This window comes from Pseudoalteromonas carrageenovora IAM 12662 (assembly GCF_900239935.1).
In the GTDB taxonomy this organism is placed as follows: domain Bacteria; phylum Pseudomonadota; class Gammaproteobacteria; order Enterobacterales; family Alteromonadaceae; genus Pseudoalteromonas; species Pseudoalteromonas carrageenovora.
Window position 1 is genome coordinate 3,505,905 of record NZ_LT965928.1, and the last position, 57,671, is coordinate 3,563,575.

Genomic DNA, 57,671 nt, shown 5'->3' on the forward strand with positions numbered 1-57,671 from the left:
AAGAGCAAGACTTACCGAGCCACTTAATTAAAAATAAGCATATTTTAATTATTGATGAATGCACTTTAAATGCTAATACGGCGCATAAACAGCTTAATGTTTGGGGCGCCAAAGTAAAGTGCATTAACAACTACAGCCAAGTAACAGAACACTTAAATAACTCAGAAGTTAAGCTCAGTGCTATTTTAGTTGATTACTACTTTTTTGAAAAAGCACAGCAACCCCATATTACGTCCTTAAAAAACTTTATAAATTTGCATGGCTGTAAATTAGTAATTATGGCTCCGATGAGCTACTCCCAAGAAAACTCAAAGTTAGGTATGAAAGTTGATTGCATGATTTTCAAACCCCTTACTCCATCAGATTTATTTGACTCACTCACTAACGATAAATTTATAGAGCAGCAACAGCGTCAAGCTCAGCTGCAAAACAAGCTAACTAAAGCGCCAATAACCGATTCTACTGAGCCCCAATTACTATTAGTAGAAGACAATAAAATTAACCAAGTAGTTGCTTCTGCCCTGCTAAAACAAGCTGGTGTTAGTTTTGATATCGCAGAAAATGGCCTTGATGCAATAGTTAAACTTAATGCAAAGCAAGGTAAGCCATACAAGCTTATTTTAATGGACTGCCAAATGCCCGAAATGGACGGCTACCAAGCCACTAAAGCAATTCGTGAAGGTGATGCCGGTAAGTGTAATCAAAATACGACTATTATTGCGTTAACTGCAAACGCCATGCAGGGCGATAAAGAAAAATGCTTAGCTGCTGGCATGAACGATTATTTAAGCAAGCCGCTTGATTTAGCCGCATTACAACCAAAACTTGAACAATGGCTTGGCACTCAATAAAGGTGTAAGCTAGTAAAATAAGCTTACTAATTTGAGATTATTTATGCAGTTATCAGCAAATCAACAACGTATTCTTGGTTGCTTATTAGAAAAACAAAGCACCACACCTGAGCATTACCCGCTGTCTTTAAACGGGCTCACCAATGCGTGTAATCAAAAATCAAACCGTGATCCCGTTTTATCTCTCAGCGAAACTGACGTACAAAATGCACTCGACAAGTTAATTGAAATGCGTTTAGTCACGCTTGATGAAGGGCTATCTGGGCGAGTAAACAAGTACGATCATCGCTTTTGTAATACCGAGTTTAGTAACTTACAATTTACGGATCAACAACGTGCCATAGTGTGTTTATTGCTACTTAGAGGCGCACAAACTCCAGGCGAGTTAAGAACGCGTAGTGCACGCTTGGCTGAATTTAATAACGTAAGTGAAGTTGAAAACGCGCTTAGCTTATTAGCTCAAAATGATTACGTTTGTAAGTTAGAGCGAGAAGCCGGAAAACGCGAAAGTCGCTATGTTCACTTGTTTGGCGATACAAACGAAGTACAGTCCGAGCAACAACCGAGCGCTATTACAGATGTCAGAAACCATGAAATTAATGAGTTACTTGCAGAAATAGACGAACTAAAAGAAGAGCTTCGTTTGATAAAAGCACATTTAGGGCTTTAATTACGCCCAGCTAAATCACATAATATAATTAAGTTTAAAACAAAATAATTTACCAACGAGGAGCTGGCCATGCGCGCCGAAATTGTGGCTGAAATGAAAGTTCAGCCAAGTATTGATGTAAACGCTGAAATAATCCGTCGAGTTAACTTTATTAAAGCACGTTTAGTGGCAGCCCATAGTGTATCGCTAGTGCTGGGCATTAGCGGTGGTGTTGACTCGTCAACCTGCGGTCGCTTGTGCCAATTAGCCGTAGATGAATTAAATACCGAGCAAAGTACCGATAAATATCAATTTATAGCAGTACGCTTGCCATACGGTATACAAGCCGATGAAGATGAAGCGCAAATGGCCGTTGATTTTATTAAGCCAAGTAAACGTATGACGGTAAATGTACAACCAGCAGCAGATGCGCTTCATGACCAAGCAATGGCAGCTATTGTAGGCAGTGGCGCGGTACTTCCTGAGCAAGCAAAAGTTGACTTTATTAAAGGTAATGTAAAAGCGCGCCAACGTATGGTTGCTCAATATGAAATTGCCGGTTTTTGCCAAGGCTTGGTAGTGGGTACCGATCATAGTGCTGAAAACATCACTGGCTTTTACACCAAATTTGGTGATGGCGCTTGCGATTTAGCGCCGTTATTTGGTTTATCAAAACGCCAAGTACGCGCTCTTGCCACGGCATTAGGCGCTCCTGATTTACTCGTTACTAAAGCACCTACTGCAGATTTAGAAAGCGACAGACCAGGCCTTACCGATGAAGAAGCATTAGGACTGAGCTATGAGCAAATAGATGACTTTTTAGAAGCTAAAGAGGTTTCAAAAGAGGTTGAGCAAAAGCTTGTAGATATATACTTGCGCACACAGCATAAGCGCCAAGCAATTCCGACTATTTACGACGATTTATAAGCTATAGCTAATAGCAACTAATGCTAATAGGCGTTAGTTGCTATTTGATCTAGCCACAACTGTATTGCGTATAATTGCCTAATAAACGCATTCAATATTATTAACTGCCCGCCATAGAGAATACTGCATTATATGACATCGCCTATTTTAATTACCGGCGCAGGCCAACGCATTGGCCTAGCACTTGCCAAGCATTATTTAGCCCAAGGGCAAAGCGTTATTATAACTTATCGCACACGTCATCAGGCTGTTGATTTACTAGAGCAACAAGGTGCTGTGTGTATTTTTGCTGACTTTAGTAACGATACTGGCATTAGCACATTTATAAATACACTTAACACGCACACCAGTAGCTTGCGCGCTATTATTCATAATGCATCAAGTTGGGACTGCGAAGCTAATAACCCAGACTTTGCCGTGCTGTTTGATAGCATGATGCGTATTCATGCAAAAACACCTTATTTAATTAATTTATTGTGCGCTGATTTATTACTTAATTATCAAGCAAGCCATAATGTACCAGCAGATATTATTCATCTCACTGATTATGTTGTAGAAACTGGCAGCCCTAAACATTTAGCTTACGCAGCAAGTAAAGCAGCTCTAGATAATCTCACAAAGTCATTTAGTGCTAAATATGCGCCTAATATAAAAGTAAATTCAGTAGCGCCATCATTAATCATTTTTAATGAACATGATGATGAAGCTTATCGCGCCAAGACACTTAAAAAATCATTAATGGGTATTGAGCCCGGTTGCCAAGAGATTATTAACAGTATTGATTTATTACTGCAAAGCCACTACATCACAGGCCGCGCTTTGCCCGTAGATGGCGGACGCCATTTAAAGTAGAACACACTAGACTGAGAAATTTATGCATGACGAATTAAAACAAAGTTATCAAAATATTATTACCGCTGTAGGCGAAGATGCTAATCGTGAAGGTTTACTAGACACACCAAAACGCGCAGCAAAAGCGATGGAATACTTAACTAAAGGCTATCGTCAAACGCTTGATGAAATTACTAACAATGCGGTATTTACCTCTGACGCTGATGACATGGTGCTTGTGCAGGATATAGAGCTTTACTCTATGTGTGAACATCATTTATTGCCATTTATTGGTCGCTGCCATATTGCTTATATTCCAGATGGCAAAGTACTTGGTTTATCTAAATTTGCGCGTATTGTTGATATGTTTGCTCGTCGCTTTCAAATTCAAGAGCAGCTTACTCATCAAATTGCTAAGGCAGTTGAAGAAGTTACTGGTGCTAAAGGCGTGGGTGTTATTGTTGAAGCTAAACACATGTGCATGATGATGCGCGGTGTAGAGAAGCAAAATTCAAGCATGCGTACCTCTGTAATGCTGGGTAACTTTAGAAGCGACTCTAAAACACGCAACGAGTTTTTACAGCTTATTAAGGGCTAATTATGGCTAACGCAATTATTAACGTAACTAACTTACGCTTGCGTACATTTATTGGCTTTAACCCTGATGAACGTGAAAAAAAGCAAGATGTGGTGATCAACTTAGAGATCCATTATCCTGCTGACGATGCGTGTAAAACTGATGAGGTAGAGCAAGCACTTAACTATAAAGTGATCACCAAAGAGGTGATTAACTTAGTAGAGCAAGGGCACTTTTTACTACTAGAAAAGCTCGTTGCGGAAATACTTGCTGTTTGCCACAAACACCCAAGCGTACATTACGCCAAAGCACGTGTAGATAAGCCACACGCACTGCGTTTTGCCGATTCGGTGTCACTTACGCTTGATTGGGTAAAATAACATTAAATTATTTTATCTATACCTATGGCAAGGGCAATAACCGCTAAGTAGCGTGCGCCTTTGCCAAGTGTTACTAGTAATAAAAACACACTAAAACGTACTTTAAATATGCCTCCAATCACCGTGAGCGGGTCGCCCACAATAGGTAGCCATGCAAAAAACAAACTATACACACCGTATTTATTAAACTGATCTTGCGCCTTTTCAAGCCCCTGCGCTGATACCGGAAACCATTTTTTATTTTTAAAGCGTAATACTTGCGTACCCAACCAATAATTCACACAACTGCCCAATACATTACCAAGCGTAGCTGCACACCATAAAAGCCAAATGTTTACTTTTGCTTGGGTAATCATCGTTATTAAAACAACTTCTGAAGAGCTTGGTAATAAAGTGGCCGATATAAACGCACTAATAAACAAAGTTAAATAAAGCATAAGGCCCTTAGGCTAAACGTAAAAACCCAGCTTATAGCTGGGTTTACAGGATAATAGCTAACGCTTTATTTTATCAAATTTAAGCTAAACGGATAGTTAAACTCCCTACCTTCGTTGGCTTTAATACTTGCTAAAACAACCATTATAAAAGAAAAGATAGCCACTAAAGGTAGCAAAACTAAGCCTATTACGGCAAAGACTAGTAAAAAACATACAAAGTAAGCTATAGCCATAGTAATTTGAAAATTTAGCGATTTTTTACCGTGTAAGTCTACTATTGGCATTTCATCTTTTTTAATTAGCCATATAACTAATGGCCCAAGTATAGAGCCAAACGGGATCACAAACCCAGCTACGGCGCTTAAATGACAGAGCATAGCCCATGTTCTATCATCTTTATTAACTGGTTCAACCTGTTGATTTTCTTGCATAACACTCTCCTTTTTGTTTAATACATACTGCCTCTTTATTAAGCAGGTGTCTATAAGTGGTGTTGATATTGTTAAATATCACGGCCTAAACCTCTGTGATAAAAAAGTGATAACTTTGTGAGAGTTTCTTGAGGTGGTTATTCAATACTTAGCCTGAATCATCACTTACAGGAAATAACAATGAAAGCTTCAGCATTTACAATTGCAACTCTTTTAGCAGTAGCTAGCCAATCAACTATGGCAGCAGAACTAGACGTTAAAATTACAAACCTTACTAAAGGCCTTTACTTTACGCCGGTACTAATTACAGCACACGACAGCGAAGACAAATTATTTGAAGTAGCAACCGAAGCCTCTTCTGCATTACAAGCAATGGCTGAAGGCGGCGATATTTCAGCACTTGTTACTCAGGCATCAGCATCAAGTAGCGATATTGCAGAAAACCCAGCAGCTGGCTTATTAGCCCCTGCAGCGTCAGCAACAGCAGAATTAACAACGACCGATGGCAACGAATACCTATCTGTAACCGCTATGCTACTTCCAACGAATGATGGCTTTGTAGGTCTTGATAGCTGGAAAGTCCCAACAGAAGCGGGTACTTATACTGTTTACCTAAATGGCTATGATGCAGGTACAGAAGCAAATAACGAACTTGTTGTAGAAGGCTCTGGCGCACCGGGTGTTTTAGGTATTCCAGCAGCACCAGGTGCTGATGCAGGTACTGCGGGTACAGGTGTAACAATGGGCGATACAAATACAATGGTGCACATTCACCCTGGTAGTTTAGGCGATGACGACCTAGAAGGTGGTAATAGTGATTTAAGTAACACTGTACACAGATGGTTAAACCCAGTTGCAAAATTAACTGTGACGGTTAAATAGGAGAGTTAATTATGTCATCTCTTTCTAATTTTAAAAAAAGTGCCCTTATTTTAATGTTAGCCAGCTCACTAGCTGCATGTGGCGACAACGACAATAGCGACCCGATTGAAGATCAAGAACCTGTAGTTGTTGTTGAACCAGAACCTGTCGTTTATGAGTTTACTATCACTTTTAGTAACTTAACGGCTGGCCAGCCGCTATCACCCCTGTCTGTGATTGCATTTGATGAAACCCCACCATGGAAATTTGGTGAGACGGCTTCTGTCGGTTTAGAAATGATTGCAGAAAGCGGCGCTAATGAAGAATACCTTAGCGACGAAAATGCACTTGCTTCAGTCTCGGCTGAAGGCGGCATTGGTCCTGGCGAAACAACCTCTGTAACTCTCTTAGTTGATGCACAAGATGTTCTTAATTTATCTTTTGCTGCAATGCTTGGGAATACAAATGACGCTTTTACCGGTCTTAGTTCTGTAGATGTATCAACACTGGAAGTAGGCAGTTCAATATCAAGAACAACGCCAGCTTACGATGCGGGTACGGAAGCGAATACAGAAACAGCTGACACTGTGCCGGGGCCCGCTGCTGGCGGCGAAGGGTTTAACGAAATACGCGACGATATTGCCGATATGATCACAATGCATCCAGGTATTGTGTCTAATCAAGATGGCTTATCAACCTCAGCACTTGGTGCTGAACTGAAGTTTGATAACCCAGTATCAAAAATCGTGATCACTCGTACACAGTAAAACAGCTTGTAATGGGGAAGTGAGGTGACATGGACGTCCCCTTTTTACGAGGTAGATCATGCGGCACGAAAAATTATTGGTAGTAGAAGACGACAGAGAAATAGGGCAATTAATCACAACACAGCTTGCTTCATTAAATTTGCATGTTGATCATGTTGTAAGCGCTGAACTCGCACTAAAAAGAATAGCAAAACAACCTTACGGGCTTATTTTACTTGATATCAACCTGCCACAAATGGACGGGTTAAGCCTGTGCCGTAAAATTAAAGAGCACTACCCTACTATTTCCGTTATTTTACTTACCGCGCTCAGTAGCGATATGGACCGTGTAATTGGTCTTGAAATGGGCGCTGATGACTATATTTGTAAACCCTTTTTTGCTCGCGAATTGCAAGCCCGTGTTAAAACACAATTACGCCACCGCTCACAGCTTCTAGCGATTCAAAATAACGAAAGTGTAAACCCGTGCAACGAAAAAACCTTAAATATAGGCTCACTCAATATTGAGTTTAACTCACACCAAGCTTATTTAGACGAACAAGCACTCAACCTCACCGCCACTGAATTTGATTTACTGGTTTATTTTGCCAGACACCCAAACCATGTTTTTAGCCGCCAGCAACTGCTCGACAAAGTATGGGGCTATCAACACAGCGGGTACGAGCATACCGTTAACTCACATATAAATAGGTTACGCGCCAAACTTGAACTACACCATCAAGCGCCTATTATCGAAACCGTTTGGGGCGTTGGCTACAAACTAAACCCAAGCCAACTTACTTAAGAGCCTTATTATGAACCTATCTTTGTATCAAAAATTAGCGGTGTCGTTGGTTGTTATATTTTGTTTTATTTGCGCACTAGTTTACAGCTGGAGTAAACAACTAGAGCTCACCTCAAAGCATCATGGCGAGCAAAACCTGCACTTAGCCCTTGCTGAGCATTTAGTACAAGATAACCCATTAATAAAAGAAGGTGTATACGACTACGCAGCCCTAGAAAACCTATTTCATACCTTAATGTTATTAGGCCCCGCATTTGAGTTTTATTTTGTAGATGAAAACGGAAAAATCCTCACTTACTCAGCAGAGCCTGGTAAAGTTAAACGTACTCATATTAATTTAGCACCCTTAAAAAAGCTGATTAACAACCCAGATGCAGCACCAATTTATGGAGATAACCCAAGAAATAAAGCGCAGCAAAAAATATTCTCCGTAGCGCCTGTATTTAATAACGATAAGTTGCAAGGATACTTATATGTAATTATTGGGGGCGAAGCTTACGACACATCTTTAAACACAATTAAAAATAATGACAAGCTATGGCTAGCTGCTTTATGGCTTGGATCAGCACTTGTATTTTTACTGATTGCAATGCTTATTTTACTGCGTTTTTTTACCAACCCTATTCAACGATTGGCGCGGGATGTAAGTAAAATTGAAGCGGCTAATTACAGTATTACCGATACAAAGCTCAGTAACTATTCAACACAAAAAAGCAACGAAGTGCACAGTTTAGGCCGAAGCATTCAAGCTATGGTTACTCGTATTGACGAGCAATTTAAAGAACTTGAGCAAAGCGATAAACAGCGCAAAGAGCTTCTTACCCATTTATCGCACGACTTACGTACGCCTCTTGCCTCTTTGCAGGGATTCTTAGAAGTGCTTAATCAGTCAGGCGCACAGTTAAGCGCTAAAGAACAACGAGAGTACTTGCATGTTTCACTTAATAACTGCGATCAACTTAAACAGCTTATTGAGCAAATTTTTGAGCTTGCCCATTTAGAAAATGGCGAAATAAGCATACACAAAGAAACCTTTAATTTAGGTGAGCTTATTTACGATTGCATTGCTAAGTTTTCTCTTACCGCTGAGAAAAAAGGCCTTAACTTAACAGTAGAGCCGGCAATTTGCGACTTTCCTGTTGTAGCCGATATTGCAAAACTTGAGCGTGTGTTGAGTAATTTAATTGATAATGCAATAAGGCACACACCTAAAGGCGGCAGTATAGCTGTACACGTTAAGCGCATTGATCAGAAGCAATTATTTGTGCAGGTTTCTGATACTGGTGTGGGAATTAAGCATGATGAGCTAAACGCTATTTTTAATCCGCATTATCAGGCTTCAAACTCACATAACGAAGGGCGACAACAAGGTGGCTTAGGACTTGCTATTTGTAAGGGCCTATTAAAACTTATGGACAGCGAAATAAATGTACAAAGTGAGCTGGGCAAAGGCACTATGTTTAGCTTTAACTTGCCACAAAAAATAAAGGTATAGCCGTTGGCTATACCTTTAAACATTACTTAATTTTATTGTAATTAGGGCGGGTCACCTAGTTTTTAATACCTGCTAAATCAAGAATAAAGGCATAATTAAACGCGGTATCTTCTAAGCGCTTAAAGCGACCTGATGCGCCGCCGTGCCCTGCTTCCATATCTATTTTAAACAGTAGTTTATTATCATCTGTTTTGTAATCACGCAGCTTAGCAACCCATTTAGCTGGCTCAAAGTATTGAACTTGTGAGTCATGCAAACCGGTTGTCACTAACATATTTGGATATGCTTGCTTAGCTACTTGATCATAAGGCGAGTACGAAAGCATATAGTCGTAGTACTCTTTTTCATTTGGGTTACCCCACTCGCCATACTCATTGGTGGTAAGCGGAATACTGGCATCAAGCATGGTGGTAACTACATCTACAAACGGTACAGCGGCAACCATGCCTTTATAAAGCTCAGGTGCTTGGTTTGCTACCGCGCCCATTAATAAGCCACCAGCACTACCACCATAAGCAAATATTTCATCTTTAGCGCCATAGCCTTGTGCCACTAATGATTTAGTTACATCAACAAAATCGTTAAAGGTATTCTTTTTAGTTAGTAATTTACCATCTTCATACCAAGGGCGACCTAACATTTGCGAGCCGCGTACATGGGCAATAGCATATACAAAACCACGGTCTAGCAAACTTAAGCGCGAGCTAGAAAAAGTAGGATCCATGGTGGCGCCATACGAGCCATAGCCGTATTGTAGTAATGGGTTTGTGCCATCCTTTTTAAATGCATCTTTACGATAAACTAAGCTTACCGGTACTTTTATACCGTCGCGTGCCTCTACAAAAATACGCTCAGACGCATAATTATCAGCATTAAAGTCGCCTAATACAGCCTGCTGCTTCAATAATGTTTTTTCGCCAGTGGCTAAGTTAACATCGTATGATGAACCCGGTGTCGTCATACTGGTGTAATACACACGCAGTGTATCGCTGTCTAATTCGTTATTACCATATGCGTTAATTGTATACGCACTGTCGTTAAAGCTTAGTGGTAACTCTTTGCCTGATTTTAAATTACGCGCAATAAGTGTTGATTGGCCCATTTCGCGCTGTTGGTATACTAAGTAGTCGTCAAATAACTCTACACCTTCAAGTTTAATACCCTTGCGTGCAGGGATCACACTTTGCCAATTCGCTTTATCACCAGCTTTATCGATATCTACTTTCATAAGCTGAAAGTTAACGGCATTTAAATTAGTAACAATGTAATAAGTATCACCTAGTTTAGATATGCTGTATTCAAGGTTGGCTTCACGCTCAATAAAACGCTTTGGCTTGGCGTTTACATCGTTTGCACTTATCACTGATAAACCCGATGAATCAGTGCTGCTATGCCAAATATAAATTTCTGAGCCATCTTTGCTTTTGCTCATACCGGTGTAATAACTTGTGTCTGTTTCTTCGTATACAAGCTCGTCATCACTTTGTGGTTTACCAAGCGTATGTCGATAAACTTGATAACCGAGTAAGGTTTGCGCGTCTTTTTTGATGTAATACACAGTTTTATTATCGTTCGCCCACACAACATTACCGCTGGTGCCTTCAAGCGTGTCTTCTAATAATTTACCGGTGCTTAAATCTTTAATTTTTATATTGTAAATACGGCGACTCACCGTATCTTCACCATACGCCATTAAGTTGTCATTTGGGCTTACATCTAAACCACTAACCGCAAAGTAGTCATGACCTTTAGCTAATTCATTTACGTCTAAAATAACTTGCTGATCGGTCCCTGCAAAATCGCTACTACGTAAGTAAGTAGTATATTCATTATCGCCGCGAGTTTGTGACGAGTAATAGTACTGGCCGTCTTTTACTGGAACAGAATCATCATCTTTTTGGATTCGCCCTTTAAGCTCTTCAAACAAACTACTTTGCAGTGTTTTAGTATGTGCAAGCATGGTATCTGTGTAGATATTTTCAGCCTCAAGGTAACTAATAACTTCTGGCGCTTTGCGCTCGTCATCACGTAGCCAGTAGTAGTCATCAATACGCGTGTCGCCATGAATAGTCATTTCGTGAGGTACTTTTTTAGCGATAGGTGCAACTGCGCTAACTTTTTTTTCCACTTGCTGTGTTTGCACAGTGTTTGTATTTGAAGTGTCGTTAGATGTACTTTGTGGAGCCTTATTACAACCAGCTAAAACAGCTAGTGATAATGCGGCTAGTGTGAATGAAGAACGGAACATTTGTAAATCTCAGTCGTTGTTATTATTGGTAGTATTAAATATACCTAATAATAAAGCGCGGTGTGATTTAGTTTGTGAAGCTATGTAAAAAGGGAGCCGAAGCTCCCTTTTAAATAACTAATTAGTTATTAAATTACTTTTGTTTACGACGACGCATAAATGCAAACGGCGCTACTAGCAATGTAAGCCAAGCTAGTGAACCAGACGAACTCTTTTTCACTGTTTCAGGTGTAACAGTTGCTATTGGTTCAACAGCTTTAGTAATGCTTACTGAAACTGTTGCTGGTGCAGACACATTACCGCGCACATCGATTGCCACAACTTGAATTTCAGCTGTTGAATCACCTGCTAATAGTTCAGAGTTAATTACAACTACTTGTCCATCAGCATCGATACCTAAACCTTGATGAGTATTTGATTGCACATAGTACTCTGATACATCTAAGTCTAAATCTGATTCAGTAATTGTAAGCGCGCCAACAACTGTACCGTTAGCAGCATCTTCAACAACACTGAACTCGCCACCAACTAACATTGGAGCTTCGATTGCAGGAACATCAAGCTCAGAAGCTGACATTACTTTGATAATATCTAGGCCTGAATCTTGCGATAATGCAAATGGGCCACTAGCTTCAACAATTGCTTTCTCACCTGGTTTAAGTGACGTAACTTCTTCACCTGTTTCCATAGAGGTAAGCGTTACACTTGGAGACGCACCAAACGTCGCAGAACCTTCAATGCTATCTGTCTGAGTGAATACACCAGTGTAATATGATGGGTAACCCACAGATGCTTTAAAGTTCATGTTCTCACCAATTAGTGAAGCATCCACGTTTAATAGTTCACTACATGTTGAGAAAGTAATAGTGTCTTCGCCAGCAGAATGATAAAGCGGAGTAACCCATGCTAAAGCATCGTTACCTGCACCATCAGTCGCACCAATTACTGTACGGCTACGTCCTGGGAATGCAGTCTCACGACCACGGTCGTTGTAATTTTGCATTAGGTGATCGTAAACACCGTCATTATCGGTATCAATTTCTAGTCTGTAACCCGCTTGGAATACATGTGTTAATGGGTCACGTAATTGAATAGACGATGTTACAAAAATACCTGAATCACAAGAGCTGTCTGCAAACGCAGAGAAAGTAGTTGCTAAAATATTATACTCAGCTTCTTCTTGTGTTTTTTCAGTTCCCATTGCAACAATACTTTCTGCAAATGGTGTTAATTCTGTTTGGCCGCTATTTTCAACAATTAACGTCATTTCATTATCAATAATTTGAGATGAAACATTTAAGCCTGTAGCAGCTTTAGGCATTGCATGATACACAACGTGCAAGTCGTGATCTGTATCAGTGCTTGCATCATTAAAGACTAATGCACCATCAAACTCTACAGAAGTAAGTGCTGCACTTCTTGCTGCAATATCGTCTGAGCTAAACGGGTTTTCTAATTCCCATACTGGTAATTTTGTTGGATCAACAGTTAACGTCACATCAAAGTTAACTGACTGGCCTGCAGGAATTGTTACCGACTCAGGGTATTCCCAACTAATTGCACCCGTATCTTCATCATTTTGGTAGCGAGCTTCAGTGCGTAACGCGTAAGTTTTCGCTTCTGATGAAAAGTTTTTAACTGTTACTGTTTTAGTTAATGAACCAGTTTCAGCCATTGAAACAAGACCAAACGAAAGCGCAGCTTGTTTAGTTTCAAAATCAGTATTGTTTACCCAAGCAGCAACGGGTAGGTTTACAGCTTTAGTCACATCAACCAAACCTGCACCAATCATACTGATAGGAGCCAGTTCTGAATCTGGATTAACCGCTAGTGGTTCGTTAGTAACATTTAAGTCTGCAGCATTCATTATTGTTGCTTTAATTTCAAATGCATTACGCTCAGGATGAGCTTCACGAATCATTGCAACAGCACCGGCTGTAATTGGGCCAGAGAAAGAAGTTCCACTTACAGGTGCTAGTTGATCTTGCGTGCCTGCAGCAGCCACCAAGATACTTGTACCAGGTGCTGTAATTTCTGGTTTTAATAAACCATCCATTGAAGGACCACGAGAAGAGAACGTTGCTACGGCACCTGCAGTAGTTTTAATTTTAACATCAATATCAAATGTAACCGTATCACCAGCTGCTAATTGCGCCTTTAAAGCAGCACCCGCGGCAAAGTTAATACCTACATTTTTTATTGTTACAGCAGCATCACTACCGCCCATTGGCGCTGGCGTACCATCGTCTACATTATTTGCAATAAATACAAATTCAGCACCTTTTTCTTGTGCGTTTAGTACTTTGGCCGTAAATGCACATGCACCACGATCAATTAATACCGCTTTGCCTGTAAAATCAACATCATCAGCAAAGTCATTACAACCATCTTGGTTTGCGTCTGGGTATACTAAATCAATATCAGCACCAGAGATTGCAAAATCAACTTGCGGACCAAAGCCAGACGCTTGAATACTTCCTTCAACACCTGCAACAGTACCAGTAGCTACACCCACTTCGGTTGTTGGATGAGTCATAGCACCTACTGATAATGCATTTGGTGTAGTACTTGGACCACCAATACGGAATGGATGATCACCATCATTACCAGCTGAAATAACCATATTCACGCCTAAATCAACAGCTCGTTGAATAAGGTATTGTGCACCGCCACCTGTGTAAGTATCACCATACTCACCGCCTAGTGACATATTCATAACGTCTACGCGATCTGAAATGTCGCCATCACCGTTAGGATCCATTGCAGCTTCAAGCGCTGCGGCTTGTGCGGCACTAGGACAGCCACCACCACATACAGAGTAAACATATAACTCAACATCTGGTGCGATACCATTTACCGAGTTTGAAGACGATGTACCATGATCTGTTGGATCACCTGTTGCAGATGAGTTTGCAGGATCGTTTTCAATAGGGTCAGCATCTTCATGAATAAAATCATAACCGCCTTGGACAATACCTTGCGGCCAGCTAACTTCAGTAGGATCTGATTGAGCTGCTAAATATGCATCAACAGTGCCTTCACCACCAAATGCTTTGTGAGTATAATCGATACCAGTATCTAAAACAGCTACGCGCTGCCCCTTACCCGTTACAACACCATCAATAACTAAAGGTTTAGCATTAATGTAATCAGACGAGTCTGAAACATGCAGCTGGTAATCAAACATTGGTAAAACTTTCTCTACACGTGCATCTTTTGCTATTTCAGCTAAAGCTTCTGGTGTTGCTTGTACTATTAGCGTTGGTGCTAATATTTTTGTTTTACCTATTACTTTTGCATCGAAGTCTAGGCTATTAAGCTCGCTCATCATAGTATCTTGAAGCTGCTCAACATTCGCTATAATTTCACGACTATTTGCTACTTGATAAGTCCCTGCAGCAACAGCATCAACAGATGTAGTTGCTCGTAGTACAATCATATGTGCTGATGGTTGTTTTTGATCAGATGCTAATTCTTTTACTTGTTCTGCAGCTTGAGGTGAGATCGTTGCTTTAGGTAAAGTTGCTGCGTTAACAAACGTGGCAAGAAATGCACTTGAGACTGCTGTGGCAATAGCAGTTTTTTTTATTATATTGTTAGCCATTAGTTCCCCTTGGGTAGGTTATGTATTATTGTATTTGTAATAATCAGAATGATTAAATTGTGCTAGTGAATATAAAACTTTCAGTGCAGGCCAAGCAACACCTTGGTTACAAACATGTGACTGCAAATAAGTAAAAACAACCAATTAAACAATAAACCAATGATTTTAAAGAACTAAAAAACCTCCTGCATTTGTGAACTAATGTAAACCAAACCCTAAATTCTCTGGAAAATTAATGAGCAATGACGTAATCAACATTTTAACTATGGCTAAAGTAATACAAACAGCTGTAGCTCCTGTATTTTTAATAACCGGAATTGCAGCCACTTTAGGGGTTCTATCTAATCGTTTGGCACGTATAACAGATCGTGCACGCCAGCTTGAGCGCAAACTAAAAATTAGTATTGATGAGGACTTTAATAAGTCTCTCGCCACTGAGCTACGTGCGCTGTTAAAACGCTCACGTTGTATCCATATAGCTTTTAGTTTAAGTGTATTAAGTGCTCTACTGGTTTGTGCCGTAGTAATGCTATTATTTCTATCACATATTCAGTCGATTAATTTAGGTGTCACGATTGCTAGCTGTTTTGTAGCTGCAATGGCATTACTAATATGCGCTTTTATGTCGCTACTTGGAGAAGTATTTTTGGCAACCCGTAGTATGCGCCGAGGGATGATATTTGCCGATATAGACATAAACGATTAACTTTTAGTTAATTTTGTCTTATTAGCTTGAATAAAAGCAGTAGCTAAGATACAAAAGCAATAGTCGAGACATAATTAACAGGGATTCCAATGATTAAATTAAAACAAGTTTTAGCAGGAGTTGCTTTAGCAACTTGCACACTTAGCGTATCAGCAAACTCAGCTTTTAAAGAGCCAAGCGATGCAATTGAATACCGCCAAGCTGCTTTTTCAATGATCTCAGTGCAAATTGGTGACATGGGCGCCATGCTAAAAGGCAAAGTGCCGTTTGATGCAGAGCAATTTAAAATGCGCGCTAATAACGCAGCCGCTCTTTCTAAAATGCCTTGGGAAGCGTTTTACGAAGGCACAGATAAAGGCGATACAGCAGCATTAGCAGCAGTTTGGTCTGAAAAGGCAACTTTTGTTGAAAAAGCCAACGCCTTTGCTGCAAATGCAGATAAGCTAGCAGTAGCAGCTCAAACAGGCGACAAAGCAGTAATAGGTAAAGCTTTTGGCGCATGGGCTAAAGGTTGTAAAGATTGTCATAAACAATTTAAAGATTAATTTTATTGCAGCGTTAAACTGCATTAAAAAAAGATAATAAAAAAGCACTGAACGGTTAACCATTCAGTGCTTTTTTTATGCTTTATATTTATACCAATTCGCTTAATTAAATGATCTATTTTGGGGTTGAAAAAACGTGTTGATAGCTAGGTCAAAAACTCGCTATTAAGTTGTTCTCGGCAATTGCTCCTGCATTACTCCTGCATTGCTCTACCTTCTGCATCCATGCAGTCGTAAATGAGAATTTTTTAACGCAAGTAGCAACACGTTTAAGCCCGCAAAATGATTAAGTAATATTGCGGATGAGTATTACGCAGCTTTTGCAGCTCGCCCTTTAAATGGGCGCTTAAATAACGCCCCAATGTCACCTAAAATAATATATAAGCATGGCACTAATATTAGTGTTATTAATGTTGCAAACATAACTGCAAAACCTAGCGCTACTGCCATAGGTATTACAAATTTAGCCTGTAAGCTGGTTTCAAACATAATAGGTAATACACCAGCAAAAGTAGTGATTGAGGTAAGCAATATTGCTCTAAAGCGTGCACAACCTGCTTCTATTACCGCATGTTTAACACTAACCCCTTCGCGACGAACTTGGTTTACGTAGTCGGTCATCACTAGGGAGTCGTTTATAACTACGCCTGCAGCTGCAATTAAGCCAAAGCCCGACATTAAGCTCATATCTAAATCAAACCAAAAGTGTCCCCAAATAGCGCCAGTTAAGCTAAACGGAATAACTGACATTACAATAAGCGGCTGCGAGTAGCTTTTAAGCGGTACTGCTAGCAGTATGTAAACTAAAATCATACCACCGGCAAAAAATAGTAATTGCTCATTTGCTTGAGCTTGCTGCTCTTCAATTGCACCGCCAAGTTCTGATTTAACGCTTGGGTATTCTTCTTTAAGTTGTGGCAGTAAGTTTTCTTTTACCTGCTTAACTACTTCGCCCGGTTCAATTTGCTCTTCATCAATATTGCCATAAACATATACAGTACGATAACCACCTTCACGGCGAATATAACTAATACCAGGCGTTTCCGTTAGCTCTACAACATCACCAAGTAATACTTCTCGCCCTTGTGGGGTGGTCACAACAGTATGCTTAAGTGATGAAAATGCTTCACGAGTTAGTTTAGGGTAGCGTACCATTACACGTACTTCTTCACCGTTTCGGATCACGCGCTGCGCTTCACCACCATAAAAGCTGGCACCCACTTGATTAGCAATACTTGCCAAATCTAAACCCAAATCGTAAGCGACCGGTTTTAAGCTCATTTGCACTTCTTTGCTCGCAGGATCAATAGTTGAGCTTATATCAAACAATCCTTTTTGCTGTTGAAGCAATTGAATAAAACGACGACCTGCCTGATTTAAAGTATCTATGTCAGAGCCAAACAGTAAGTAGCCAAACTCACCGCCGCCGTTGCCACCGCCGCCACCAACATCGTCTTGAATAGTTAACGACTTAATGCCGGCAATAGTTGGCATAGCTTCACGCCAGCGACGCGAAAGTTCAAATGCATTATACGGACGTGAATCTTCGTCAACTAAAGGGGCCAGCAATTGAGACTCAGTTCTGCCTTGGTTAAATACCAAAACATCACGAATAATTTTTTGGCCAAATTCACGCTCAGTTTCTTCATCGACTCTAAGTACCATGGCTTCTATTTCACGAATAGCCGCAATAGTTTGTAAGTCAGAAACGTTGTCGTTCATTTCTACTTGTATTTGTGGAAAATCGTGCGGTACTTTAGGCGTAGGTACGGTACGCACTTTGTTTGAGGTAATAAGCGAAATACTTACTATAAACATAGCAATAAAGGCGAATAATACCGTCCATCGCCAATCTACACATTTAGCAATAAAACGTTTATATGGGCCATTTACAAAACCAAAAAAGCGAGTGTTAAAGCGATCGCGCCAGCCCCCTTTTTTAATCGGTGAAAAGTGTGTATGTGCAATATGAGCCGGTAATATAAGCTTTGACTCAATAAGGCTAAACACCAAACACAGCATTACCACTACGGCTATACCGTAAAAGAAGGCACTTTCTGGGCCGCTTGAAAGCGTAAACGGCGCAAACACAGCAATGGTTGTTAATACACCAAACGTTGCAGGAGTTGCTACGCGGTTTGCACCACGTACGACGTTTTCGACACCACCACCGCTTTTTTCCACCTCGGTATACGCGGCTTCGCCTATTACTATGGCGTCATCCACCACAATGCCAAGCACCATAATAAACGCGAATAACGAAATAATATTAATGCTGATACCAAATAATGGCATCATCATCATTGCCCCTAAAAAACAAACGGGCAAGCCAATCATTACCCATAATGCAAGTTTAAAGCGCAAGAATAACGACAGCATAATGGCCACTAAAATTGCACCTTGAAACAAGTTAGCCTTCATCATATCAAGGCGAGCATTTAGGTAATATGTCATATCCATTAATGGCTCTAACCTAATACCTGGCGGTAGCTGCTTATTTTTTTGATCAATAAATGCCTTAACCGAATCGGCCACAGGAATTATATTTTGCTCTTGCGTTGCTTTAACCGACATATAAACGGCATTTTCACCGTTAAATTTAAAGTAGCGCTCACCTTCTGTAAATTGGTCTTTAATAATGGCCACATCTTGCAGTAAAACTTTAGCGCCATACTCACCTATTTTTACTGGGATGTGTCTAAACTCTTCACCCGAGTAAAATTGGTTCTCTACTCGAACAGAAATAACGCCCGCATCGGTTTTTAATTGCCCTGCCGAAAAGTTAGCTGAGTAGCGACGCACCGCATCCATCACATCACTGAGTGTTAAGTTATATTGGCGCAGCGTATCTGGGTCTATTTCAATAGCTATCTCGTCAAGCGGTACATCGTTTACCACCAAAGATACGTTCGATAACTGTAATAACTCATCTTCTATTTGGTTTGCAAGAGGCTTAAGCTCTGTAAGCGGTAAATCGCCAACAAGTGTCATACCTATTACATCTTGCCTAAATTCAACCTGACTTATGGTGACCGGTTCCATACCCGCCGGAAAAGTCGCAATACCATCTACACGTAGTTTTACTTTATCAAGTACATCGGTAAGTTCAGCATCAGTGTTTATTTCAAGGCTTGCTGTGCCGCCATTTCTAAAAGCGCGGTACACACCTTTTTTAATTTCGGTTATATCTTTAAGTGACTCTTCAATTTTTATAAGAATACTTTCTTCTATTTCTTGAGGAGAGGCACCTGGGTAGTTAGCTTCAACGTTAATATAATTAACTTCTATATTTGGAAACATTTGACGCTGAATAGTAAAGTAGCTAATTAAACCCATAACAATGATAAAAAACATCATTAAGTTTGCAGCAACCGAGTTATTAGCAAAGTAGGCAATGAGTCCTGTTTGTTTTTTTTGTATTGATTCGCTCATGTCTAATACACCTTACAGCTGTTGCGTGTTTGAGGTGCTCAACTCTGAGCTTTCAGGTGTAGCTACACCGGCAATTTTAACCTGCATCCCTTTTTGTGGGTATTCAGGCAAAGTAGTAACGAGTTGGTCGTCAGCATTTAAACCACTGCTGATATAAAAGTATTCACCTTCTTCACGAATAACCGTTACTTTACGTGGCTCAAGCTCTTGGTTTTCATTTACTACCCATACGGTTTGGTTATTCACTAAAGCTTGCGGTAAACGGTATATGTTATTAAGCGTAGCCCCTGCAAAATTAACTTGTACGTAGCTGCCAAACTTAATGGCAGGCTGTTTTGTTTTTAAGCCGTATGGGTCTTCAATACGTACCACTAAACTACTCATACGCGTAGCGTTATCAATAATCCCTAAGTCGCGGTCTATTACCCCTTCACGGGTAAAGCTGTTTAGTCCTTTTTGAATAATCGTTGCCGTAATACCTTTAATACGCTCTGGTAAAAACACGCTATCGAATCCTGCAATAGGAATAATCACCTCAGCGGTTTCAATATTATTTAATTCAGCAACTTGTGAGCCTACAGTAACAAACTGGCCAACACCTACATTACGACTAATCACTAAAGCATCGTATGGCGCTGTCACTTCACAATTGTCTAAATCACGTTGCGCACGCTTTAAAGCTGCTTGCGCCGATTTAACTGCAGCTTGAGCACTTAACACTTGCGGCTTACGTAAAAATAAATCGGTACGCGCTTTACTAGGAAAACGCTTTACTTCGTCTTCGGCTACCTGTGCCTGAGCCTGTTCTTCAATAAGAGCAGCCTGTGCTCGAGCAACATCAGCCTCAGCAACAAGTACTGCAGCTTCATAATTATCTTTTTCGATAGTGAATAATGTTTCACCACGAGCAACCACACCACCGGCAACAAAGTTAGGGTGCCAGCTTAATACTTCACCCGACACTTGCGCCGAAAGCTGTGTATTTTCTAGCGGCTTTATCTCACCATAGCTATTTATAATTACTTGGTGATCGTTTGCTGCTACAGGCTCAACTTGCACCGTAGGACGCGTGTCTACCGCCTTCTTTTGCTCCGGCTCTTGCGCTATAGCATTAACACCCATAAAGCCAACAATACCTATGGCCAGCGCTACAAATGGGAAAACCCATCTAAGTGAATTTGTTTGCATATCCTAATTACCCCAAATTTCTATTAACGCCATAATAACAGAGCTAGATAAAACATTAATGTGACATTTGTAAGCAACTGTTACAAATGTACAAAAACCTTAAGTATCTATATTTAATGAAAATAAAAACCTGCAACTCATCTCATTCATTATATTTTGTTACAAACTTTTACCATTTAAAATCAACTGGTTGAAAAATTAAGCTACTATTTCATCGAGAAGCTGTGCGAAACAAAATTAATTTCCGTACAGTCCAATTAAATTAGCAACTCCAAAAAGACTACAACAATGAAACTAACATCACTTACTTTAGCGCTTAGTATCGCGCTCAGCGGCCATGCAATTGCTGCCGACAAAAAAGAAGATAAAAAGCCAAAAACACTGAGCGAAATGGTTAAAGATCAAACTGAATTTGCTGGTATTTTTAACCTTTACCAAGACGAAAAAACGGGCGAGCATTTAATGGTAATTAATGACTCTCAACTTGATACTCCGTTTGTTTACTTTGCGCATACCGTAGATGGTGTGACAGATGCAGGCCATTTTCGTGGTTCATATCGCGAAACCAAGCTTATTGAATTTAGAAAATACTTTGATCGAATTGATATAATTAGCAAAACTCCTCGTTATAAATTTGATGAAAGTAGCGCTATTTCAAAAGCAAGTGATGCCAACATAAGCGAAGCCGTACTTGCCAGCATTAAAATAGAAAAAGAAGAAGAAGGTAAAATAGCCTTTAAAGTAAATAAGTTATTCTTAAGCGAAGCACTTCATAAAGTATCACCAACGCCAAACCCAGCAGACAAAAAAGCCAAAAAGCGCTTTAAAGTAGGTAAGTTAGACGATAAAAAATCACGCATAATTAAGCAGCGTCCTTATCCTAATAACTTAGATGTGGTTGTTGATTACGTATTTACTAATGCAAGCCCTACGGTTCGTGGCACAAGCGCAGTAAGCGATCCACGTAGTGTCTCGGTAAAGGTGCAACACTCATTTGTAGCGTTACCTAAAAATAACTACCAACCACGTATGGACGATGCACGCATTGGCTATTTTACTAATCAATTTGATAAAATGACCTCTACTGACTGGGCTCCTTATCAAGATGTAATTAAGCGCTGGGACTTACAAAAGAAAGACCCAAGTGCAGCCCTTTCAGAGCCTGTAAAACCAATTACTTGGTGGATAGAAAACACCACACCTATTGAGTGGCGCGACACCGTACGCGATGCGGTATTAACCTGGAATAGCTCTTTTGAAAAAGCCGGCTTTAAAAATGCTCTAGAAGTAAAAGTACAACCAGACGATGCAGATTGGGATGCAGGCGATATTAATTACAACGTACTACGCTGGACCTCATCACCTAAACCTCCATTTGGTGGATACGGACCAGCACTTGCTAACCCATTAACAGGCGAAATATTGGGCTCAGACATTATGCTTGAGTTTGTGTTTATGAAAAATCGTTGGATTTACGACACCCTGTATACGCAAGGAACAATGAGCCACGCTGAGCACCTAGACACAGGCGAGTTAAATTGCTCATTAGGGCATGAAATTCAACAAAACCTGATGTTTGCTAAAGGCCTCGCTAGCGGCGACAAAATTGAAGATAAAGAAATGCTTCGCCAAGGTTTAACCCAATTAGTACTTCATGAAGTGGGTCATACATTAGGCCTTAACCACAACATGAAATCGTCAATTTTGTGGGATGAAAAAGAAGTACACGATAAAAGCAAAACCCAAGGCATAGTAACGGGTTCAGTTATGGATTATGCACCCGCTAACATTGCCCCAATTGGTGTGCAGCAAGGTGATATTTTTCAAACAAAGCCTGGTCCCTATGATGATTGGGCAATTAACTATGGCTACAGCACAGCACTTACAGACGACACTGCTGAGCAAGCTCGCCTTAATGAAATTCTTGCTCGTTCAAGCGAACACGCCCTCGCTTTTGGTAACGATGCAGACGACATGCGCGCACCGGGTCGTCATATAGATCCGCGCGTAATGATTGGTGACTTATCGTCAAACCCGGCCGCTTATGGCGCGGATCGAATGGCGCTAATTAATAAATTATTTACGCAGTTAAAAGATAAAGCCACTGTAGAAGGCGAGTCTTACCAACAGCTAGTTACCTCTGCAAATAGCTTATTTGGCCAGTACCGCGCGCAAGCTGGCATTGTTTCTCGCCAAATTGGTGGGGTATATGTTGAACGTGCAGTCGTAGGTGACGTAAACGCAGATAAACCATTTACTCCTGTACCGCTTGAGCGCCAAACACAAGCGATGGACATATTAGCAAAATTTGTATTTGCGCCAGATGTTCTTAAAAGTATGCAGCCTTTGTATAACTACCTTCAACTTCAGCGCCGAGGCTTTAGCCATTATGGTAAAAACGAAGATCCTAAAGCGCATAAAATGATTTTAGGTATGCAAAAAACAGTGCTAGCACAGCTGCTTCACCCTGCCGTTTTACTGCGCATTTCCGACACCGCTCTCTATGGCAACGAATATAGCTTGAGCCAATTTATGGAAGATTTAACCGCCAGTATTTTTGTTAAAAGTGAAGAGGCAAATTCAATTAGTCATAACTTACAAATTGAATATGTAAATCAGCTAATTGCTATAGCAGGTCTAAGTAAAGCCAGCAAATACGATAACCTAACTAAAACCGCGGCGCTATATCAGTTAACTCAAATAGCTGATACCAGTATTGGTTGGGGAGCAGATACTGCGACCAAAGCGCATAAAAAATATATTGATCGCTTAATTGCCAAAGCATTAGAAGCCTAAGTAAATTTAATAATTGAGTAAACAAAGGCCACATACTGCGTGGCCTTTTTATTGCTAAATATAAATAGTGCCTTTTAAATACCTAACAGCATGGCCTGTTAATGTAACGGTAGATTCACCCACCTCACATTGTATAAAACCACCTCGGCTTGAGGCCTGATATGCATTTAATTTATTTTTACCTAATTGCTGTGCCCAATAAGGAGCAAGCCCGGTATGAATAGACCCTGTTACAAAATCTTCTTCTCCACCACTGGCTGGCCAAAAATAGCGAGATACAATATCGTATTCAGCAGAGCTTGCACTAACAACAACATCAAATGGATGTAATGTTTTTAAAAGCGCTGAGTTAGTAGTTAGTTCATGTATTTGCTGTGCATTGTCATAAATAGCAAAGTAAGCTTGGCGATTTTTAAATACCAGCACAGGTTGTATAGACAAGCCTTTCAATAGTGCATCAGGTATATCTTCAACCTTTGTGGGTGCTTGCTTAGGAAAGGTCATAGTAAAACTATCATCGCTATTTTTATTTACAATAAGCTCTCCAACGGCTTCGGCTGTAAAGCGCACTTGCGATATATTATTCTCCTCACATAATACATACGCAGCCGCTAAAGTTGCATGCCCACAAAAGTCTATTTCCATCAAAGGGGAAAACCAACGAATTGCATAACTACCATCATCTTGCAGGCAGGTGAAGGCTGTTTCGGATACGTTGTTTTCAGCGCCAATATTAAGCATTAACTCATCACTTAACCACGATTCAAGCGGGATCACCGCAGCATAATTGCCTTTAAATAACGAACTTGTAAATGCATCAATTTGATGAATAGTTAATTTCATTTCAATCCCCTGCTTACTTTATATACATGCTGAAGGTAAAATTTCTTTTGGTACTGTTGTTTTATTTTCGCCAACCACTTGCATACCGTTTATCGGTTCATCAAACCCACATAACCACGCAATTGGGCTTGTAGGACTTCCAGTTACAACTGCTGGTCTAAAGGTTAAAACTGTATTTTGCAGAGGCTGTGAAGCTTTATTACCTAAGCTAATATGAATAGCGCCGTTATCTACTGTGATGCCCGTTACTCTATTACCAATTAGAAATTTACTTGCTGGTACACCCGCTTGTTCGTTACTTACTGGAAAGCGCCTGTTTTCAAGATAATAAACCGTAACGTCTTCTCGAATTACTGCAGCCATAGCAAGTGGGTCAACAAGTTCTGCTCGTTGCATATACTTACTATATTGAGGTAGCGCAACCGCAGCTAAAATACCAATAATAGAAATTACCACCATCAACTCTATTAACGTAAATCCTTTTGACTTCATAGCACTTCTCCTAGCATAAAAATTGGTTGGTAAGCCGCTCTAACAAATAAGTAAATAGATACTACAATCACTAATCCATAAAGAATAACTAGCTTATTTATAAAACTTTTAACCTGCGAATTAAACTGTTTGAGCTGCTGCTCTAATAACACTTTAAATTCTTTATCGGTTTCATAGCCTAACGAATCACATTTAGCCAAATGTTTAGTCTCTGGTGAGGAGCTTTTCTCGTGTGCTTTAAAATTAAGAGCAAAGCTCAACGTCGCAACTAAAAAACGGTATTGGTTAACCAGCTTACTTGGTATTAAAACTTTAAATAAACCTGAGAAAGGCTGCGCTTCAATTAAAGTACATGCATTTTTAAGCTTTAAGGTAACTGTAAAAATAATGCTTTGTAGGAAGAGTAATAAAATAATTGGCACATACCAGTAAGAGAAGTAATCATCAAAGGTATGTTCTGAGGAGATCGTATGATTGCTATATATTTCTACGAATGTAGGTACAACAAAAAACTGATACAAAAATGAAGAGAAAACATAAATAACAAAAACAATAGTTAAGTAGCTAAGCAAGCCTTTTTGCTCAAGCTTAAATTCATTAATTAGCTGGGGCAAACATTGGTAATGTACTGCTTGTTTTTGCAAAGTAGCTTCATCTTGAAGTGCAAATTTTGCTGCAAGGTCATTAGCTAATTTACTATCTGCACGCTCATTAGCATAAACAGCTAAATGCGGTTGTGCAGTTAGCTCTGCTTTTTGTGAAGCGCTTAAGGTTTTTGAGCTATAAACACGGCAAATATAGCCAAACTGATTCCAATTCATACTTTATCCTTTTATCTGATAAAGTAACTTGCCATATATTTAGTTAAATAGGAACATTAAAGCGCTTGTTTTTTAAGCCATTACTGGGCGAATTTTATAATACTGCATACATGCAAATTGCACAGCATTGGTGAGCAATAGCATAATAAACATTAATACATGTGAAGTACTTGGCACAGCCATTGAAAGCTCAACTGTTAGGCCGCAAATTCCAGCTATAAACTGCAAGCTAAAATAACGCGCACTCAAATTACTAATATTACCGCTGCGAAGAGTTTTATAAGTTTGTGGCATTACACGTACTGAACTCATAACCAAGCCTACGTACGTTAAACCATTTAGAACTGCCGCTGTGTCTAAGTTAGGATTAAGCAGTAATGCAAAAGGCAGCAATGAAAAAGAAAGCATAGCGATTAGCTGCATTCGCTCTGTTTTTTTTGCGTTATAACGTGCGAAAAAATATAAAATTAAGCTACTTAGCGCCCCCGTCACAAAAAATGGCAGTGCTATATAAAAGCGCTCAAAATAAATATTGTACGTTATAAAGTAAAGGCTTTGCGCTAAACCAAAGGTCATCATTAGTAGTGATAAGCCAGACACACTACGGTTTTTCCTAATTTTATTTAATAGCGGTAAAAAGCTAAAAACCAAAATGAATGAAGACAATATAGGCAAATAATGCGCCAAAACACACCTCTTTCGTTACATAACTGTTAATAAAACGCCAAATAAAAACATATAATAAACATTTGTTTTTAATAGGGTTTTAATGTGAGCGCGGCATTGTAATGATGAATAAAATTTACTCAACTAATTGACGTGTTTTTATATTTGGTACTGGCAACTTGAGCATACAAAAAGCGTTGCTTTAAGTTAACAGTTATATGGTTTTTAGGAATTAAACGCATAACTATGAAATAAAACTGATAATTGTTATCATGCGCAAGTCATTAACAATTTATTACTATAGCGACTATGAGAAAAACACTATTTAAGATTCACAGCTGGGTTGCACTTATAGCGCTCATTCCACTAATTGTAATTAGTATTACAGGTAGTGTTTTAGTATTTAAAAGTGAAATAGACGGCTTGCTAATGCCCAATAGTCACTTTGTTGTTAAAGAACAAGCCCAGCGCTTGCCAATTGATACACTCATAGAAAAAACGCAAACAACTTACCCTGAGTATGTTGTTGGCAGCTGGGAAATTTTTAACGATGATACCGCTGATCGGGTTTATTTAATAAAGCGCGGTACAGAAGATTGGTATAAATTTCATTTAGATCAGTACTCTGGAAACATCCTTTCTGAGCCTGTGGGCACAAGCCATTATTTTACCGACTGGTTTTTAGACTTGCACTATACTTTTTTACTTAATGACTTAAAAAGCTTACCAGGGCAGACTGGCACTGTATTAGGCTTCTTTTTTGCCGTGTTTTTCTTGGTACTAGGTATTACCGGCCTTATTATTTATCGTAAGTTTTGGCAGCGTTTATTTAGCGTGCGCTGGCGTGCAACACTGCAAATAGTACTTAGCGACATTCATAAAATGACAGGTGTGATTGGCTCGCCAATTATTATTATTTTAGCTATCACCGGTGGCTACTTCAACGGTGCGGTGTGGTACCACGAAGTAATTGAGCATGCAGAAGAAGAGCACTTTGTATTAACTAAAAACTTATACAATGAGGAAATCTCTTTTCAACATGTGCTTGATGACAGCCAAAAACAAATCCCTACTTTTAACGGTACTTTTTTAGTGATGCCCCTTGAGCCTGACGAAAACATAACGTTATTTGGTGAAGTAGATACCCCTAACCCGCTTGCGAGTGAATATGCCAATACGGTTACCTACAGTAAGCTAACGGGTGAGCATATGGCTAACTGGGACATTCGTGAAGTGGGTGTGGGCTGGCAAGTAATTGATAGCTTTAGAAAGCTTCACTTTGGTTACTTTGCAGGTTTAATTAGTAAAATACTGTGGTGTGTTATTGGTTTAAGCCCTGTGTGGCTTGGTGGTACAGGTTTTTACTTGTGGTTTACCCGCCGTAAACGTAAAAAACAGTCACAAAAAAATCGTTTAAAAAAGCATAGCGCTATAAATGCTTGATTAAAAAGTCACCTCAATGTAGTGTAAAAACTCACATTGAGGTGACCTATGAAGTCTTTAATTTTAGTTTTATCATTTAGTTTTCTTTTAACTGCATGCAAAAATACACCAACTAACACTTCCCCAAATAAAACTCTATTAACGAGTGTAATAAATCATTCCCTTTTTAAACGTGTAAATACACTCAATGAGCAAAGTATTTTTGAGCTTCCCCAAGCTGAAAAAGAAAAGTTTATGGCTTACGCAAATGAAAAATTAGTTGATACACGAGCTGATCGCGTTATTTTTAATTATTTACAAAACCAGCTAACTAACTTTAAGTATCACGGCGATACACTTACTTCAGAGCAAACTATTGAGCTATCTCAAGGTAATTGCATTAGCCTAGCAGTTCTTACACAAAGCTATGCCCAACTTTTAAACCTTGAAACAAGCTTTCAAGAAATGACTAGCGCACCTGTATACGCAAAAGAAAATAATATTATATATGTTGCCAACCATTTCAGAACAAAAGTTTACGCCCCAGAGCAGGAAAAAGACGATGATCTTATTGTGTTTATTCGCCCAGGAACCTTAATAGATTACTTCCCAACGAGAGGCAGCATTTACTCAGGCAGTGCTACCTATAACGATTTACTCTCTAAGTTTTATAGTAATTTAGCTGCCAAGGCATTAGCTAAAAAACAACTTAATATAGCTTATTCTCTTATTTTAAAAGCTAATATGTTTACGCCTAACGACCCTGAGTTATTTAATATGGCTGGAGTATTACATCGTCGTGCGGAAGATTTGCAAAGTGCAAAAGTAATTTACCAAACAGCCCTTGATAATAATGAAATAAGCGTAAACTTAATCCATAACTACCGAGCCTTAGCAAAGGAGCTTGATGATAAAACGCTTGAAGGACAACTGACAAGCCAGTTAATTAATAAAGAAAAAGACCCTTACGAATTGCTCGTTATTGCGCAAAACGACCTACAAGATGGAAAAATAACTCAAGCTAAAAATCACCTTGAGTTAGCTATTGCAAAAGCACCATACATATCTGAGCTTTACCTTGAACTTGCTAAAATTCGCTATCAGCAAGGTAAAACAAAGCAAACACAAGCCTTGCTTGAAAAAGCCATGCAGTACGAGCGTGATAATAAAAAGCTAAATGTATATCAAGCAAAATTAGCATCACTTAACACACAAAAATAACAATGTTATTTCTGTGTGTTTTAAACGCCTTTACTTGAATTTTACTTTTTAAAGCGAATAATAAAAGCTTAGCCACGCTCGCATTTCATCTTCAAAGCTATCGCCTTCTACTCGCGATAGCCCCATATTAAACGTTAAATCGTTTACACCAGCAGGCCCCATTCCAAAACTAAAGTCACCTTGGTACTTTAAGCCGTAGCTTTGTGCGTATACGGTGTCGTCGAGTTGATGTTGCTTATAATAAAGCCACGGCATACCTTCTTTTAAGCTAAACCCACCACCATAACCTTGATAACGCTCTGCGGTTGCACTGTAAAAAGGCAGCTCCGATGAAAGTACATAATCACTACTTTGTTGCTGATTAATAAGGTTGGAACTAAAGCCACCTAATGCAAGGCTGTTTTCATTGCGGTGCTTTTGCTCAAAGTTTACATACACAGGAATATCGAATGCCTTACCAAAAATTTGGGCGGCTAAATCGTAACCTTGCCAATTATTATTTTTGGTACTGCCATCGTAGTAGCGCGCATTTATACTTTGCCCTATTGCAAAAATTTGGCGGTCGTATTGCCAACTTTGGGCTATACCAATTCGCGTCCAACTTTTATGACTTTGCTTATAGTCGGTGTAGTTATAGGCAAGTTCAGGCGTTAAATTTAATTGCCCAAATTTAAGCGGGTAACTAATTGCAGCAAAGCCACCTCGTGCCGATATATCAGCATTTAAGCTGTCTTGGTTATGAAACTGTTTAGCTGTGTTTAAATCATAATCAAACAGATTTAATCTAAGTTTGACTGGTAACGCACTGTATTTGGCATTTATAAAGCCGCCATGTAAGGCACCATTGTGTAAATCAATACTGTAACCTGCTTGTAAGTCGAGCTGCTTTAATAAATCGCTACTTTTAATACTCAAATCTAAAACGGATGTAGATGCAGAATAATACTGCGCCCCAACGGCAAAGGTTGCCCGTTGTTCGAGTACGTTATAACTACTTTGCTCGCCTACTTCATCAGTATATATCTGCGCTTTTGGTAATGTATGTTCATTAACCATTAGTCGTGGTGCGCTTTTATTTGTCGCTAAATCGCTAACCACACTGCCTTTTAGCGAGCTAGGCAATAATTTTACATTGGGTCCATCTGCGGTAATCGACAAATAAAGCAATGAACCGTCACGCATGCCAATTGGATGTGCAACCGCTTCCTGACCTTCGGTTAACTTAGTGAGTTTTTTGCTCGCTATATGATAGTTATAAATATCAGTCGCGCTATTTAAGCCTGCAACAAAATAAATCGATTCATCATTTTTACTAAAACTAGGCTGACTTAAATATTGATACCCGCTTGGCATAGGCACTGTTTGTATAAAGTCACTGCGAACATCTTGTATATACAATTGCCAATTTTCATTTAAAGACGTTGATAAGTAAGCTAACTTTGCTTCATCGTGGCTTAGGATCGGATAGTCGTACGCTGTTTTTAAACTTTTTGTAAATAATGGCGTGATCGACTCTGTGTTTAAATCTACTTTTACGAGTTCTGAGTAGCCATTTCTTATTTGCTCACCATAGAGCGTTTCGCCATTACCTGATACTGTAAATCGACGAATACCAGCAAGCTTAGTAAGCTGCTCTATATCTCCCGTTTCAGTGTTATAGCTAAATATGTCTGACACTTTATTATAAATACCCGACTCTTCATTGCTGTACGCATTAAAATATAACGTTGTGCTATTTGCCCATTGCGGGTTTGCAATACCGGCTCGGTTAATTTGATTAAGCACTTGTTTTTGTTCGCGCTTAAATACACTTGGCGCTGTATCGGGGATATCTTGAGAGTCATTTTCTAATAGCTCTTTTTGCGCTTCAGTAAACTCTTCTTGTGCTTTAATGTTGTCATCAGTGCTATAAATTATAAGCTTGGTATTACTCTTTTTGTCTCGCTCAACAATCGCAATTTTACTACCATCTTTTGAAAGTGCTGGGTTACTCGCATATAAATTAAGCTCAAGCCAAAGTTCACTATTAAGTAACGGCTCTTCTTGCTCTATTTGCATTGCTTTATAGGTATATTCAGCTATAAATCGGCGATATAGCTTGGCTGCACTTTGCCCAAACACACCGCTAAATGCCTCATCAAAATTACGCGTTTTTACGCCTTGCATTCGCGTCCATACACTATCGAGCATTCGTTCTGAATAGTTTTTCTCTAACCAATTTAAAAAACGGCTACCCATTAAATAAGCCATTGAGCTGCCCATAAAGCCCTGCTCGCCATTTAATTGCTCATATGTAGGCAAAGCACCTTGCTGAGCAAATTCTCGCAGTATTGACTCTGAGTAGTTATCAAACAGGCGCCCACGTCCCGTCATTTTAGATTCAATTAGAGTGGCATAGCCTTCAGCAACCCATCGTGGTGTATTGCTATAGGTTAAATCGTATAAATCCCATACACCGCGCATTTTTTGCTGCCAGTCATTACGTGTAGGCTGCGCTAAGTGTACTAAGTGAATATATTCATGCAGTACAAGTAACTGCTGCCAACCTGTACTATTTGATATAACCGTATCCGATTGCGGTGGGGTTGTAAAAAGTGCCATTACAGGGTTATTTGAGGTAGGTAATGCAAAGCCATTAGCTGCATTTAGGGGATCAAATACTACTACATCAACTGTTTTATCAAGTGCTCGGTTTTGCTGCTCAAGCACTTTGGTGCGTACTATTTCAAGCTCTGCTGCAGTTGATTTAGCAAATTCAGCATGCTCAACACTGTAGTGAATATTAAAGTGTTCGGTATGAATAGTTTGCCAATCGGCTGCAAAGCTTGGTACTGCGAGCAATAAAGCCGATGTGATAAGTGTTTTTTTCATGAGCGTCCCTAAAATAATTCCTTAATACTATCTAGGGTATTATTAAATGTCTTTCAGGGGCAGTAAGAAAGTGTAATAAAGCATGTGCAAGTGTGTATTTACACATGTTTTATTACTTATATAAGGGAGGTTACATCCAGCTGCGTGTATCTGACTCAATCTGCTTAATTGTAAAATCGATAATAAAGTCAGCATCTTGCTGCTTTATGTAAGGCATAAATACAAAGCCTGAAGCAAGTTGTATATACAGGCTTTTTAAGCCTGATTTGCGCATTAAATATGTACTTACACTGCGAGCGCTTTGCGCTTTATAAAGCTCAAAAATACGATAATGCACGCCAATCATTCCTCTGCGTACAACCATGTAAAATCGACCATTATCATCATGCATGTAATAACCATAACGCTGATACGATAAGGTTACCAAGCCAGAGAACAACACCAAAACACCAAGGCTAATCAAAGTGTTAATATCGGCAATAAAACAAAAACCAAACACTAAAGCACTGGGTAACAGTGAATAAAAGCCTAAATTTTTATACAAAAGCGCTCGCTCTGCGCGCTTAAAGACGAGTTTTTTACTGTTAAACCACGGGTAAATCCATTGGCATACGCTATCTACTTGCTCGCTATTTAATACTGGCAACACTAAGGTTTGTTTATTTTTTTTAGCAGCTACTCCTGCCACAATGCCGCCGCTACTTGCTTGCAAGCACTCAACAGTAAATCGCTTTAGTAACCGCCCCATTAGGTTTTGCTTTATAACAATAGATTGCACCTTATCCATGCTCATAGAAAGCTGATGGCGCTCTAACAAGCCAGCAATACGTTTAAATTTTTGGCCCTTAAAATAAAGCTCAAAGTTATAAAAACGAATAAGCGACATAGTCACAGAGAGCAAAACGGCCATTAAAACAAGCATTACAATAAGGGTAACCATCGCGAAGGTTGCTGCGTTTGCTAACATACCAAGCTCTTGCTGATAAAACCCCTCAACCTTAGATATTATTTTTTTCTCTAAAAAATCAACCAGTACATTAATAAATGGTGCAAGTGCAGCAATTGCTAAAATAGCCATGTTCGACATTAAACCAAACTTGGCTATTTCCTTATTGCTAATACGCAGGCTATTTTCAGCTAAGTCCGCTTCGCTTTGCTCTACGTGTTCGTCGTCGGTTTGCTGCTGCGCCTTAAATGCAAAAATTTGCTTACGGATTTGCTCTGCATAGCTTTTAGTGACCCCAGGTAACACTGCTTCTTGAGCAACGCTACCTGCGGCATCAAAAATACAGTTAACTAAATTCACCGGGGTAAAATAAAAAGGCTCGGCAATATTAACGTTTTGTACACGGCCAAATTTAAGCGTAAGTCGCTCTTTTTTAAATACCCCTTTATTTAGCAGTATTTCGTGATCGTCACTAATACAAAACTTAAAGTTTAAATAATATAAAAATGAGTAAACAAGCAGTGTAATAAGTGCCGCACCACCGGCTACTTGCGCCCAAAACAATTTGTTTTCTACCTGAGTTACAAACACCACAAGCATAGGCAGCAAGTTTAAAAGGCCGTCTTTTACAAAACGAACACTAAAATACACCACAAAATATAATAGTGCCCAAGGCGATACCTTTTGCCAGTGCAGAGAGCTCTTTTGCTCCTCGCTAATTGTGTTACTCATTAACACTCTCGGTTTGAGGATTTGTTTCATCTTGACGGTAGTTTTGCACAAATTGGCGCATATTTTTACAATCACTATGCGTTAAGCCACCTATTTGTAAATCGACACTTACGCCTCCAGCGCTAAATAATTTTAAACTAGCAAGGTCAAGCTTTCGCTCTATAGGCCCTTGATGAATTTCCATGTGCTGCACACGCGCTAACGGCAAAATAGTCACTTGCTGCCATATAACCCCTTTTTTAAAAGCTATGTCATGTTCCCGAACAGCAAAACCTTGCAGCCTTACATTAACTATGTTGTACAACATAGATACTGCGACCAAAATTGGCATTCCAATTAATAAATACGTTTGCGTATTGCTAGCAAACGTTTCGTTAAAATAACAAAGAGCTATCAGCACCCCAATTAGCGGAATGTAAAACGCAAGCCAATTAAGTTGCTTATGTAGCAAAGCCCTATCAGCTAAGGGCTTAAAGTTAATGGCGCTATGCGCTGGTAAATCCATTATTTGTTGATTGTTAAACACAGTCGCTTCCTATCGAATTCAGATTAATCAGCCCAGCTAATGGTCGTTACTAATGTATGACTTTGTTTTGGCTCAAGTGTTACTTCATCTGCTAGTACATTCGCAGCTTCTAGGCAGAGCATTGTTAAATACTCATCATCGGCAAAATTAGATAAGCGTTTTGATTTTTCTATCCACGGGTTCCACAGCACACACGAGCTTGAGTTTTCTCGGCTCACATTAATAACACCTTCTGGGGTGTGTATATTTTGAGAGCTACCCGCCTCGGTGTAAACCATGTCGGTTTCGCGCGCAAACTTAACTTGCTCACCTTGAGCAAAAGGTCCTTCGCCAAACTCAATATATTGCGAGCCTTGCAGGCCATCAACAAACGTACTTTTAATATCTGAGGTAGGGAAGTAGGTATGCAGCGCTTGAGTATAACTAAACGCAGCATTACTTAAATTAGTTGTAGTTAAACGCACTTGCAGTTTATCTGTTAAAACAAACTCAACGATTAACGCCGATTGGTGCGGCCAGTACTCGGTATTTACCAATTTCATTGGTAACTTTAAGCTAATAGTAATTTGCTCGTCACTTTCGTGCACTTCGTCGGCTTGCCATAAACTCGTACGAGCAATGCCATGAGCAGGCCAACCATCATTTTTATGTGTACCAAACCAAGGCCAACAAATAGGAATACCGCCACGAATGCTAGCACCTTCTTGGTATGTTTCGTTTTTAGACACCCAAATAAGTGGTTTTTTATTTTTAGGGATAAACTCGGTAATTTGCCCACCTTGCAAAAATATCTTTGCATCACACTTTGAGCCAGCTACTTTAATAAATTCAAGGCCTGTATTGCTTTGTTCAATGCTAACCGATGGCGATAATTTCATATTGCTCCCTATAATGCTGATACTAAAGATTTTTACATGTACATATAAACAATAATGCATACTTAAAGTATACGCTATACGTATTAAATACGGGTTGCTGAATTTGTTCATTGCCGATTAATACATACACAGTTAACTTACAAACAATTACTTTGTACTAACAGCTGTGAATGAATAATACTAAAGTCTATGTAATAAGACTTGCCAATTATTCACAACATACGTAGTGTGCGCAACTTAATGCACACAAGATGCTAAGAATATTTAATAAAATTTAAACAACATAGTTGTACATTAGTTACTGCTCTAACTATTAAAAACCAATAAAAGCAGCCTAAAGTGCAATTTATTATTTGAATTCAATTTATTTGATGTGTAACATTTCGCGATTACGGCATACCACCGCCCCATCGACGAGATAAGCAAATGCAAAGATATGACGAGTTATTGGTTTCTTTACGTAAAGTAATCCGCGCGATTGATTTACATTCTAAGCAACTAAATAAAACTTCAGGTTTAACTGGGCCACAATTGCTTATAATGCAAGAAGTTTCCCAAACCGATGGAATTACGGCGAGCCGTATTGCTCAAAATGTAAATTTAAGTCCAGCAACGGTCACCAATATTCTCGACAGAATAGAAAGCAGAAACTTAGTAACACGCGTACGCAGTCAAATGGATAAACGCCGTGTGAGCTTATACCTCACCGAGCAAGGAAAAGAGTTACTTGAAAAAGCACCTCAGCCACTGCAAGAACACTTTATTGAAAAGTTTTCTGCGTTAGCTGAGTGGGAACAGAGCCTTTTACTCTCATCAATGCAGCGAGTTGCCGCTATGATGGATGCAGATAAATTAGATGCATCGCCCCTTCTTGAAGTTGGTGCACTTACTCAAGCTCCAAAAGAATAAACAATAAAAAAAATACTATAATTTAGTTCTTACTCTAAACGTAAGGCGTTTTTCGACGCCTTGAATTTTTTATTTTTTAATCAAAATTTGAGCGGCTATCATGACTAAACTCTCAAAATTAACACTAGCACTAATCTTAGGTGGTGTTACAAGCACCTCTTATGCAGCAGAAGATCTAGACTCACTACAAAATCAACTTAAACTGCTTAAGCAACAAATGCAGCAGCTAGAAAACAAATTAGCTGACGAAAAAACCAAGCAGCAAAAAATTAATGAGCAACACAAGCAAGAAGTTGCAAAAATTAGTAAAAAAGCAGATCAAAAAGAGGTTGTAGTAGCAGCCGCTGAGTCTAAAACAAAAGACGAAGGCATTAAAATTGGTGGCGCAGTACGTTTTAACTACAGCACTAATTCATACGATGAAGACACACAAGATCGCAGTGGCGATTTAGATTTTGAAGTATTTCGCATCAACTTATCAGGCGAAATAAGCGATATTTCTGTAAATGGTGATTTTCGTTTTTACGACTACATGACAGTGGTGAAATACGCCTACTTAGGTTACGAATTCACTGATGGCTGGGAAGCTCAAGCAGGTATTGCACCTGTACCTTTTGGTAACGGCCCTTACAACTCACACAGCTACTTTTTTAGCACTAACTACTATGTTGGCCTAGAAGACGACTTTGATTTAGGTGTAACAGTAAACCGTAAACTTAAAGACAACTGGAAGCTAGACCTAGGCTTTTTCAAAAATGATGAAGTGGGCGGCGTTGATGGCAGCTCTGAAGTAAACGAGCGTTACTCTTTCGATATTGTTGGTAGCCGTGCAACAACCGAAGGCACATACGATGCCCCAGGTTCTCGCCTTGGTGAATACAATACATTTGCAGCCCGCACAGTGTATCAAATTGAGCATGGCGAAAACGCTAAAACAGATGTGGGTGTATCGCTATTAAGTGGTGGCCTACATGATGGTAACGACAGCGCAGGTAACTACGGCGCATGGGCGTTCCACGTAAACAGCCAAATTAATAACTGGAATATTCAATTTCAGCACGGTGAATACGACTACGACCTAGACGACAACAGCAACCGTTTTGTTGTAGGTGCATTTGATTACTACGATACCGTATCAAGCGAAGCGACCATGACTAACTTTAACGTAGCTTACGACCTATCGGTTGATTTAGGCCCAATAACTGGTGTGCAGTTTTACAACGATTACGGCATCATTTACGACAAATCTGACGACAGTGCAGATACATGGATGAACGTAACCGGAATGAGCGTATCAGCAGGTCCATTATTTACGTACTTTGACTTTATTCAAGCACGTAACCAGCCATTTATTGGTGGTTCAATTATTGGTGAAGGCGATACAGAGCGTCGCTTTAACATTAACGTAGGTTATTACTTCTAAATAAGTAAAACCTATTTTATAAATTTAAAAGGGCAAACTTAGTTTGCCCTTTTTTATATTTTTACGCTTCGATTTTATAACTATTTGGCCTACAATCCAAAGTACCAGCCATTACTAAAAAGAGCCTAAGTGAATATAAAATCAGTATTTATTTGTTATAAAAACTTATGGCTAAAAGCACTTGGGTTAATGTTAGTTGCCCTTGGTATTATTGGTATAGTGCTGCCGGTTATGCCTACCACCATTTTTTTTATTCTTGCGCTTACCTGCTTTACTCGCTCATCGCCCGCACTTGAACACTGGCTACTTAACCACCCCCGCTATGGCGTTACCTTAAAGCAATGGCAAGCTCATAAAGTAGTGCCTGTAAAAGCCAAATGCTACGCCGCTATTGGTATGTTAATTGGCTTTGTGTTTTTACTTTACTCAAGCGCCCCTGTTTGGGTAATTTACCTTGTTGCAGCTATTGAAATATCGGTAATGATCTATCTTATTTTAAGGCCTTCGCACCCGCCAAAAAGTAACTAAAACTTCCTCTTTAGTAAAATACCTCAATGCCAATAACTTTTTAATGTAAAGTTAAGTAAGTAAATTTGTAATAGTTAATGCAAATGATTATCATGTTACAACTTTAACTTAATTACAGTTGTTATGGCGTTTATAAATAAGCGTGCTTTGTATAGCACAAGCCGCGCACTACATATTTACATATCTACCGCTTTGTTTTTTTTACTCATTCTATTTTGCGTTAGCGGCATTGTACTTAACCATGTTGACTGGCTTAAAAACGATAAAAACAACGGCCAAATAACTGCGGCTATTCCAGCAGAATTAGTCACTAAAGCTAATGCGCAACTAGATACCCTGCCAACGCTTTACCCAGAAATAGAAGCCTTTCTTGCCAAACAATACTCTTTAACCAAAGTAAAAAGCATTGAGTGGGAAAAAGAAGACGCACTTGTGATGATTGACTACCCACTGCCAGCGGGTTTTGCCTACGCAGAACTTGATTTTACAACTGGCGAGCTAAACCTAGATTACCAAACCGGAGGCTTTTTAAGCCTTATTGGCGACTTACATAAAGGTCGCTACACCGGTGAAGTATGGAGCTGGGTAATAGATATTTCAGCGGTGTTGATGATTATTTTTGCCATCACCGGAATGATAATTTTATTTCAAAACAGAAAAAAACGTAACCTTGGCGTATTGATAACACTACTCGGCGTAGCCACGCCGTTGGTTATTTATTTATGTTGGGTGCCACAAATTAAAGGAGTGTCTTAATGTTAAAAGTAAGTACTGTAATAAGCGCAGCGTTATTAATGGCTGCCGCTTTATTTCAAACAACGGCGCAGGCACAAACGCCCCAGCTAGAAATTGAATTTACCCAAGCCGATCTTGACGTACAACCGTATCACCGCCCGTACGTAGCAATATGGCTAGAAACCCCAGAGCGTAAACACGTAACAACGCTTGCGCTATGGGTACAAAAAGCCGAATGGTTTAAAGATTTGCGCCAGTGGTGGCGTAAAGCGGGTAAAACCGACATTAATTTTGACGGTATCAGCGGCGCTACAAAACGCGCTGGCACCTACACCATAAAATGGCAGGGTAAAGATTTAGACGGCAATGCCGTAGCGCCAGGTAAATACCTTTTAAATATTGAAGTTGTTCGTGAAGAAGGTGGCCGTGATTACAGCCGCGTTGAGCTTGATTTAACAAAAGCAGGCAAAGTAACAATTGAAGGTAAAAAAGAATTTTCGACAAGTTTTGTCACCGTAAGCACTAAGTAACCCTAAGTTTGTATAAGTAAAATCACTTATTAAATGTATTAAACAAAGGAAATATAATGAAAATTAATTTATTAAAAACCGCATTAATTGGCGCACTTAGCTTATCGGCGCTGGTATCTGCATCAGCTAGCGCACATGGCCGCTGGTTATTACCTTCGCACACGTCGTTATCTGGCGACAAAGCTCACTACGTTATGATTGATGCCAGCATCTCTAACGAAATGTTTGCACCAGATAAAGCCTTTAAGCCAAAAGAAAAAGGCGCAGAGTACGACGACACATTATTAATGGCACTTGCGCCAAGCGGTGAAAAAGTAGCTGAAACCATTCGTGCTTATTACCTAAAGCGTAAAAGCTCAGCAGCGGTAAGTCTAAAAGAAGATGGTACTTATCACATTGCTATGACGCAAAAGCCAATGTATATGACCTTCTATAAAAATGAAGAAGGCAAGCGCAAGCGTGTATTTGGTAAAAAAACAGATGCTAAATTACCAAGCAATGCTAAAGGCGTACGTACAACTAAAGTTATTTCAACTGTAGATACGTTTGTAAGCCGTAACGGTACATCTAAGCCTGCACAACTTGGTTTAGGCCTTGAGCTTAGCGGTACAACTCATCCAAATGACTTATTTGTAGGTGAGCAAGCACGTTTCCAACTTCTACAAGATGGCAAACCTGCGGGCGAAGGCATTGAAGTAAGCATTTTAAAAGGTGACACTCGTTACCGTAACGAGCGTGGCGAAGTAAAAGTAACTACCGATAAAAATGGTATGTTCACAACTACGTGGAAAGAGCCTGGCTTATACCTAATAGAAACGTCTAACGATGTTGAAGTAAACGAAGAAGGCGTAGACGCTGGCCGTTATGCTTTATTTACAACACTTGAAGTAGCGCCTGAATAATTTTTTGCGTAATTTATAAAATAAATAAAGGCCAAGCACTCGCTTGGCCTTTTTACTTTTTAATAACTTTTACTCACACTCCCCTTGAATTCGCAACCATTCGACACAAGATTGCAACGGCAGCGATCTAAACTTCTATACTTAACGTAATCACTGCTCTTACTTATTAACAAGTTTGAATAAGTTAGATAGTTTTCATCTTTGCACTAGGGTAGCCGCTTCTATATTATGCGCTCCTTCGAAAAATCAATAGTCAGCAGCCCTTAAGGGAATCAACATCATGTTAAAGCAATTATCAGCCAAAAAAGTAGCACTTAGTCTGGCCGTTACCTCTGCGCTTAGCGCGTCTTATTCACCAGCATTTGCTGCTGAGCAAGACACTCAAGCTCAAGAAAGTATTGAAGTCATTTCGGTTACCGGTACACGTAGAAGTTTACGTAGTATTGCCGAAAGTACTGTACCTGTAGACATTATTACCAGTGGTGATATGCAAAGTACGGGTCAGCTAGAAATTAGCCAAATACTGGCAAACCAAGTACCTAGCTTTAACTACCCAAGCGCTACAATGGGTGATGGTACCGACCACGCTAAACCTGCTGTTTTACGTGGTTTAGCACCCGATCACACCCTAGTGCTTATTAATGGCAAACGCCGCCATGCAGGCGCGCTATTAAACTTAGCAGGTGTTGTTGGCCGAGGCTCTACCGCTGTTGATTTAAACATGATCCCAACATCAGCTATTAAACGTGTAGAAGTACTACGCGACGGTGCTGCAGCGCAGTATGGCTCAGACGCCATTGCTGGCGTAATTAACATTGTACTTAAAGATGCCTCAGAAGGCGGCAGCGTAAGCGTAACGTACGGCGAGTACGACACGCAAATGGCTGGTGTATCACAACTAGAAAGCACCTACGCAGATGCAAACGGCAATCTGGCATTTAATACTGGTGCCGACCGCGAAGTAAACGACGGTGCAACACGCACAATTAGCGCAAACTCAGGATTTGAGCTTTTAGATAACGGCTTTGTAAACGTATCTATTGAGTACCGCGATAACGACTCTACGCAGCGCTCAGGCTTTGACCCACGCGAGCAATACGACCGCCTAGAAGATGGCAGCCTAGACCCACGCGAATTTACCATCGACCGTTACAACCATCGCTTTGGTAAAGCCGACCTTGAAGACTACGCACTGTTTTATAACATGGGTTACGACTTTGATAACGGCTATAACCTTTACTCATTTGGTAGTTACTCAAAACGCGAAGGTAATTCAGGTGGTTTTTACCGCCGTGCAAAAGACAGCCGCAACGTGTTAGAAGTTTACCCAGACGGCTTTTTACCGCAAATTGAAACCGACGTACAAGATTACTCATTTGCACTAGGTTTAAAAGGCGAAACAGGCGAGTGGACGTGGGATGTAAGTACCAACTACGGCCGTAACGACTTTGGCTTTGGCGTTGTAAATAGCATTAATACATCGCTAGGTGCCGACAGCCCAACCGAATTTGACAACGGCGCACTTGTTTACGATCAGTTTTTAGTTAACGCTACGGCAAATACAGTTCTAGATTTTGGCTTACCAGATGACGTATTTTTTACTGTAGGTACAGAGTACCGCCACGAAAGTTACAAAATAGAGCAAGGCGAAGAAGCATCTTACATTACTGCTCTTGATAGCGACGGTAACCCAATTGCAGCCGGCGGCGCACAAGTATTAGCTGGTTTTGGACCAGAAAGCGTAACCGACGAAAGCCGCCACAACGTAGCCGTGTTTGTTGAGTTTGATACTTACCTAACAGAAAACTGGAACCTTGTTTTAGCAGGTCGCTACGAAGATTACAGCGACTTTGGCGATACGTTTACCTCTAAACTTGCCTCGCGTTACAGCATTAACGAAAACCTATCGCTACGCGGTGCAATTAGCACAGGTTTCCGTGCGCCATCACTTGCTCAAAGCTCGTACCGCCAAATCTCTACCGTACTTGAGAACAACGAACCGTTTGAAGTGGGTTTATTCCCAACCGATTCAGCAGCAGCGCAAGCACTAGGTGCACAGCCGCTTGATGCAGAAGAATCTGTAAACGTAACGGCGGGCTTTATGTACACGCAAGGCAGCTTTAGCCTAACAGTAGATGCCTACCGCATTGATATTGATGACCGTATTGTTTTGTCTGAAAACCTAGAAGGCGATGCCGTAGTAGAAATACTGCAAAATGCTGGTGAGTTAAATACAGAAAGCGTACGTTACTTTACTAACGCAATTGACTCACGCACTCAAGGTGTTGATATTGTTGCTACTTACAACTTAGATTTAAGCGATTTAGGTGACTTACGCTTAAACGTGGCGGCAAACTTTAACGATACCGAGGTAACGCACGTAAACGACAACCCAAGCGAGCTAAACTCACTAGGCGACGACTACGTGGTATTTGCACGCCGTGAAGTAGGCCGCTTTGAAGAAGGCACGCCAGATAGCAAATGGAACTTATCGGCAGTGTGGAACTTTAACGAATGGCAAACAACCCTTCGTGCAACGCGCTACGGTGAAGTGGCAGATATTTCAACCACAGCCGACCGCGATGAGTACATAGATCCTAAATGGATAACCGACCTAGAAGTAGCCTACCGCCCAGACGAATACTGGAAGTTTGCAGTAGGTGCAAACAACTTGTTCGATCAGTACCCACAAGCCACCGTAGATAACATTGGTTACTCTGACTTTGGCCAAATATTCCCGTACACGCCGTATGCACCGTATGGTTTAGATGGGCGCTTTTTATACGGTAATATTACTTACAATTTTAATAATTAACCTAAAAGCAAACACTTAAAAAGGATGCCATGCGCATCCTTTTTTAATTACTTCTTAGTGTATTTAACCACTTATTAGTAAATCCACTTTTCATAAACACATCCTACCTTAATAAAAACAACAACTTATAATTGGTCTCGTTTTTGCTCTATATTGGCTATACAAATACAAACAATAAATACCAAAGGACTAAAAATGAGCTCATCAACTGTATCAGGCATTACAAAACCACTTTCACTTATTGGCGGCATTTTATTATTAAGCGGCTGTGTATTTCATATATCGCCAAGCGTTGCGTCAGTAAAACAAACTAAACAGCTTTCACTGCCAAGCGATAATTTAGAATACTTAAATGTGTTAAGCGGTGCAGGCTTACTTGAAATAAAAGGCTCGCCCAATGCCACCAGCATAAGTGTTGATGCCACAATTTATACAGCCGATATTGACGACGATTACGAGCTAACCCTTGAGCAAAACGGTAAACAGGCAAACCTTGTTGCCCAAAATAAAACCCAAAGTGGTATTAACTTTTATAATGGCCAATCTCCACATATAGATATAATTGTAACCGTGCCAAGCAATCTAAATTTAGATATTGATGATGGCTCTGGCGATATTGTTATAAGCGCCATGCAAAATAACATTAACGTAGAAGACGGCTCTGGCAGCTTATCTATAAACAGTGCTAAAAACCTCACCATTGAAGATGGTTCTGGCGATATAACCCTTGAAAACATTACTGGTAATTTAGAGCTTACCGACGGCTCTGGCAGCGTAAATATTAATAACGTAAACGGCAATGCGGTTGTTGATGATGGTTCGGGCGATATGCGCATTAGTAATGTACGCGGCACATTAACTGTTGAAGACGGCTCTGGCAGCATTGCTATTAATAATATTAATGGCGCAGTAGATGTAGACGACAACTCTGGCGATTTAGTTATCGAACACGTGCAAGCAAGCGTAACCATTGAAGATGGCTCGGGCAATATTCGTGTAAACCACGCTAAAGGACTCACTATTACCGAATCGGGCTCAGGCGATGTAAGTATTGATAATATTAGCGGCCCCGTAAAAGTAGCCGATTAAATTCAATCATCGCGCTCAAATATAGCGAGTGCCCACAATTAATGGGCACTTTTATAACGAATATTTATGTGTATTAGCTTACCTATAAATATAAATCATCTAAAAAACTTCAAATATTGGTCCGCTGTTTCCTAAAATTACGTTCGCTACAGTTATTTAATTTATTATTTTGCTTTATATCTAATTTAGGTACATATTAATATTCAACTTATTAAAAGGATATTAATATTATGAAATGGAAATTATTAATTTTAGCGCCAGCTTTATTGTCATTAGTAGCATGTGGCTCTTCAGGTTCAGACTCTAAGTCAGCTGATAAACCGCTCAGCACCAATACAAAACCTGTTGCCGTTATTAGTACTACGCAATTAGAGTTTAAAGTTAATACGCCTATCGTCTTTAGTGCAGCGCAAAGCAATGATCCCGACGGCGATACTCTTACCTACCAATGGCAGTTAACGAGTGATAATGGTCAAAATAAGATTTCACTAGCTAATAGCAATCAAAGTACAGTTGAATTTTCTGTACCCGATGCACTCGAGTATCAATTAATACTTGTTGTAAGTGATGGCAAGCTTTCAAGCACACCTGTAACGCAGCAAGTAACGGCTACTCCAGGAACTCAATTAATTGCAATGGCGGGAGGCAACCAAACCGTTAAGCAAGGTGATGTAGTAATATTAAATGCCGCACTGAGCAGTACGACAAATGGCGTTATTAATAAGTACCAATGGCAGTTTGTTACTAAGCCTTCAACAAGTAGCGCAACACTTGAAAGTAATACTCAAGTTAAAAGCCAGTTTATCGCTGATGAAGTTGGCGAGTATAAAGTTAAGCTCACTATTACTAATTCACTCGGTGAAACAGCTAGCAATACCGCGGTAATACAAAGCGAAGCCTTGAGCGTAAACTCATCACCACAAGCGCTAATTACGGTAAAAAATAAAGCCGTTACTCCTAATGAGGTTGTTACCCTTAATGGCACTCAAAGCAGTGACCCCGATACAAACGATACTCTTAGTTATGAATGGGCTATCACCTCAAAACCCGCAAATAGCACACCAGAAATTTCTAATAAATTTACCCATACAGCTGGGTTTTCGAGTCCTGATGTTGGCGACTACTTAATATCACTAACGGTAACCGACCAAGGAAATAAAAGTAATACAGCGACAGTTACTTTAACAGTAGCAACCTCTAATAAAGCACCTGTCGCCATACTAGCTGCACAAGCTAATATTACTTTAAATGAACCTACAACGCTTGAATGCCAGCAATGTAGCGACCCCGACGGCGATACATTAGCATATAACTGGCAACTGCAAGCTAGGCCACAAAACAGCAATACAGTACTTTTAAATAGCACAACAGCTAACCCCATTATTGAAGCCGATACCGAAGGTGATTATGTAGTAATGCTTGTAGTATCTGACGGTCAACTAAGTTCAGAACAAGCAACAAGTGTTTTGCATGCCACTGAGAACCAAAAGCCAATTACTCAGGTTAACTATCCGTTGTCAGTAACAATAGATCAGCAGGTAACTCTTGACGCATCAGGTAGTTACGATCCTGAGGGTAAAGCGCTCAGCTACTTGTGGGAAATACTTTCATCACCCGTTCAAGTAACACTTAGCGATACTACAATAGCCAAGCCTGTATTTAGTGCATCAGCGCAAGGGCAAGTAGTTATCTCTTTAAAAACCAACGATGGCGAGCAATTCTCTGATACAAAAACACTCACTATTGATGTTATACAAAATGCCCCGCCAGTAATTAACTTTACAGGCGAACAATCTCGTTACAGTGAAGTAGGTACCAGCGTTCAATTTGACCTAAGCGAGAGTTATGATCCAGAAGGCACAGAGTTGAGTTTTTCATGGGCTATATCAGCACCAACGGGCTCAAGTGTTAGCTTAAGCAATACAAATCAAAGTACCACCAGCCTTATTCCCGACGTAATTGGCAGCTACACACTCACCGTTATAGCAACTGACGCAGACAGTTTTACACAAAGCATGCAGTTTTTTGTAACCGCAACCGACTCAGCACAGCTAACGGGAAGTATCGAAGGCCAAATTACTAATGTACAAAAAAATGCTGTAAGCAATGTCAAACTTAATATTAATGGGGTGCAATACACAACCAATGCTAGCGGCTTTTTTGACGAAAACATTAACTTAGCACAAGGCGAAAAAATCACTATCACCACTGCAGACGAAAGACTTGCAGCAGGAGAATATAACTCAGTAGCCATTACGCAAAACAACTTTAGTGTGAATATAGGTCAAAATAGTTTGCCAGTATTTCAAGCTGTTGAGGTATCGGTATTTGTGTGTGCAGATTTTACAGGCCCCGACACCATAAATTTACGCTTTAATATGGTAGATACCCTTCTAGCCTCGGATAACTTTGTGTTTAGTTATGACGAAACCAAACCACTTACCTTACAAAAAAGTGGAGATACTTACTTCGATAGCGAATTAAATATTAACTTACCTGCGACGGCCGAGTTTGAAGTAACAGTTAATGAAACTAACGTCGAAAATACAACAAGTTCAAACATAACTATTTATCACTCAGAATCAGATCAACCAAGCTTAGCAATTATAAGTATTTGTAATATTTAACCTGCACTACATCACTGTAATAAAGCATTATATTTAACGCTGTAGCCATAACGCACTATGTTGTGGCTACAGATAAATAATGTATTTTCAGCCACATGACCCATTGTATTTTTAAAGTCACTAAGCCATGCTAAAAGCCTTGATACTATTAGGATATACGCGTGTTAGAAATAGCTTTAATTTACTTAGCGGCGGCCATAGTGGCTGTACCTATTGCCAAGCGAGTGGGACTTGGCTCGGTACTTGGTTATTTAATTGCGGGCATACTAATTGGCCCTTACGCCCTGGGTATTGTGGGGGATCAAACAGATGTAATGCACTTTGCCGAGTTTGGCGTAGTGATGATGCTGTTTTTGGTTGGCCTTGAGCTACAACCCGCCCGTTTATGGAAGCTTCGCCATTCAATATTAGGGCTTGGCGGCTTACAGGTCGTACTTACCGCCGCGGCTATTTTTGCGTTTTGTTATTGGGTTTTTACCATGCATTGGCAAACCGCCCTCGCCATTGGCTTAATGCTGGCGCTGTCATCAACCGCTATTGTACTGCAAAGCCTTGAAGAAAAAGGCTGGCTAAAGCAAGAAGCCGGGCAAAATGCATTCTCGGTTTTGCTGTTTCAAGACATCGCCATTATTCCTATTTTAGCGCTCCTACCACTACTGGCTTTTGCGCCGCAAAGTAGCTCAAAAGACATTAGCGACTCCATTATTGCAAGCTGGCCGGTATGGCAACAAGTTGGCGTATCGGTAGCGGTTATCGCCGCTATTATTGCCGGCGGAAAATATGTGTCGGCGCCGTTATTTAGATACATAGCGCAAACCCACATGCGTGAAATATTTACTATTTTTGCGCTGTTTTTAGTGGTGGCTATTGCCCTTGTGATGCAAAGTATTGGCTTATCACCAGCACTCGGTACATTTTTAGCCGGTGTAGTCCTTGCCGAAAGCGAGTTTAGACACGAGCTAGAAGCCGATATAGAGCCCTTTAAAGGCCTACTGTTAGGGCTGTTTTTTATCACTGTTGGCGCATCAATCAACTTTGAATTATTAGCGGATGAATTTACAACCGTTATTGCACTCGTTGCGCTGCTTATTGTAGTAAAAGCCTGCATTTTATTTGCCCTTGCTATCACCTTTAATATTAGTAAAAAGCAGCGTTTACTGTTTGCACTAGCGCTGGCTCAAGGCGGCGAATTTGCTTTTGTACTTTTAAGTGTAACCACTACATTAAGCATATTAACGCCAGAGCAAACAAGCCTTGTGACGTTAGTGGTGGCTGTTTCAATGTTGGTTGCGCCACTGTTATTAATGGCTTACGAGCAGCTACAAAAACGCACCAGTAACAGCGCGCCCGAGTTTGATAAGCCCGAGCAAATTAGCAGTGCTAAACACGTTATAATTGCAGGCTACGGGCGCTTTGGGCAAATTATGGGTCGCTTATTACACGCCCAAGGCTACGAAATTACTGTACTTGATCACAGCCCAAGCCAAATAGAACTTCTACGCCGCTTTGGCAATACCGTATTTTATGGTGATGCTGCCCGCCAAGAGCTCCTTGAAGCTGCAGGCGCGCACACCGCGCAAATGCTAATTGTGGCAATAGACGATGCAGACAAAACCCTCGAAATTATTAAGCTTGCGCATAAAAACTACCCGCAGCTTAAAATTGTTGCCCGCGCTATCGACCGCCGCCACGCCTATCAATTACTTAATTTAAAAGTAGATGCCTTTAACCGCGAAACGGTCGACTCGGCCATTAACTTAGCGGTAGATGCATTAGAGCTATTAGGTAACAATAAAGAAGATGCCCAGCGCGCCGGAAAACTATTTAGAGACCACGACCGCGCTGCCGTACTGCAACTTGCCGAACTGTGGGGCGACGACGCCAGCTACGGTGTAGCCGTGCGCCAACGCATGGAAGATTTAAAACAAGTACTGCAACAAGACAAGCAGGCACAAAGTGATTTAAATACCTGCGACAGCGGCGACTGTGAAGACGGCCTAACAGAACTCGCTGATAGGCCTAAAAAGCCTGATGATTCTCATATTGAGTAACGATTAGGTAATCGTGTTATTCGCGGGTGATGATAGCATTTTAATACAAACAAGAAATAGTTGGTTTAAATCAGCATCGCTGGAGTATAACCAACTGTTTTATCTTTAAAAAATTCGTATTTCGCCTACAACTGTACTGATACCTGCCAAGTAGATGATTTAGCCCTATTAATAATTTCCACTACACTAGTCATCAATACTTCAGATGTTTTTTTATTATACAAAGCAACCTGATACCTATCACCTAAAGCTTCTGCAGCTTTAATTTCATTCTCAGTTAAGGCAAAGAAAAAGCCCGAGAAATCTTTTTTGACGCGTTATTGATTAGCCGACTTGATTTCAATAAAGGTTATGTCTGAGAGTGAAGCTTTAATAGATACAAGGTCATTAAAATCTATCGAAACTCCTTTTGGAATAGACAACGCATCGAAACTTGAATGTTTAATAATAACCCCTACTTCTTTAAGGGCTGATAACAAAAGTTTTAGTTCATTTCCTTTCGATCTAGGAATCCAATTTTCATTTAATTCAATGGTCACCATTTGAACCATTTTCATTAGCATACCTAGCCAAATGCTGCTTTTTAGAATTAATAACATCTATCGGATTCAACTGAATACCCTCTTAGTAATTAACACCCGACTAACATGCTACGTATTAGGGTAGCTTTTTATTATTTTAATGCAGCGGTCGATCAATATTGAATCCACATACAGCCTAGCATGAGCACACCACGATAAATTTACCAAACGCAACAAACACTATACAAGAATCGACAAGTATAACGCGCCACCTTGATATTTTTGTTAGTACACTAACCCACAGCACTTTTTGAATTTCTTTCCACTACGGCACGGGCAAATTTCATTACGACCAACTTTTCGATTTTCTCTTGCTCGTCCTACAAACGTTTGCCGAGTGTGTCTTTGTGGTATATTAGGAGGAATACTATCTAATGTCATACTTCCTATATGGACACAACCACCACCAACACCTATAGACATAGAATTATTATTAATGTCAAACCCGACTTTACTCCCTTCAATATCCATTGAATTAGACGTTAATATTTGCCCTGATGGTGTAATCACTTTCAAATTTTTATTTTCACGACAAGATAGTTCTATACCTAAATGCTCCATCTCTAGACGTTCAATCACTAGATTGTGCGGAGGCTCTGAACGCAGAGAAAGAACAATATCACCAAGAGCTTTCCTTATTGTTATTCTGGTACCAACAACCTCTACATCCCAATTATTTGTAGTTGTAATCCACTCATTATCGACAATTTTTAATACCTCGCGTCCATCCCTATCAGCCAAATATGCATTTATTCGAAATGGTGCGCCTTCGGATTCTGGAGGCTTAATAGAAAGTACATTATCTCCATTTATCCTAATTAAGGATTCAACGCCTTTGCAATTTAATGTGCCAATTGTAATTTTTGGCTCGACCATTCCTAAGTCAAAAGGACCAAAAGAAAATCCTTTTTGTTTACAGACAGGGCTATCAGATCTGATTTTTATCGTTTCTTTCGATAATAGTTTTCGAGTAACACGGTCATGGCAACCGCCACATAGGAGAACTATATGGTCTGGGTTATGTTCTGTTGCTTCCGCAAATGTAGGGTCAACATGCTCATATTGATAAACCGCATTCCCGCAATTTACACAACCAAAACCGCAGCGTTGTCTAATTTCACGCTTAATACCAGCTTCAATTGTATCCTTTAAGCCATACTTGTTTATTCTCACCAAAAACTTCCATTAAGTGTGCAAACAACTTTATCAGAGGACATTTCACTTATTACCACGAAAGTTCCTATAATGTGAACTTCTATTAATATCAAATAGAGTAAATTATTGCCAACTATAAATATTATGCGGCTGATGGTGTGTGTTTTAAAAAATGGGGAGGTGTTTGCAGTATTACTTGGGCGGAAATGGCTAAAATTAATCTATTTTTAAATACCTACTTGTAGCCCATAGCCGCCTATCATCCTTTCAGCTATGAGCTACTACATTTAAAAACGCTAAACCTAGTGGTGGTGCCCACCTTGAATAGCTTTACCTTGCTGATTATAAAACCCCGTTGCGCCGTGTTCTATAAAGCCTAGGTTGATCATTTTTGCTAAAAACGGGTCGTTTTCGTTATCGCCAATGTCGGCATAATCGGTGGTTTGAAAGCGATCCCATTTGGCAAACTGTGCGGTTATTTCTGCTTTATTACTGTTTACTTCGTTAAGGCTTAGCAAAGTATGGGTATCGCTTTTTTTATTGGTTACGCTAAAGCTTTTAACCAAGTTTGATTTGCTAAATAAAGCGAGTTTAAATTGGTTGTCGCCCTCGGTAAGTGCGTAGTTTTTTACTTCATCGCAGCCGTTGCCGTGGGTGTTAACTAGGGTCATTTTTTTAATTAAATGCGTATCCACCAGCTGATTTTTAGCGCTCCAACTTTGTACACCGCGTACCTCAGATGGCTGATATTCAATACCGCGTTGTTGGGCATTAAAATAACGAATTGGGCGAATTTGTTTGTTAGCTAAGTGCTGCCAAAGCTCAGTAATAACTTCACGCTGATGCGCAACTTGTGAGTTGTTTCGCCAAAGCGTAAGTGATTGCGTGCTTTGCTCGTTTTTACGAGTATTGGTAATTTTATAGTCGGCTTTTAAATGCGCGCTATCAATATTACATTGCTGCGCTAGGGTGTTGGTACTGGCAAGTGTTGCCATTAAAAATAATGCTAGTTTCATTAAATTATCTCTTATTTAAACGTCACTGTAATAGGCATTACCATACCCATTTACAGTGGCATTTTTATGACATAAAAAAACAACTCGCACAGCGTACGAGTTGTTTTTAAATACCCTATTTTTTATACGTACTTTATGTGCTGAGCGTACGTATTAAATTACTTATGGCGTTACTTTTTCATCAGCGGTAGTTACTAAGTCTGCTGCAAAGTCCATTACATGGAATAAAAAGCTTTGCTCGTTAGTGCCTGTAACTAAGTGAGCGCCTGGGCCCATTGCGTAAACGCCAACATCTTCACCAGCGTGAGTTTCTGAGCCAAGAGGTACTAACGACTCTTGGTGAAAACCCGCTGTAGTTGTATCAACATCGGTTAAATCTACACGCCCAGTTACCGGTGCAGCTAAGTAAGATGCATCGGCATTGGTTTCATCGCCTAAATCTCTATAACCTAAGCCATTAGTGTAACCAACTGTGGTGTATGGCATATCGTCGGCAGCTAGGCTTGGCTCGGTTTCGCCTACGGCAACAACTTTACCTAATATTGGGTTACCACGTTTAGGGTAGCCTGCAATAGTAAATACGTGGCTGTGATCGGCTGTTACTACTATTAGCGTTTCTTCTGGGTTAGTGTTTTCCATTGCCACTTGCACAGCTTTTGCAAACTCTACTGTGTCGTTTAGGGCATTGTAGGCATTACCCGCATGGTGCGCGTGGTCAATACGGCCTGCTTCTACCGATAAGAAAAAGCCATTGTCGTTGTTATCGAGTACGTTAATTGCTTTTTCGGTCATTTGGCTAAGCGACGGCTCGCCCGCTACATCGTTTGCGCGGTCGGCTTCGTATTGCATGTGCGATTCGTTAAATAAACCAAATACTTTAGTGGCATCGTCGCTGATTGCATCAAAACCGGTTTGGTCCATAACGTAAGTGCCGCTTGGGTAAGTTGTTTGCCACTCGGTTACTAAGTTGCGGCCATCAGTACGGTCGCCTTCTACTGCGCTTACTGCATCGGCTGAGTTTGCTGTTTCATCTTTTGGTAAAAAGTGACGACGTCCGCCACCCATTACAACATCAATGCCATCAACATCAATACCTGCATAACGCGACTCTAAGTTGGCTTCAAAGTTAACAAGTTGCGATGCAATATCTTCACAGGCTTCAGTGCCCTCTGGCATATCTGAGTTATCTTCCCAGTTACGGTCAGCCGATTTAGCATACGTTGCTGCAGGTGTTGCATGGGTAATACGTGCGGTTGAAATAAGGCCGGTTGCTTTACCCGCTATTTCAGCAAGCTCTAATGAGGTAACCAGTTCGTTACCTGTTACCGTGGCACAGTCGCCGCGTTCAATGTCTTCATCTACACCAATTACGCCCACATCGGTTTTAACACCTGATACCATTGCCGTCATTGTGCCTGCAGAATCTGGCGTTTGTGCATCTACGTTGTAAGTTTTAACAAAACCTGAGTACGGCATTTTTTCAAAGCTTAACTGGTAGTCTTCACCTAAACCGCCTTCAAGCTGGCCTGCTAAAATACGTGCAGCTGTTACGGTAGAAATACCCATGCCGTCGCCAACAAATAATATAACGTTTTTCGCTTTGCCCGACTCAGTAACCACTTCGCTATTAGCTTGCTGTGTTGCCGCAAGCTTTGTTTGAGCATCGCCATACCATGCGTTAGTAGTTAGGGTGGCAAGTTGCTCGCTGGTAAGTGACGTAGCAGGTGCATTACACACTAAGTTAGAAGAGGTTACTTCGTCGCTATCTAGCACGCCGTTGCCGTTTGTATCTACGCCGGTTTGGGTTTCTACGCCGCCATTAACACATTGCTCAGAGCCGACTGCAATGGTGTTATCTACCGCGAGAATATTATTTTCGTCTTTGTCGTCGTCACTACAACCTGCTAGCGCGACCATTACTGCTAAAGAAAGTACTGTTAATTTGTTCATGTTAGCCGCCATTATTGCTGAGTTAGTTCAAGAGCTTGATTAATTAAATGAAATACTACGTTTTGCTCAATTACGCCTTGAGCTAGCTGTGCACCAGGGCCTTTTGCATGCAGCGAAATATCTTCACCGGCATGGGTTTCTGAGCCAAGAGGGACAGTGGTTTCTTGGTGAAAGCCAACATTGGTAGTATCAACACCACTAAGCTCTACACGTCCAGCAACTGGGCCAGTTGTATATGCTGCATCGGCATCTGTTTCATCAACTAAGTTTCTAAACCCTAAACCATTTGCATAGCCTACTGTGGTGTATGGCATATCATCGGCAGCAAGGCTTGGTGTGGTTTCGCCTACGGCAACTACTTGGCCTAAAATTGGGTTACCGCGTTTAGGGTAGCCAGCAATAGTAAATACGTGGCTGTGATCGGCGGTTACTAAAATAAGGGTTTCTTCTGGGTTGGTATTATCTACCGCAGCTTGCACGGCTTTAGCAAATTCTATGGTGTCGTTAAGTGCGTTGTAGGCATTACCCGCGTGGTGTGCGTGGTCAATACGGCCCGACTCAACGGTTAAGAAAAAGCCGTTTTCGTTTTTACTTAATACGTCAATTGCTTTGCTAGTCATTTCGCTAAGCGATGGCTCGCCGGCAATATCGTTTGCGCGGTCAGCTTCGTATTGCATGTGCGATTCGTTAAATAAGCCAAATACTTTAGTCGCATCATCAGCAATAGCATCAAAACCTGTTTGATCCATTACGTATGTTGCATCTGGGTATTGTGTTTGCCACTCAGTAACTAGGTTACGTTCATCAGTACGATCGCCCTCTACCTCACTTACTGCATCAGCTGAGTTAGCTGCTTCATCTTTTGGTAAAAAGTGACGACGCCCGCCACCCATTACAAAATCAAGACCGTCTACGTCGGTACCTACAAAACGTGCTTCTAGATTTTTTTCAAAATTAACTAATTGCGAGGCAATGTCTTCACATGCAGTTTCGGTTTCTGGCATGTCTGAGATATCTTCCCAGTTACGATCTGCCGATTTAGCATAGGTTGCCGCTGGCGTTGCATGGGTAATACGCGCTGTTGAAATAACACCGGTTGCTAGGCCTTTAATTTCAGCAAGTTCTGTTGCTGTTAAAAGCTCATTACCCGATACAGTTGAACACACACCGCGCTCTATATCTTCGTCTACACCAATAACGCCTACATCGGTCTTAACCCCTGAGATCATCGCGGTCATTGTGCCAGCAGAATCTGGTGTTTGTGCATCTACGTTGTATGTTTTTACTTGTGCTGAGTACGGGAACTCTTCAAAGCTTAAATAACCTTCTTCACCTAAATCGCCCGCTCTTTGTCCTTGTAAGATACGTGCTGCAGTAAGAGTAGATACACCCATACCGTCGCCTACAAACAAAATAACGTTTTTAGCTTTTGTTGTTTGCTCGCTTTGTGCAAGCGCAGTTTTTGTGGCGAGTGTGGTTTGGGCATTTGTATACCAGTCATTGTCTGTTTGGCTTTGTGGTAATACATTGGCATGGCTTGCTGTGCTCAACATAAACGTTAAGCCAACTGCCGCAGCAATTTTTTTAATTTTCATCCTTTATTATTCCCATAGTGTAGTGGTTATTTTTTGCTTGAAGCGTAAACCTCAAATAAGTAACCGCAGCACTATAGAAAACAGATGTGACCTCTAAGAGTACTTTTAATTAAAAAACAATGACTAAACTATGACAAAATTAAGACAAAAAAAGCGCAGCGGTTAAACGCTGCGCTTTTTAAATAATATCAGGGATGTATTTATTAAATTAAAAACGTGCCTTAAACGATACGCCAAAGTAACGCTCTGCATCACGCGGAATTTGGTAACGGAAGTTGTCACCACTGTAAGTAGTTGCGTAGCTTTCGTCGGTCAAGTTTTTGGCAATAAGCGATACTCTAAATGCATCATCTTTAAACGATAAGCCAACGCTTGCGTTTAAAATTCCGTAATCTGGCAGTAACGACGCGGGGTTAAACTCGCCTACGTTGTCGGGTAAGTCTGAGTATTGCTCATCGGTGTAAATGTATGAGCTATTTATGTGTACGTTAAAGCCATGCTCAGTTTCAATAAAGTAATCGGCTGTTAGTGAGTATTTTAAATCTGGCGAAAATGGGACATCTAAACCAGATCGGTCAGTACATGAGCCTGCTGCTACTTCTGCCGGACAATTAAACTCGTCAATTTCGGCTTTAATATAAGCTACGCCACCGGTAAATGTAAGTGAGTCGGTTGCAGCCCACATAAAGTCAACTTCAACACCTTGCGTGCTAACATCGCCCGCGTTTGTTAAGCGGGTAATACAGGTGCCGTCTGAACAGTCAAAATTGTTAGCTTGAAAGCCTTCAATTTCTGTTCTGAAAAGTGCCATGTTAAACACAAACTCGCGGCTTGCGTATTTGTAACCAAGCTCAAACGCGTCTGACTCTTCTGGCGATATTTCACGGCTGTCGGTGTCTGGATTAAAGTTATAATAAATATTAAAACCAGGCCCTTTGTAACCTTGCGAATAAGTACCGTATACCATTTGGCCATCGCCTAAATCGTATTGCATACCTAAACGACCCGATACGTTGGTTTCTTCTGCTTTGCCTGCATCGTCAGTATTTAGTGTTGCTGGGCGTACGCCTACACCGGTTCGGCCATATACATCGTTACTTACACGGCGATGCGTGTACGACACTTCGTCGTCGGTGTAACGAATACCAAATAGTACGCGTAAATCTTCAGATAAATCGTAAGTACCGTCGGCAAAGGCTGCCCAGTTGTTAAACTCGGTGCTCATATATGCGGTTGCCGACACAATATCGTTAGCGTTACAGCTAACACCTAAACCTTGTGCGTAACCATCTAAATCGGCAAGTGCGGCATCAAGCTCTGCGCCCGATAGGTTATTTTGCGCGTAATTCGCCATTGCAGCATCTAATTGGCCACCGTTATTTTGACAACTCGCATCACGAGTAAAGTTACGTTGTGAGTCCATGTTCCAGTAAAATAAACCAGCAACATAGTTAAATGGGCCTGCTAGATTTGAGGTAACTCTAAACTCTTGGGAAAACTGATCCCATTGCTGTGCGCCTAAGTCGTGCAACTGAAACGGTGCATCGAATACAGGGTCGTTACTGTCGCCAGCAATAGAGGTAAAGTCGCCTTCGCGGTATTCTGTGTTATCCCACGAGCGCTGCGCTGTAATTGAGGTATACGTGTAATCGCCAATGGTTTTATCAACCTGCACCGAAAACGCGCTATGTTCATCAATAGTGCGCGACTCGTAGTCGTGATCCACTTTGCGCTGATCTAGGTCAATATCGGCTACGCCATCAACAATGCCGTTGCTGTCTGGTACTGCTTGCGAATCTGGATTACGGCCACTTGGTAGGGCTTCTAAATCGGCACAACAGTCGTCGTCTGCATTATAAAATTCAGCAATAAATTTTACGCTTAAATCATCTTCTGGCTCGTATTTAAATACGGCGCGCGCACCTTCTCGGTCATAGCCGTTTACTTTTTCGTTGTTGTAAACGTTATCAATGTAGCCATCAAACTTACCTTTAAACACGGTTAAGCTTGCTGCTAAATCGTCGGTTAAACCACCGCTTACAACGCCTTTAAATCGGTATTCGTTATCTTGATAAAACGAGGTTTCTACGCTGCCGGTTGTGTCGTACGAAGGATCTTTTGTCGTTATATTTACCACACCCGCAGAGGCATTTTTACCAAATAGTGTACCTTGTGGGCCGCGCAGTACTTCAATGCGGTCTACATCATATAAATCGGCAAAGGCTTGACCAGAGCGGCCAAGTACTACGCCATCAACCACGGTTGCTACACTTGGCTCAGCGGCAATACTAAACGAAATAGTACCAATACCGCGCACCGTTAGCGCTGAGTTACGGGTTGTGGTGCCTTTTCTAAAGCTCACCGAAGGTACAAGTGACTGTAAGCCTTCCATGTTATTAGCAAATGCAGAGTCAATCTGATCACCATTAAGCACTGATACCGCAAGCGGCACTTCACTTAAGCTTTGCGTTCGCTTTTGCGAGGTAACTACTATTTTTTCAAATGAATCGTTTGTAGCTTCTGCTGTTTTTTGTTGTTCTTGTTCGGCTTGCTCTTGCTGCGCGTGTACTTGCGTGCTTAGTGCTAAACCGGTTGTCATTGCTAACGTGACTGCCAAGCTTAAGACGGACTTTTTAGCTCTCATGTCATTCTCCATATTGTGCGTGTGTGCTGTGTGGTACCGCGCTAGCAATTGTGTGGGTTGCTAATAAAGCGGTGTCAGTGTGTTGAAATACTTTTCTTACATATTCTTATGTCTTATACAAGAGCTTTAAACTTAAACAAACAATCTTCTAAATGCAATCATTATGTGAATAATTTGTAATTTTAAATTTATAT

At 40.4% G+C, this 57,671-nt stretch carries 45 protein-coding genes (1 of these 45 only partly in view); 25 read left to right on the forward strand and 20 right to left on the reverse strand.

The features are described from left to right. From ALFOR1_RS15915 to folX, 6 genes are all read left to right on the forward strand, one after another. Positions 1-851 carry the end of an ATP-binding protein gene (locus tag ALFOR1_RS15915; RefSeq protein ID WP_104643536.1) on the forward strand. It extends 2,509 nt beyond the left edge of the window, so 851 of the gene's 3,360 nt are visible here — the last part of the coding sequence; its start codon lies beyond the left edge, outside the window; its stop codon occupies positions 849-851. Between the two features lie 43 nt (positions 852-894). Beyond that, a complete protein-coding gene (locus ALFOR1_RS15920) occupies positions 895-1,521 on the forward strand; it encodes a YceH family protein (RefSeq protein WP_104643537.1) in 627 nt (208 codons plus the stop codon). A 69-nt stretch (positions 1,522-1,590) separates the two neighbouring features. Next, positions 1,591-2,427 carry an ammonia-dependent NAD(+) synthetase gene (nadE, locus tag ALFOR1_RS15925; RefSeq protein ID WP_058547724.1) on the forward strand — a complete coding sequence of 279 codons (837 nt, stop codon included), beginning with the start codon at positions 1,591-1,593 and terminating at the stop codon, positions 2,425-2,427. 132 nt (positions 2,428-2,559) lie between these two features. Next, positions 2,560-3,279, forward strand: coding sequence for a dihydromonapterin reductase (folM, locus tag ALFOR1_RS15930; RefSeq protein ID WP_058547725.1), 720 nt, complete (start codon positions 2,560-2,562; stop codon positions 3,277-3,279). A gap of 22 nt (positions 3,280-3,301) precedes the next feature. Beyond that, on the forward strand, positions 3,302-3,856 hold the full coding sequence (gene folE / locus ALFOR1_RS15935; RefSeq protein ID WP_055015863.1) for a GTP cyclohydrolase I FolE: 555 nt from the start codon (positions 3,302-3,304) through the stop codon (positions 3,854-3,856). Positions 3,857-3,858: 2 nt separating this feature from the next. Beyond that, the gene (gene folX, locus ALFOR1_RS15940; RefSeq protein WP_058547727.1) at positions 3,859-4,215 is read left to right on the forward strand and encodes a dihydroneopterin triphosphate 2'-epimerase; all 357 of its coding nucleotides are present in this window, start codon (positions 3,859-3,861) and stop codon (positions 4,213-4,215) included. Positions 4,216-4,217: 2 nt separating this feature from the next. On the opposite strand, the gene ALFOR1_RS15945 is transcribed toward folX, so the two are convergent. Both ALFOR1_RS15945 and ALFOR1_RS15950 read right to left on the reverse strand, forming a co-directional pair. Then, on the reverse strand, positions 4,218-4,652 hold the full coding sequence (locus ALFOR1_RS15945; protein ID WP_104643538.1) for a YqaA family protein: 435 nt from the start codon (positions 4,650-4,652) through the stop codon (positions 4,218-4,220). A 65-nt stretch (positions 4,653-4,717) separates the two neighbouring features. After that, positions 4,718-5,083 (reverse strand): DUF4870 domain-containing protein, encoded by a 366-nt coding sequence (locus tag ALFOR1_RS15950; RefSeq protein WP_058547729.1) that lies wholly within the window; start codon positions 5,081-5,083, stop codon positions 4,718-4,720. 180 nt (positions 5,084-5,263) lie between these two features. Between ALFOR1_RS15950 and ALFOR1_RS15955 the strand changes: the two genes are divergently transcribed. From ALFOR1_RS15955 to ALFOR1_RS15970, 4 genes are read left to right on the forward strand one after another with little or no spacing between them, the layout of a single operon-like run. Next, positions 5,264-5,965 (forward strand): spondin domain-containing protein, encoded by a 702-nt coding sequence (locus ALFOR1_RS15955; protein ID WP_058547730.1) that lies wholly within the window; start codon positions 5,264-5,266, stop codon positions 5,963-5,965. Between the two features lie 11 nt (positions 5,966-5,976). Continuing rightward, a complete protein-coding gene (locus ALFOR1_RS15960) occupies positions 5,977-6,711 on the forward strand; it encodes a spondin domain-containing protein (protein WP_104643539.1) in 735 nt (244 codons plus the stop codon). Positions 6,712-6,769: 58 nt separating this feature from the next. Beyond that, positions 6,770-7,495 carry a response regulator transcription factor gene (locus ALFOR1_RS15965; RefSeq protein ID WP_104643540.1) on the forward strand — a complete coding sequence of 242 codons (726 nt, stop codon included), beginning with the start codon at positions 6,770-6,772 and terminating at the stop codon, positions 7,493-7,495. 10 nt (positions 7,496-7,505) lie between these two features. Then, positions 7,506-8,990, forward strand: a complete 1,485-nt coding sequence (locus ALFOR1_RS15970) for a sensor histidine kinase (RefSeq protein ID WP_104643541.1) — start codon at positions 7,506-7,508, stop codon at positions 8,988-8,990. Between the two features lie 55 nt (positions 8,991-9,045). On the opposite strand, the gene ALFOR1_RS15975 is transcribed toward ALFOR1_RS15970, so the two are convergent. After that, complete coding sequence (locus ALFOR1_RS15975; RefSeq protein WP_104643542.1) at positions 9,046-11,238, reverse strand: S9 family peptidase; 2,193 nt, start codon at positions 11,236-11,238, stop codon at positions 9,046-9,048. A gap of 133 nt (positions 11,239-11,371) precedes the next feature. Then, entirely contained in the window at positions 11,372-14,842 is a 3,471-nt protein-coding gene (locus ALFOR1_RS15980) for a S8 family serine peptidase (RefSeq protein WP_104643543.1), read from the reverse strand. A gap of 235 nt (positions 14,843-15,077) precedes the next feature. On the opposite strand from ALFOR1_RS15980, the gene ALFOR1_RS15985 reads away from it, so the two are divergent. Both ALFOR1_RS15985 and ALFOR1_RS15990 read left to right on the forward strand, forming a co-directional pair. Next, positions 15,078-15,548, forward strand: a complete 471-nt coding sequence (locus ALFOR1_RS15985) for a DUF2721 domain-containing protein (protein WP_058547736.1) — start codon at positions 15,078-15,080, stop codon at positions 15,546-15,548. Positions 15,549-15,640: 92 nt separating this feature from the next. Then, the gene (locus tag ALFOR1_RS15990) at positions 15,641-16,093 is read left to right on the forward strand and encodes a c-type cytochrome (protein ID WP_058547780.1); all 453 of its coding nucleotides are present in this window, start codon (positions 15,641-15,643) and stop codon (positions 16,091-16,093) included. A gap of 309 nt (positions 16,094-16,402) precedes the next feature. On the opposite strand, the gene ALFOR1_RS15995 is transcribed toward ALFOR1_RS15990, so the two are convergent. Continuing rightward, positions 16,403-19,525 carry an efflux RND transporter permease subunit gene (locus tag ALFOR1_RS15995; protein WP_104643544.1) on the reverse strand — a complete coding sequence of 1,041 codons (3,123 nt, stop codon included), beginning with the start codon at positions 19,523-19,525 and terminating at the stop codon, positions 16,403-16,405. A gap of 12 nt (positions 19,526-19,537) precedes the next feature. Beyond that, complete coding sequence (locus ALFOR1_RS16000) at positions 19,538-20,713, reverse strand: efflux RND transporter periplasmic adaptor subunit (RefSeq protein ID WP_104643545.1); 1,176 nt, start codon at positions 20,711-20,713, stop codon at positions 19,538-19,540. Between the two features lie 288 nt (positions 20,714-21,001). Here ALFOR1_RS16000 and ALFOR1_RS16005 point away from each other — a divergent pair, with 288 nt between their 5' ends. Then, positions 21,002-23,509 (forward strand): zinc-dependent metalloprotease, encoded by a 2,508-nt coding sequence (locus ALFOR1_RS16005; RefSeq protein WP_104643546.1) that lies wholly within the window; start codon positions 21,002-21,004, stop codon positions 23,507-23,509. Positions 23,510-23,563: 54 nt separating this feature from the next. On the opposite strand, the gene ALFOR1_RS16010 is transcribed toward ALFOR1_RS16005, so the two are convergent. The 4 genes from ALFOR1_RS16010 to ALFOR1_RS16025 form a co-directional block, all read right to left on the reverse strand. Then, positions 23,564-24,352 (reverse strand): PhzF family phenazine biosynthesis protein, encoded by a 789-nt coding sequence (locus ALFOR1_RS16010; RefSeq protein WP_058547740.1) that lies wholly within the window; start codon positions 24,350-24,352, stop codon positions 23,564-23,566. An 18-nt stretch (positions 24,353-24,370) separates the two neighbouring features. After that, positions 24,371-24,844, reverse strand: a complete 474-nt coding sequence (locus ALFOR1_RS16015) for a pilin (RefSeq protein ID WP_104643547.1) — start codon at positions 24,842-24,844, stop codon at positions 24,371-24,373. Continuing rightward, the gene (locus ALFOR1_RS16020) at positions 24,841-25,665 is read right to left on the reverse strand and encodes a hypothetical protein (protein ID WP_104643548.1); all 825 of its coding nucleotides are present in this window, start codon (positions 25,663-25,665) and stop codon (positions 24,841-24,843) included. The genes ALFOR1_RS16015 and ALFOR1_RS16020 overlap by 4 nt, the downstream gene beginning before the upstream one ends. 72 nt (positions 25,666-25,737) lie before the next feature. Next, the gene (locus ALFOR1_RS16025) at positions 25,738-26,352 is read right to left on the reverse strand and encodes a SemiSWEET family transporter (RefSeq protein ID WP_058547743.1); all 615 of its coding nucleotides are present in this window, start codon (positions 26,350-26,352) and stop codon (positions 25,738-25,740) included. 288 nt (positions 26,353-26,640) lie between these two features. On the opposite strand from ALFOR1_RS16025, the gene ALFOR1_RS16030 reads away from it, so the two are divergent. Continuing rightward, positions 26,641-27,774, forward strand: coding sequence for a PepSY-associated TM helix domain-containing protein (locus tag ALFOR1_RS16030; protein WP_104643549.1), 1,134 nt, complete (start codon positions 26,641-26,643; stop codon positions 27,772-27,774). 48 nt (positions 27,775-27,822) lie between these two features. Further along, positions 27,823-28,974: a tetratricopeptide repeat protein gene (locus ALFOR1_RS16035; protein WP_104643550.1), complete on the forward strand. Its 1,152-nt coding sequence runs from the start codon at positions 27,823-27,825 to the stop codon at positions 28,972-28,974. A gap of 48 nt (positions 28,975-29,022) precedes the next feature. Here the strand turns inward: ALFOR1_RS16035 and ALFOR1_RS16040 are convergent, their stop codons facing one another. The 4 genes from ALFOR1_RS16040 to ALFOR1_RS16055 form a co-directional block, all read right to left on the reverse strand. After that, entirely contained in the window at positions 29,023-31,845 is a 2,823-nt protein-coding gene (locus ALFOR1_RS16040) for a TolB family protein (protein WP_104643551.1), read from the reverse strand. Between the two features lie 130 nt (positions 31,846-31,975). Beyond that, a complete protein-coding gene (locus tag ALFOR1_RS16045) occupies positions 31,976-33,523 on the reverse strand; it encodes a PH domain-containing protein (protein ID WP_104643552.1) in 1,548 nt (515 codons plus the stop codon). Then, complete coding sequence (locus ALFOR1_RS16050; protein ID WP_104643553.1) at positions 33,516-34,049, reverse strand: PH domain-containing protein; 534 nt, start codon at positions 34,047-34,049, stop codon at positions 33,516-33,518. Before ALFOR1_RS16050 ends, ALFOR1_RS16045 begins: the two co-directional genes overlap by 8 nt. A gap of 23 nt (positions 34,050-34,072) precedes the next feature. Continuing rightward, a complete protein-coding gene (locus tag ALFOR1_RS16055) occupies positions 34,073-34,927 on the reverse strand; it encodes a D-hexose-6-phosphate mutarotase (RefSeq protein ID WP_104643554.1) in 855 nt (284 codons plus the stop codon). Between the two features lie 426 nt (positions 34,928-35,353). Between ALFOR1_RS16055 and ALFOR1_RS16060 the strand changes: the two genes are divergently transcribed. The 10 genes from ALFOR1_RS16060 to ALFOR1_RS16105 all read left to right on the forward strand — a co-directional run bounded on the left by ALFOR1_RS16060 (position 35,354) and on the right by ALFOR1_RS16105 (position 48,536). Further along, on the forward strand, positions 35,354-35,836 hold the full coding sequence (locus ALFOR1_RS16060) for a MarR family winged helix-turn-helix transcriptional regulator (protein WP_058547750.1): 483 nt from the start codon (positions 35,354-35,356) through the stop codon (positions 35,834-35,836). Between the two features lie 100 nt (positions 35,837-35,936). Then, positions 35,937-37,259 (forward strand): FlxA-like family protein, encoded by a 1,323-nt coding sequence (locus tag ALFOR1_RS16065; RefSeq protein WP_104643555.1) that lies wholly within the window; start codon positions 35,937-35,939, stop codon positions 37,257-37,259. 129 nt (positions 37,260-37,388) lie between these two features. Further along, on the forward strand, positions 37,389-37,787 hold the full coding sequence (locus tag ALFOR1_RS16070) for a YbaN family protein (RefSeq protein ID WP_058547752.1): 399 nt from the start codon (positions 37,389-37,391) through the stop codon (positions 37,785-37,787). A 123-nt stretch (positions 37,788-37,910) separates the two neighbouring features. Further along, positions 37,911-38,543, forward strand: coding sequence for a PepSY-associated TM helix domain-containing protein (locus ALFOR1_RS16075; RefSeq protein WP_104643556.1), 633 nt, complete (start codon positions 37,911-37,913; stop codon positions 38,541-38,543). After that, positions 38,543-39,052: a DUF2271 domain-containing protein gene (locus ALFOR1_RS16080; RefSeq protein WP_058547754.1), complete on the forward strand. Its 510-nt coding sequence runs from the start codon at positions 38,543-38,545 to the stop codon at positions 39,050-39,052. The genes ALFOR1_RS16075 and ALFOR1_RS16080 overlap by 1 nt, the downstream gene beginning before the upstream one ends. Before the next feature lie 56 nt (positions 39,053-39,108). Next, positions 39,109-39,954: a DUF4198 domain-containing protein gene (locus ALFOR1_RS16085; protein WP_104643557.1), complete on the forward strand. Its 846-nt coding sequence runs from the start codon at positions 39,109-39,111 to the stop codon at positions 39,952-39,954. 280 nt (positions 39,955-40,234) lie between these two features. After that, positions 40,235-42,769, forward strand: coding sequence for a TonB-dependent receptor plug domain-containing protein (locus tag ALFOR1_RS16090; RefSeq protein ID WP_373864948.1), 2,535 nt, complete (start codon positions 40,235-40,237; stop codon positions 42,767-42,769). A 195-nt stretch (positions 42,770-42,964) separates the two neighbouring features. Next, positions 42,965-43,858, forward strand: a complete 894-nt coding sequence (locus tag ALFOR1_RS16095) for a DUF4097 family beta strand repeat-containing protein (protein WP_104643559.1) — start codon at positions 42,965-42,967, stop codon at positions 43,856-43,858. A 230-nt stretch (positions 43,859-44,088) separates the two neighbouring features. Further along, a complete protein-coding gene (locus ALFOR1_RS16100) occupies positions 44,089-46,485 on the forward strand; it encodes a PKD domain-containing protein (protein WP_104643560.1) in 2,397 nt (798 codons plus the stop codon). Between the two features lie 161 nt (positions 46,486-46,646). Continuing rightward, positions 46,647-48,536, forward strand: a complete 1,890-nt coding sequence (locus tag ALFOR1_RS16105; protein WP_104643561.1) for a monovalent cation:proton antiporter-2 (CPA2) family protein — start codon at positions 46,647-46,649, stop codon at positions 48,534-48,536. Positions 48,537-48,853: 317 nt separating this feature from the next. Here ALFOR1_RS16105 and ALFOR1_RS16110 read toward each other — a convergent pair whose 3' ends face one another. The 6 genes from ALFOR1_RS16110 to ALFOR1_RS16135 all read right to left on the reverse strand — a co-directional run bounded on the left by ALFOR1_RS16110 (position 48,854) and on the right by ALFOR1_RS16135 (position 57,477). Continuing rightward, on the reverse strand, positions 48,854-49,093 hold the full coding sequence (locus tag ALFOR1_RS16110) for a hypothetical protein (RefSeq protein WP_131692497.1): 240 nt from the start codon (positions 49,091-49,093) through the stop codon (positions 48,854-48,856). 249 nt (positions 49,094-49,342) lie between these two features. Next, a complete protein-coding gene (locus ALFOR1_RS16115; RefSeq protein ID WP_104643563.1) occupies positions 49,343-50,290 on the reverse strand; it encodes an SEC-C metal-binding domain-containing protein in 948 nt (315 codons plus the stop codon). Between the two features lie 284 nt (positions 50,291-50,574). Next, complete coding sequence (locus tag ALFOR1_RS16120; RefSeq protein WP_104643564.1) at positions 50,575-51,288, reverse strand: hypothetical protein; 714 nt, start codon at positions 51,286-51,288, stop codon at positions 50,575-50,577. 162 nt (positions 51,289-51,450) lie between these two features. Further along, a complete protein-coding gene (locus ALFOR1_RS16125; RefSeq protein WP_104643683.1) occupies positions 51,451-53,238 on the reverse strand; it encodes an alkaline phosphatase in 1,788 nt (595 codons plus the stop codon). Positions 53,239-53,249: 11 nt separating this feature from the next. Further along, a complete protein-coding gene (locus ALFOR1_RS16130) occupies positions 53,250-54,833 on the reverse strand; it encodes an alkaline phosphatase (protein ID WP_104643565.1) in 1,584 nt (527 codons plus the stop codon). 208 nt (positions 54,834-55,041) lie between these two features. Further along, the gene (locus ALFOR1_RS16135) at positions 55,042-57,477 is read right to left on the reverse strand and encodes a TonB-dependent receptor (protein ID WP_104643566.1); all 2,436 of its coding nucleotides are present in this window, start codon (positions 57,475-57,477) and stop codon (positions 55,042-55,044) included. Positions 57,478-57,671 lie beyond the last annotated feature (194 nt).

What these genes read in the sequence shown, in the direction of transcription:
- ALFOR1_RS16080 (WP_058547754.1), top strand. Translation starts at nt 38,543, where the DNA reads ATGTTAAAAGTAAGTACTGTAATAAGCGCAGCGTTATTAATGGCTGCC.
- ALFOR1_RS16035 (WP_104643550.1), top strand. Translation starts at nt 27,823, where the DNA reads ATGAAGTCTTTAATTTTAGTTTTATCATTTAGTTTTCTTTTAACTGCA.
- ALFOR1_RS16005 (WP_104643546.1), top strand. Translation starts at nt 21,002, where the DNA reads ATGAAACTAACATCACTTACTTTAGCGCTTAGTATCGCGCTCAGCGGC.
- ALFOR1_RS16075 (WP_104643556.1), top strand. Translation starts at nt 37,911, where the DNA reads ATGGCGTTTATAAATAAGCGTGCTTTGTATAGCACAAGCCGCGCACTA.
- ALFOR1_RS15950 (WP_058547729.1), bottom strand. Translation starts at nt 5,083, where the DNA reads ATGCAAGAAAATCAACAGGTTGAACCAGTTAATAAAGATGATAGAACA.
- ALFOR1_RS16110 (WP_131692497.1), bottom strand. Translation starts at nt 49,093, where the DNA reads ATGAAAATGGTTCAAATGGTGACCATTGAATTAAATGAAAATTGGATT.
- ALFOR1_RS15985 (WP_058547736.1), top strand. Translation starts at nt 15,078, where the DNA reads ATGAGCAATGACGTAATCAACATTTTAACTATGGCTAAAGTAATACAA.
- ALFOR1_RS15980 (WP_104643543.1), bottom strand. Translation starts at nt 14,842, where the DNA reads ATGGCTAACAATATAATAAAAAAAACTGCTATTGCCACAGCAGTCTCA.
- ALFOR1_RS15945 (WP_104643538.1), bottom strand. Translation starts at nt 4,652, where the DNA reads ATGCTTTATTTAACTTTGTTTATTAGTGCGTTTATATCGGCCACTTTA.
- ALFOR1_RS15920 (WP_104643537.1), top strand. Translation starts at nt 895, where the DNA reads ATGCAGTTATCAGCAAATCAACAACGTATTCTTGGTTGCTTATTAGAA.
- ALFOR1_RS16095 (WP_104643559.1), top strand. Translation starts at nt 42,965, where the DNA reads ATGAGCTCATCAACTGTATCAGGCATTACAAAACCACTTTCACTTATT.
- folX (WP_058547727.1), top strand. Translation starts at nt 3,859, where the DNA reads ATGGCTAACGCAATTATTAACGTAACTAACTTACGCTTGCGTACATTT.
- ALFOR1_RS15995 (WP_104643544.1), bottom strand. Translation starts at nt 19,525, where the DNA reads ATGAGCGAATCAATACAAAAAAAACAAACAGGACTCATTGCCTACTTT.
- ALFOR1_RS15955 (WP_058547730.1), top strand. Translation starts at nt 5,264, where the DNA reads ATGAAAGCTTCAGCATTTACAATTGCAACTCTTTTAGCAGTAGCTAGC.
- nadE (WP_058547724.1), top strand. Translation starts at nt 1,591, where the DNA reads ATGCGCGCCGAAATTGTGGCTGAAATGAAAGTTCAGCCAAGTATTGAT.
- ALFOR1_RS16055 (WP_104643554.1), bottom strand. Translation starts at nt 34,927, where the DNA reads ATGAAATTATCGCCATCGGTTAGCATTGAACAAAGCAATACAGGCCTT.
- ALFOR1_RS16100 (WP_104643560.1), top strand. Translation starts at nt 44,089, where the DNA reads ATGAAATGGAAATTATTAATTTTAGCGCCAGCTTTATTGTCATTAGTA.
- ALFOR1_RS16085 (WP_104643557.1), top strand. Translation starts at nt 39,109, where the DNA reads ATGAAAATTAATTTATTAAAAACCGCATTAATTGGCGCACTTAGCTTA.
- ALFOR1_RS16060 (WP_058547750.1), top strand. Translation starts at nt 35,354, where the DNA reads ATGCAAAGATATGACGAGTTATTGGTTTCTTTACGTAAAGTAATCCGC.
- ALFOR1_RS15960 (WP_104643539.1), top strand. Translation starts at nt 5,977, where the DNA reads ATGTCATCTCTTTCTAATTTTAAAAAAAGTGCCCTTATTTTAATGTTA.
- ALFOR1_RS16015 (WP_104643547.1), bottom strand. Translation starts at nt 24,844, where the DNA reads ATGAAGTCAAAAGGATTTACGTTAATAGAGTTGATGGTGGTAATTTCT.
- folM (WP_058547725.1), top strand. Translation starts at nt 2,560, where the DNA reads ATGACATCGCCTATTTTAATTACCGGCGCAGGCCAACGCATTGGCCTA.
- ALFOR1_RS15965 (WP_104643540.1), top strand. Translation starts at nt 6,770, where the DNA reads ATGCGGCACGAAAAATTATTGGTAGTAGAAGACGACAGAGAAATAGGG.
- ALFOR1_RS16010 (WP_058547740.1), bottom strand. Translation starts at nt 24,352, where the DNA reads ATGAAATTAACTATTCATCAAATTGATGCATTTACAAGTTCGTTATTT.
- ALFOR1_RS16090 (WP_373864948.1), top strand. Translation starts at nt 40,235, where the DNA reads ATGTTAAAGCAATTATCAGCCAAAAAAGTAGCACTTAGTCTGGCCGTT.
- ALFOR1_RS16135 (WP_104643566.1), bottom strand. Translation starts at nt 57,477, where the DNA reads ATGAGAGCTAAAAAGTCCGTCTTAAGCTTGGCAGTCACGTTAGCAATG.
- ALFOR1_RS16000 (WP_104643545.1), bottom strand. Translation starts at nt 20,713, where the DNA reads ATGCAAACAAATTCACTTAGATGGGTTTTCCCATTTGTAGCGCTGGCC.
- ALFOR1_RS15970 (WP_104643541.1), top strand. Translation starts at nt 7,506, where the DNA reads ATGAACCTATCTTTGTATCAAAAATTAGCGGTGTCGTTGGTTGTTATA.
- ALFOR1_RS16130 (WP_104643565.1), bottom strand. Translation starts at nt 54,833, where the DNA reads ATGAAAATTAAAAAAATTGCTGCGGCAGTTGGCTTAACGTTTATGTTG.
- ALFOR1_RS15975 (WP_104643542.1), bottom strand. Translation starts at nt 11,238, where the DNA reads ATGTTCCGTTCTTCATTCACACTAGCCGCATTATCACTAGCTGTTTTA.
- ALFOR1_RS16125 (WP_104643683.1), bottom strand. Translation starts at nt 53,238, where the DNA reads ATGAACAAATTAACAGTACTTTCTTTAGCAGTAATGGTCGCGCTAGCA.
- ALFOR1_RS16030 (WP_104643549.1), top strand. Translation starts at nt 26,641, where the DNA reads ATGAGAAAAACACTATTTAAGATTCACAGCTGGGTTGCACTTATAGCG.
- ALFOR1_RS16065 (WP_104643555.1), top strand. Translation starts at nt 35,937, where the DNA reads ATGACTAAACTCTCAAAATTAACACTAGCACTAATCTTAGGTGGTGTT.
- folE (WP_055015863.1), top strand. Translation starts at nt 3,302, where the DNA reads ATGCATGACGAATTAAAACAAAGTTATCAAAATATTATTACCGCTGTA.
- ALFOR1_RS16040 (WP_104643551.1), bottom strand. Translation starts at nt 31,845, where the DNA reads ATGAAAAAAACACTTATCACATCGGCTTTATTGCTCGCAGTACCAAGC.
- ALFOR1_RS16045 (WP_104643552.1), bottom strand. Translation starts at nt 33,523, where the DNA reads ATGAGTAACACAATTAGCGAGGAGCAAAAGAGCTCTCTGCACTGGCAA.
- ALFOR1_RS16120 (WP_104643564.1), bottom strand. Translation starts at nt 51,288, where the DNA reads ATGAAACTAGCATTATTTTTAATGGCAACACTTGCCAGTACCAACACC.
- ALFOR1_RS16020 (WP_104643548.1), bottom strand. Translation starts at nt 25,665, where the DNA reads ATGAATTGGAATCAGTTTGGCTATATTTGCCGTGTTTATAGCTCAAAA.